This window comes from Aurantimonas coralicida DSM 14790 (assembly GCF_000421645.1).
GTDB classification, from domain to species: Bacteria; Pseudomonadota; Alphaproteobacteria; order Rhizobiales; family Rhizobiaceae; genus Aurantimonas; species Aurantimonas coralicida.
In genome coordinates this window covers 788,647-839,816 of sequence record NZ_ATXK01000002.1, presented here as the reverse complement: position 1 = coordinate 839,816, position 51,170 = coordinate 788,647, and the positions used below count along the sequence as shown (strand labels likewise).

The window sequence follows — 51,170 nt, the reverse complement described above, 5'->3', positions numbered from 1 at the left end:
GATGACGAACTGGCGCAGGCGTCCGTCACTCTCGAGCACGGCATCCCGCCTCCTGCGCTCGATATAGGCTCCGTCGGCTACGACCGGCGAATAGTCGCCGCCTGGCAGCGCGTTGCGTTCCAGTTCGCGACTGATAGTCGACCGCGACCGGCCAAGGGTCTTGGCTATGCCCGCCTTCGAATGACCGGCCGCGAGGAGAATGGCAATCCGCTCTCTTTCGGCGGACGAAAGATGCTCGTAGCATGACATGGCAACACTCCCGAAAGGTCTGGAAACCAAGCCGATCCTACATCGGCTAGGGGGTGTTGCACCTCGCGCTGGAACTCAGGGGTCGTCCATATCCAAGAGCCAAGAGCCGAGCGAATCCAAGTCGTCCGGTTCCATTGGGCGCGCGAAGAGCGTCTCGGTCATGCGCTTGATCCGTTCCTGTTACGTTAGGTTACCACATATTCGGATCATTCGATCGCGCGTGACCTACCACTGAGTTTATCCTCCCCTTGGGCGTACCATTTCCTTGAAATGGTACTCCGGCCATCTGATAAATCAATCACTTACCGCCCTCATGCGCGGCTTGCTTGTCAGGCCGCTGCATAACATCATGTGCAACATGGCGGTTGAAGTGGCGATCTCGAATCATCTCACAAAGCGCAACGGCGTCTGGCAGTATGTCCGGCGCGTGCCTAAAGACCCGCGTGGAAGCTTTCCGCTCGCACGGAAATCCCTTCGGACGTCAGTCGAGCGACAGGCTCGCGAGGCAGCCCTCGACCTCGACCGCCTCTGGGATCGACGGTTTGCGGAAGCCCGCGAACGCATTGGCCTCGCCCGACGCGACGGTGATCTGTTTGCATTGAGTACCGACGATTGGGCGTGGCCAGACTGGGAGGCCCTCGCAGCCTGGTTCGAAGCCAGTCTTGCTGAGGAGGGTTGGCAGGCGCGCCTTTCGCAGATCACTGGGCACGCGTTGTCGACGAATGCCGAGCTGTCCCATATCCCTTGGAGGGACGCGCGCATCGTCCGCGACCACATCGACAGAGAAAAGCTCCTGAAGTCGCTGTCGGTGTCCGAGTATGGCGAGCGAAGTGCGAGCTTTGTGCGGGGCTACTGGGACAAAGAAGGCGCCGAGGCCGGTTGATATCGTCAAACTGAATGACGTCATACAGTCCCTGCCTTGGCCGTTCCTGCAAAACGTCCGCGCAGGCAATTCCGCTAGCGAGAGCGCACCGACGCAGGCGACGCGAGGGAGCAAGCCCTCAACAGCGCGCGATCGAGCGGCGCCGGTCCGCAAAGAACTCTGCGCAGGAGAAAGCGCACCAGTGTGAATGAATAGTCGAAGGCCGATCCAGGCTTTCGGCAACATGATGAGAGAAGCCCAAACGACCCCGTCGCCAGTCGGATCCCCTGACTGCAGCTTTAGTGCGTATGGTGTGGTGGGGGAGAAATATGGCGTTTTCTATGGTCGGTATATGGTCGTTATGACGACCTCATATTCGGCGAAGCAGCCCCTCTTGCTGCAATTGTGAGTGTCAGTTCACCATCTGGCACTGTCCGGCGAAGGTGAGGACCGGCCAGCGGCCCTGCCGGACCGCCTTCTGCGGGATCCAGCCGGTGTAGCTGGCGACCTGGGCCTTGCACCACAACCCGTCGGACGCCGTCGTGCACTGGTCGACGACGACGCAGGTGTTGGCCGGGATGGTGGAGACGATTGGGGCGTCGGGGCGGGCTTCCGCCCGGACATTGAGGCGCACGAGCACCGAGGCCTTGGCCGCTTCGCCGGGCGCGGCGGACTCGGGCTGCACGAAGTCCTCCGGCTTGGCGCAACTCGCGGTGTAGCCGTAGAAGACGCATTCCTCGTCGTTCACCGGCCGTGCCAGCGCGACCGCCGTCTCGCGGATGCGCTCGAAGACCAGCGCCTTGCCGGTCTCGGTGTCGCCGCTCATGCGGATCTGGTTGCCGCCCATGCGGGCCAGCACCTGATCGTCGGCGCCGAGCAGCGCGAGCTGCTTGCCGACGATGCCCCAGCCACCGATGCCGGCAAGGTCGCCGCCGCAATTGCGCGCCGTCAGCGCGTAATTGGCGCCCGACTTCTCGGACGCCAGCGACACGCGACAGGCGCCGCCGTCCGAATAGGCCGGATCCAGCGTCTGCCAGTCGCCGGAGAACGCGGCGACGAAGTCGCTTTCGCTCTGGGCCTTGGCCGCCGAATGGCCCGCCAGGGCCATGACGAGCGACAGCCCGGCAATATTCATGATGTTCATTCTTCCCCGTCCCCGTCCCTGGCCGTCTGACCGCGCTCTCTTGCGGCAGTCCGGCTTGTCCCTCGCGAAAACCGTCCGGCCGGAAGCGCTTCGGGCCGGACGGGTCGATCTCGTGTCCGCTACGGTGCCGTCTCGACGACGCTCCGCGCGATCGTCCGGCCGTCGACGCTCAGCACCAGTTCCACCGAGAGCGCGTCGCCCGCCGCCATGGACAGCCCGACCGTGGCCACGTCGGCACTCTCGCCCTTTTCGAGCGTGAAGCGCCCGCCCTGCGACGTCGAGGTGCGGCCGCCGCTGCCCGACCGCTCGATGGTCATCTTCGCGTCCACCGACAAAACCGAAAGCGCCACGGCCCGGCCGGTCATCCGCACGCCGTCGTCCGTCGGCTCCACCACGATCGCCGCGATCGCGCCCGGCTCGGCCGCCCGGCTCGCACCGCCGGTCACCAGCATGATCCCGGCGGCGAGGAGGGCCGTATGTCGTCCTGCCGCGCGCATCGCCGCACTCAGCGTGCGGTCTGGGTGACGGTCACGGCGCCGCGGGTCGCGACGCTGCCGAAGCCGGTCTGGGTCACCGTCACCGTGCCCGGCACGGTGGTGAAAACCTGGGCGCTGGTCCCCGGCGTCAGGTTGTTGCCGATCTGGGTGTAGACGACCGACGTGCCCGGCGGGGAGCCTTCGATGTTGAGCTCGTTGGTGTTGCCGCTGCCGAGCTGGACGACGGTGCCCTGCGTGCCGGCGCCGGCGTTGACGCTGCCGAGATTGCCGTTGCCGACCTGGATGACCGTCCCGTTGATGGCCTCGCCGCCGGTCAGGGTGCCGGAAAGCGGGCCCGTGACGTTGACCGTGGCATTGTTGCCGACGCCGTACTGGCCGACGAGCGCGTTGCTGCCGTTGAGGGCGTTGATGGTCGCGACGTTGGCTCCGTCGAGGTTGCCGACACGGGCCCCGCCCGGCTGGGTCGCCCCGACGGTCTGGCCGGTGTTGTTCTGGTAGAGATAGACCTCGCCGCCGTTCGCGACTGCATCTGCGCCGTCGTCGGTGACGGTGATCGTGGCGCGGTTGTTGCCGCCCAGCTGCGACGAGCTCTCGTCGAGGCTGAGAAGGCTTCCGAACCGACCGAGCGAGAGGCCGCCGACCGTGCTGCCGCTGGCTTGCGACTGGTCAACGAAGAGCGAGTTGCCCGTGCCGGTCTGCAGGATCGTCAGCGTGTTGTCCTCGGCGCTCGCCGGAACGACCGCGGACCACATGGCCAGGGCCGCGATGGCTGAGCCAAGAAGGGAGGGACGCATGCCGGAACCTTTCCGAATGCGAGATCCCTGCCTTAGCGGGACCTCTGGGTGATGCTGACATTGTTCCCCATCCCGGTCTGGGAGAAGGAGGCGAAGTTGTTGCCGCCGAACTGCTGGACGGCCGCCTGGTTGCCGATGCCCGAGATCGAGCCGACGATGGTGTTGCCGTCGCCCTGCTGCAGCATGGCGAAGAGATTGCTCGAGCCTATTACGTCGAGGCTCATCATGTTGCCCTGTCCGCGCTGCGTCAGCGTGCCCGGCATCAGGCCGGAGCTCAAGGCCGCACTGGTGAAGGTCGACCCCACCGGACCGCCATTGCGGTCGCCCGTCAGGCTGACGCGGACCTTGTTCGTCACGGCGGCGCTCAGCGGGACTTCCTGTAAGATGCTGAGGCCGTTGCCGCTGCCGGCGATCGTCAGTTCCGTAGCGTTCAGCGAATTCGGATCCGTCAGGATCACAAGAGAATTGTCGGCCGCGGCCGGAAAGGTCGTCAACAGGACCGCGACAGTGAGGCATGCACGCATCCGATACATCGAACTGCTCCGGGTTGATCTTACCCGGATTATGGCGCGCAAGCCTTAATAACATTTTTCGCCCACCTCTGGAATTTTGAGCAACAGCAGCATTTTCCGCACATCGGCGGCGCATTGTCGGCTTCTACTGCTGAATCACCAGGCCGTTCCCCTTTCCTCGCTGCGAAAAAGACGCAACGTTTGCAGTTCCCGCCTGGGTCACCACGGCCTGGTTCCCGGTGCCCGAGACGAGGCCGTAGATCCGGTTGTCCTGGTCCTTCTGCGAGAAGGCGAAGGCGTTCAGGTCGCCGGTGACGATGACGTCCACCGTGTTGAGCGTGCCGGCCTGCACGATGTCGCCGGGCTTCAGCCCCTCGGCGGTGGCCACCGCCAGGCGGTCGCCGGTGAAGCCGGTTACCTGCAGGGCGTTGTTGCTGTTGCCGCTGATCGAGACGACCGCGAGATTGCCGGTGCCGTTCTGCCTGAGGGCGGCCTGGTTGCGCTCCCCGGCGAAGTCCGCCGCGGCGGCGTTCGCCGTGCCGTCCTGCAGGAAGGTGAAGCTGTTGTCGTCGCCGATCTGCCGGACCGCCATCTCGTTCTCGTCACCCGACACGGTGCCGGTCGCGCCGTTGCCGTCGCCTTCCTGCGAGACGCCGTAGAGGTTCCCGGTGCTGTCGTCGGAGGTGACGTAGCTGACGCTGTTGTCGTCGCCGATCTGCAAGATCATGGCCTGGTAGACGGCCGCGGCGTTGCGGATGATGCTGAAATTGTCGGTGGCGCCGTTGCCGCCATTGTCGCTGCCGGCGAGCGTCAGGGTGACCCTGTTGCCGGAGATCCCGACGCCGTCGTTGTTCTGCAGGATCTGCGCGACCTGGTTGCGCGAGCCGCTCTGCAGCAGTTCCAAGCGGTTGAGGATGCCGCTCTGCTCGACGCTGAGGACGGCGTTGTCGAGGCCGTTGGACTGCTCGATCCCGGCGGCGTTCTCGGTGCCGATCTGCCGGACCGTCCCGATCTGCTGGCCGGCCTGGGTCTGGAGGATGCCGGCGTCGTTGCCGGCGCCGTTCTGCAGGACGGTCACCACGGTGTTGTCGCCGGCGATGTTGCCGGTCTGCGTGATGGCGACGCGGTTGGTGACCCGTTCGTCCGGTCCGGCCGCGGTGTTGGTCTGGATCACCTGCCCGACCGACTGGGCGCCGGCCAGCGAGGACTGGCGCAGCACCAGCTCGTTCGAGGCGGCGCCGGCGGCGCTGAAGGCGGCGAGCGCCTGCTGCTGGATCGCCTCGATCGCCGTGCTGGCGAAGCCGAAGAAGGGCGTGTCCTGGATGATGTCGATGACGTTGCGGTTGCCGAGCTGGCCGGTGCCGGTGGCGACCAGCCCGAGGCTTGGCCGCACGCCCGTACGGGTGTTGGTGGCGACGGAATTGTTCGATCCGGTCTGCCGGATGGTGATCTGGTTGTCGCGGCCGTCCTGGCCGAGCGGCAAGCCGTCCGTCGGGCCGCCGACGACGTTGCCGTTGCCGTCCTGCTCGATGGCGATCGCGTTGGTGTTGCCGGTCTGGCCGATGAAGACGGAGTTGTCGCCGGCGGTCTGGGCGCTGGCGGCAGCAAGCGGAACAAGCATGGCGGACGCGATCAGCATCAAACCGGGTAAAGGCCGTCGGACCATTTTACGTCTCCTGCCACTGTGATGCGATCGACCGTCTCGACCGCCTTCGGATCGAATGGCGGGGCGGCCGGATGCACGCATCCAGCCGCCCCAACCGGTTTCTCGTCGCCTGGCTTACTGCCGGACGCCGATGTTGTTGAAGCTGCCGTTCTGGGTGAAGGTCGCCATGTCGCCACCCGACTGCGAGACGACGGCCTGGTTGTTGCTGCCCATGATCGTGCCGTTGATCGTGTTGTTGGAAGACGACTGGCGCATCGAGAACAGGTTGTTGTCGGACGGCGAACCGACCGCGCCCACCTTCAGCTCCATCGTGTTGTTGCTGCCGCCCTGCTCCAGGTAGCCCGGGGTCCGGTTGAAGAAGATCGACCCTGCATCGCCGGTGAAGCCGCCGAGCGACGTCGCGTTGTTGCCGGAACCGACTAGCGAAACGACCAGCGAGGACGTTGCATTGCCGTTCTGCGTCTGGGTGATGCCAAGCCGGTTGTTGCTGCCGTCGATGTCGATGTCGGCAGATACCCGCGCCGAGGCGCCGCTGTTGGTCGTCTGGTTCAGGCCGACGTCGTTACCCGACCCCGTGATGGTGACGATCGCGTCGTCGCGCAGTGCCTGGCCGATGCCGATGTTCTGGCCGACCGCGAGCTGGTTGTCGGAGCCCGTGACCGAGGCCGTCAGACCCGCCGTCCCGGTCTGGATGAAGCCATAGGCATTGTCGTTGCCGTTGATGGTGACGTCGAGGCCGTTGGAGCCGGTCTGCCGAACGACGCTGCGCTCGAGTCCGGCCACGACGAAGCGCGAGTCCATGCCGAGGCCGGCCGCGAAGCCGGTGCCGAAGCCCGTCTGCCCGTTGTCGGAGCCCAGGATCTCGAGGCTCGCCTGGTTGCCTGCGGCAAAGCCCGTGGAATTCTGCGCCGCGACGTAGGTGCGGTTGCGATCGCCCACCGTCGAGATGGTCAGCGTGTTGTTGCCGCCGTTCTGGTAGATGCCGCTCTCCGTCTCGTTTTGGCTGCTCCGCGGCAGCGCACGGTACTGGCTGCGACCGACGAGGTTCTGGCTGCCGGTCTGGGTGACCGACACGCTGTTGCCGTCGCTCGACTGGGAAATCGATGTGACGCCGTTGAAGCTGCCGGTCTGGCTCACAGTCGCGCCGTTGTCGTTCCCGATCTGCTTGAGCTGGAAGACGCGGTTCCGGTCGCCGTCCTGGCGGATCGTGGCGGTGTTGTCGTCTCCCTGCTGCAGGAAGCCGGCGTAATCATTGTCGACAGCGTCCACCGAACCGGCGCCGACGAAGTTCTGCCGGCCGCCCCGGATGTCGTCCGCGATCTGCTCGATCCGCAGCGTGTTGTCGTCGCCGTCCTGAGTGATGGCGTGATCGCTGGAGCCGGCGACGTTGCTGCCGACGCCGCTCTGAAGGACGAGGCCAGTGTTGTCCTGGCCCGACTGCAGGGTGAAAGCGTCGTTGTCGTCGGCGAAGGCGATGCTGGCGCCGAGGGCGAGGATGGACGCCGAGAGCAGCGTCGCCTTGAGGGACTTCTTCATGATCTTTTCCTTTGCTGGCGAGGGCATCGGCCTGACCGCTGTCGCGGTTCGAGGCACTGCCGCAGCGCGCTGGTGAAACGGGTCAAGGGGACGAGGGGCAGCCTGAAGGCCGCCCCCCGGCTGATCACTGCCTCACGCCGAGGGTGTTGCCGGATCCGACCTGCGAGAAGGTCGCGGTGTTCGAGACCCCGTCCTGGTTGACGACGGCCTGGTTGCCGTCGCCCGCGATGCTGCCCGTGGCGCGGTTGCCGCGATTGGCCTGGTTGACCGAGAAGCGGTTGGAGTCGCCATCGACGTCGAGCGAGACGAGCTGGTTCGAGCCGAACTGCTGGATCAGCCCCGGACGCTGGAAGCCGTAGGCCGCCGAGCGGGCGTCGCCGGAGAAGCCGCCAAGGCCGTTGCTGTTGTTGAGGTCGCCAGTGATGGTGACATCCGCGATGATCCCGGCGCCGCCCTGGTTGAAGACCAGCGCGTTGCTGTCGCCGGCGATGGTGGCGGTTGCCACCGCGCCGTTTGCCTGACGCGCCAGGAGCTGGTTCGAGTCGCCGACCACGGAAGCGACGAGCGAGGTATTGCCGCCCGTCTGGCGCACGGCGAACTGGTTCGAGTTGCCGTCAGCACGATAGTTGAAGTTGTTGTTCGCGCCGCTCTGCGAGACCGAGGCGAGCTGCAGTCCGTTCTGCGCGGCGAATTCGGCGGCCAAGCTGAACCGCTGGAAGCCGCCGACGCCGTTGGAGGAGCCGTCCTGGACGATGGTCATGAAGTTCTGCGGGCCGGCGGCGGTCATCGTCTGCGAGATCGTGTCGACGACATTGCCGGTCCCGCCGGTCTGGGAGACCGATGCGACGTTCGTCGAGGTCGAGTTGGTCGTGAAGTTCGCGGTCTGCTGCACGTTCAGCACTGCATTGCCGTTCGATCCGGCGAACTGGATGATCGTCAGCTTGTTCTTGGTGCCGGTCTGGTCGACGCCGAGCGTGCCCGTTCCGACCTGGCTGGTGGACCCGAGCTGCTTGATCGACAGCATGTTGCCGCTGCCGGCCTGCGTTGCGTTCTGCGCGACCGGCGCAAGACCGACCTGGTTGCCCGACCCGCTCTGCTGGATGAGAGCGGTATTGTCCGTGCCCGACTGCAGGGTGAAGGCGTCGTTGTCGTCGGCGAACGCGCTGCCGGCGCCGAGGGCGAGGATGGACGCCGAGAGCAGCGTCGCCTTGAGGGACTTCTTCATGATCGGCTCCTTCGACGAGGGGCTTGGCCTGGCCGCCTTCGGCGGGGTGAGGCACGGCCGCAACGCCGGCTATGAAATGGGATGAGGCAAGGAAGGGGCGGCTGAGCCGCCCCTTCGCGGGACTTACTGGCTGACGCCGAGGACGTTGCCCGAGCCGGTCTGGCTGAAGGTCGCGCTGTTGCCGTTGCCGGCCTGAACGACCGCGGCCTGGTTGCCCGTGCTGATGCCGGTTCCGGCACCGCCGTTGCCGTTGATCGAGCCGTCGATCATGTTGTCATCGCCGATCTGGGAGAAGGCGAAGACGTTGCCGTTCGAGGCTCCGGCGTCACCGACACTCATGGTGATGTCGTTGCCCGCGCCGGTCTGGATCAGGTTGCCGGCGGTTAGGCCGAGCGAGCCGGCATCGTTACCGCCGAAGGCGCCGACGTTGTTGAAGCTGCCCCAGAGGGTGACGGTCGCCTCGTTGCGCTCGCCGAAGAACGAGCCGGTCTGGTCGATGTTCAGCTGGTTGCTGTTGCCGGCGGTGAGCGAGACGGTGGCGGTGTTGTTGCCGCCGAACAACGACGACGTCTGCTGGACCGTGAACGTGTTGTCCGAGCCGTTGTTGATGGTCACCGTGGCGTCGTTCGTCCGGCCGAAGCTGCCAATCGGGCCGTCCTGGCTGATGCCCACCTGGTTGCCGTTGGAAACCCCGTTGATCGAGACGCTGGCGTCGTTGCCGAAATCGAACTGCTCGATGCCGACATTGTTGGCGAGGCCGGCGATCGTGGAGAGGCTTACGGCATTCTCGGTACCGATCTGACGGATGCCGAGCTGGTTGTTCGTGCCGGCGAGGGTGATGCCGGTCGCCGCGTTGTCGGAGCCGCTCTGGGTGACGCCGAACTGGGCGCCCGTGCCGGAGACGAGCATGCCGATCGCGTTGCCTTCGCCGGTCTGCGACAGGGTGCTCGCGGTCGCCCCGGAGGCGGCGGCCTGGCCGGAGAGTCCGCCGCCGCCATTGCCGTCACCGGACATGTCGATGGTCAGCGTGTTCTTGCTGCCGAGACGGTCGCTGCGCTGGCTGACCGAGGCGAGGATGTTGCCTTCGCCCGACTGCGTGACGGTCGCCTCATTGCCAGGACGGGTCGTGACCGGGATACCGAAGACGGTGCCGGGAACCTCGGTCTGCGAGAACGAGGTGACCAGGTTGCCGCCGCCATCCTGGGTGATCGAACCCTCGTTGTTCCGACCAGTCTGGCTGGCGGTGGTCACGGTGTTCAGGGTCGCACCCTGCACGATCGTCAGGACGTTGGTGCCGCTGGTGCCGCGACCCGCCTGCTGGACGTTGCTGATGGTGTTGTCCGTGCCGGTCTGGGTGAGAGTCGCATCGTTCCGGCCGACGGTCTGGTCGACGCCGGCGGTGCCGGTGCCGATCTCGTTGCCCGAACCGGCCTGGTTGACGTCGAGGACGTTCGACGCGCCCGTCTGGGTCATGGCATTGCCGTCAACGCCGGCGATGTTGCCGCCCACACCGGACTGCCGGATGTCGGCGTCGTTGGTGGTGCCGTTCTGAAGAAGAAACGCTTCGTTGTCGGCGCTACCCGACTGGTTGACGGCAGCGGTGTTGCCCTGCTGGATCTGCTCGACGTCGGCGGTGTTTCCATTCGACTGGGCGTGAGCGGCGCCAGCCATCATGCCCATGGCCGTCGCGGCCAGAAGTACGCTCTTCAGGTTCGTCATGTGTCACCCCTATTCCCCCGCCCGGCATCACGCCGCAGCGTCGTTGACCTTGCTTGTTGACCGGGGCCTCCCAGGCCTTCCGGGTCTGTCCGAGACACGTCTGCCGCCGCGGCGTCGGCCACTGACGCGGCCAGGGTGGGAGAGACCGGCATCGCGGCGGACCGCAGGCAAGCCGAAGGCATTCGCAGGAATCTCCCCCTGCGTCGAACCGTCGGCGTTTCTTCGGTCTTTCTCTCCACTCCCTCGCCGCTGCTTCAGGATCTCTGTCTTTTCCATCCCTTTAACGGCTTGCTAACCCTTTAGAGGATTTGCCGACCAAGGGTCAATCACGGAACGTCGAGTGAGCCATTTTACCCCTTGGTAACGTTAAGGGTGTGCACGTTCGGAGTGGCAGACCCCATCGCCGACGTCGGCCACGGACGCTTTGAGCGGCGTTAATGCGTCCGTAATAAACCATTAATAACAGATGGATAGCGCGCCTCCATTCGCCTCGAGGTTGCCCCATGGCTGAGTGACTTAGCCGGATGGATTAAGGTTTGAGCCGTTCGACTAGGCCGAATGGCCGGCGACAAGAAGGGCAGGGATAACGGCCAGGTCGTTCAACGCAGTAGTACGGCCTCGAAGCTTGGCGCGGGGCTTTTCAACGAAGTGTCGTGTGGAAGACCGCCTTTGCATCCCATCCCGGATCAATTTCAAGAATTTCCTGAGGTTCTTGTGATGGGATTGGGTTCTGCATGATACCAGTCACGGCGAATTCTTCCGGCTTGCTATGCGGCCCAATTTGCCGTTGCGCCTCAACTCACGGTGTGCACACGGATGACGCCCCACGAGGATTCAGCGATCGCTGCGGCGCGCTGCGGCGGCGACCGAACAAGCTCCGTGCTAAGGAAATGATGGCTACCCGAAGCACTGCGGGTCAGGTCCGGGTGCCAGACGCGATCCGGGGGACGGGCGCACGAGGCGGCGAACCCGTCGGCTTCTTGCCGGGTGTGGCTGCGGATGGCGTCGTTGGCGAAACGGTGATCGGCTCTCCGCCGGCGCCTGAGAGCTCCGGTGGCCCGCCCGTCGGCGCGACCTGCCACCACGCGATGGCCGGGTGCTCGCCAGATACCGAGACCTGGCGCGCGAGCACCGCTAATCCTGTCCGACGTTGGAACCTTCGGGATCGGCGTCGGACCCCAGGCGCCGGTCAGGCCTCGCCGCGCCGTCCACTCCATTCGTCTCGTCGCGATCACCGCGATGCTGCCACGGCGCATCGCCACTCGTCCAGCCGACCGCGCCGGCGCGCACCAGCGCCTCCGTCCGGTTGCGCGCGCCATGCAGACGCAGAAGTCCCGCCACATGCGCCTTCACGGCGCCTTCGGAAAGGCCGAGCGAGCGGGCAATTTGCTTGTTGGAGGCGCCTTTGGCGAGGTGGTTCCACACCTCCTCTTGGCGCGCCGTCAGGGAAACGCGCTGCGGATCGGGGCGCTCGCCGGCCCGCACCCGTGGCAGCAGCGACAGGATCGTCGGCGGCAGATAGAATCCGCCGGCGAGGATGAGGTTCAGGGCCTGGATCATCAGGCGCGGCGAAGAATCCTTGGGAATGAACCCTGCGGCCCCGTCATCCAGCGCAGCACGGATCATTGCGGGCTCGTCCTTGCCCGACACGACCGCGACGGGTGCCCCGCCCGTGCGGCGGCGAATATTGCCGATCTCCGACCCGTGTTCCAGGCCGCCAAGAAGATGGTCGACGAGGATCAGGTCGTAGCTGCCGGCTGACAACAACTCCCAGAGTTCGTCGGCAGTGGCAGCCTCGTGGACTTCGACGACATCCGCCAGCTCCTGCAGGAGATAGCGCAAACCTGCCCGGAACAGCGCGTGCCCGTCCGCCACCACCAGTTTCAATGGCGTCGCCAACCCAGGATGAGACATCCTGTCCTGAGCTCCCGTTTTCGCCGAGACCTGAGCCAAGCGTTGCGCGACGGGTGGGGCACAGGACAACGGAGGGGAGGCTGATCCATTCACCGGCCGGTTCAGCCGACGTTGGCTGCGACCCGTGCCGGGTTCGCCTCGCTCGGTTCCCTCGATCCGACCGCGTCTTCGTCAGGAGCCGGTGCAGGCGGCAATTGCCGCGGTGCCTGTTCCTCGATCTGGCGCTGGATCGGCGCATTGCTCGGAACACCGGGCAACTGCCGCAGATTCTGCTGCGCAGGCGGCTGCGTTACCACGCGCGGCGCGGCTGCCGGCGAGCTCGCCGGACGGGCAGAGCGCTGGGAAACGCGCACCGGGGCCGCCGGGACCGTCTGCACGGAATCGGCGGCAGCCTCGGTCGCGGGACGCGGCAGGGTCTGGGCCGCCGCAGTCAGCTGTTCGCCGTACTCCTGCGCCTTGTAGGCCTCGACATAGGCGCGGCCGGCCGCCGGATCGCTGAACTCCCAGATCGAGAGATCGGCGCCCTCGACGATGAGCCCCTCGACGGCCTTCTCGATCGCCGACTGGACCGCGATCTGCTTCGGCTCGTTGTAGGTGACGCCGGCCTCGGCCATGAAGAGCTCGTCGATCTTCACGTAGCGGAAGGCGCCGCCTTGGAGGGCATAGGATGCGACCGCCTTGCGGACCGTCACCGTGGTCAGGACCTCGCCGGTCTTCGTCGACACGGCCCGGAGCGTCACGGTCACGACGTCGTGGATGTATTTGGTGTCGGCGCTGATCCCGAGGAAGCCGGCGCCCACGCCACCCGTCATGATGTTGGTGTCGTAGCCGATGATGCCGCCCTCGATGATGATGTTGGCATGCAGAAGCGGCGGAACCACTTTCGGATCGAGCTGCGTCTCGTTACGGTACAGCCGGCGCATCTCCGTGATGATCTGGCGCTCCTTCAGGAGGTTATCCAGCTCGGCGCGCTCCAGCACGGTGAACCAGCGCCGCTCGCCGGCGTCCTGCAATGCCTGGATCAGCATCGAGGCGCCACCCTGCGTCACCGCGCGCGATAGCGACTGGACGTTTTCCCGTTCCTTGAACTGGCCGGTCAGATCCTCATAGCCATAGACCGCGACGACGGTCTTCTGCCTCGGTGGTGGCACGCGACGGAGATCGTCGTTGGGCCGCGACACCGGTGCGATCACGGGCGGCGTATCTGTGAACGCCTCCTGGGTCACGCAGCCGGAAAGCGAAGCTAGGGCGACGATCATCACTGCCAGCCGCGGGCCGCCCCGCGTGCAGATACAACTCAACATGGTTTCCCCTCAGGCATGCACGACCGGGTTCTGACGAACAGGGCCCCCTGCAGATCAATTTAGGCTTGACGTGACGAGTTGCGGAACGACGATGTCCGTCACTGTGCCGTCCGCGCCGTTCACGATGGTCAAACGGATCGAATCCAGCGTCCGCGAGAAGGTAACGCTCGTGTCGCCGAAGGTTACGGTGCCGCTGTCCTGCGGGTTCTCGCCGAAGATCGCCTCGGTGACCTGCGAGGCGAGCGCCGAGAGTAGCCGCCCCTGAAGTTGGCTGACGAAGAGATCAGCCTGGCTGTTGCCCACTCCTCCGCCGCCGCCGCCGCCGATGCCGCCCCCCGACAGGCCATCGTCGGCATCACTCGCCGTCGCGTCACGCTGAGCGTTGGCAATCGCGAAAAGGTGCGAGGAATTGAGCGGATTGCCGCCAAACGACGGGTTCACCGGCGTGTAGACGAGATCGCCGGCTGTCGCCGTATTTGACGCAGCAGCGAAAATCAGCACTGCCCAGCAAACGACGCCAATCTTCCTCACCATAATCTTCCCTCTCAGCCAAAAACTGCTCCGCATGCTCCCTGAGCATCCGACCCCTAGGTCACCTAGCATGCTGCAACATTAAAGAGGGAGTCCATAATCAGGCATTATGCCGACGTTGGGGCATTTTCGTCACACATGATGAACGCGTTCGCAGAGAATGGGTATACCGTCTGACATCGTAGGGCCGGATATTTCGCCGAGGCAAACGCCCCTTTGGGCGCCGGTCGCGGCCTACGCTCACGCCCCCACGCAGCCTGTCATTAACGTTTCATTAATAGCCGATAGCGATGCCACGTCCGAGCAGTTTTAAGAAGCGTTAAAGTAACGCTTTCGATTAATTCGCGTCAAACTATATGCACCCCTCTTTGAACCCCACCCATTAAACAAATCATCGGCCATATGACGCCTACAGATGATCTGCCGGGCTTGGGCGGCTTCGGATTGCGATTGCTGGTGACGCCGAGGATGCTGCGTCGATCGGACCGGGCGATCGCTCAACTCGGCACTGGAAGCATGAAATGGAGCGCTCCAACATGACGAACACCGAGTAATTTGGCTTTGTGGCGGGATAGGTTCACGAGCGACGCGTCGTTGCCATCCTCTCACTTCGGGGGCGGCGGCCATTGGGAATTCGATTCGACGCCTCGCAGTGTTAGAGGAAGTGCAAAGTTGAACGGATGACGAAGCAGACGCGGCCTCAGTCGGTGCTATGGCCACCCATGCTTGCTTGCGCATAACAATCTGTATAACAGTCAAAAAATAACGCGCGGTAAGTGATTGATTATCCTACTCTTGGATCGACCGGATCGCCGTCGATATGCCGATCCCAAACCGGGCGGCCGCCTGGCTTGCAGACATTCCGTCCGACGACGCGTTCAGTACTCGTGACCGTAGATCCTCGCTCAATGCTCTGGCCATCTTCCACCTCCATCGAAGCGGGATCTGAATCAGACGCCGCTCTGCCCGTCACTTCACATTCGATTCATCGATCGAAGGAAGTACCCTAGTGTACCTTTCGACAGGCGGCTACATTGACACGGCCGGATGGCCTTATTGACGTGATCAGAATTCTTCTTGAGAACTCGATGCGTCGTTTCAGATCAGATTCCCTCTGGGCTAGATCCTGTGCCTCGTTGAGAGTTATCATCAGCACTTTTATATCTGAAACGGACAGAATTGCAATCAATTCCCGTTTTCTTGACAATACAGATCCCATAATTTCTCTGGCGCCCGAGCGTTGATTGATTTATACAAGCCGCAGTCATCGTTTTTTTACACTGAATTTCGCATCCATGCGCAAGAAGACCGACTTCGATCTATCCGCACAGACGATGCCTTTCACGACCCTTCTACTCTTCTCGGAACGAGCGCATCATCTGGTCGGTAAATGGCTTGACCAGATAGGATAGTGCCGAGCGTTCGCCGGTTTTGAGGAACACCTCAACGGGCATACCTGGAACGAGGATCTGCTTGCCGAGGCCCCGATCCTCGTCGGTAATGGCGATAGCGGAAAGGTAGTAGGTCTGTCCGCTGGCTGGATCGAGTGTCGCCGCGGCACCGACGATGTCAACTCTGCCGTCGATCTCGGGCGTAGTGCGCTGGTTGAAGGCGGAGAAGCGCAGCTTTACGTCTTGGCCCACGCTAACCTGGTCAATGTCGATCGGCGACAGCCTGGCTTCCACGACGAGTTCCTCGCCTTCCGGCACGATCCCCATCACTGTCTCGCCTGGCGAGATGACGCCATCGACCGTGTGTACCTTCAGATCGTTGACGAACCCAGCAATTGGTGCGCGCAAATCCATTCGCGAGAGGCGATCACGGGCAGCCACGATCCGTTCAGACAATTCGGCCACGCGGGCGTCGACGTCTCTGAGTTCGCGCTGCGCGTCAGTTCGGGTCTGTTGATCCAATTCAATGATTTTCATTCGGGCTTCGCTGATTTGCCCTTTGACCCGTGCAATGTTCGCTTCGATCTCCCCCTTCAAACCGTCGATCTTTGCAAGATCACGTTCCATAGTGCGGGTCCGGGTACTCTCGACCAGCTTCCGCTTTACCAGTGGAGCCAGACGGGCCAGATCCTCAGCAATCATCTGGCGCTCCAAGGCGTTGGATTCCCGTTGCGATTCCAGCCCCCGGACTTGCTCGCCGTACTGCTCAATCTGGGACTGCAACTGATCGCGCTGGGCGTCGCGGGTGGCTCGGTTGTCACTGAACAACCGGCGCTCGCCCTCTGCGATTGCAGCTGTCACAGCGGCCGTTTCGAAGAGCTGGTCGAACAGGACATCATCAGCTCCGTCGCGTTCGGCGCGCAACCGTGCTTGCCGGCCGATCAGTTCCGACAACTGGGAGGAGATCACGCCGAGCTCTGCTTTGGTCTGGGTCTCGTCGAGCCTGATCAGGACTTCGCCGGCTTCAACCACGTCGCCATTCGCCACGAGGATCGCCCCGACAATCCCGCCGTCGCGATGCTGAATCTGCTTGACCTGCTTCTTCACCGTGACCTTGCCTTGGGCAATAATCGCTCCGGAGAGGCTGGCTTGGGCCGCCCAGCCACCGCATCCCACGATCAGGGCAGTCGCCAGCAGGCCTGACGTGATAATCCGCGAGCGAATGCCGAAGCGCTGTCCGGCCTGCGTCGCCTCGCTTTCCTGGGCCTTTTGCGTGCCACTCATCTCATGCTCCTCCAAGGATTATTGCGTCGGCGATCGCGGCTGTCGGCTTCAACCGTCGTCGCGGCCAGCCAGGATAAAATCCTGTTCGGTCAGCAAATGCCGACCATGCAGGACGAGCTCGAATTCCATCTCGGAATCTTCGTCGAGATTACCGCCCACAATGGTGATGTCCTGGTCGCCGGTCTCGTCGGAGATAAGCTGGTGACGATAGGTCACTGCGCCGATCTCCGCGGTCGTCGACGAAGCGGCGCCGGCAAAGAACAGCTTTTGCGCAGCGAAGTCGTCGAGGTCCCGACCGAGACGCGACAGGTCGATACGGTCGCCAACCGAGAAGTCCTGGATATGGTCGCGAGGCCCGCCCTCGTTGGTCAAGGCGTCAAGGGAGCGGAACACGAAGATGTCGTTACCCGCACCGCCGACCATGATGTTGACCTCATCGTCGGCAACGAGCCGATCATTTCCACGACCGCCGCGGATGTTCTCGATCTCGAAGAGACGAGCCTCGCGGGTGCCGTCGATCGTCACCCATCCATCAGGCAAGTCGATCGTCGCGTCGAAGATGATTTGGGATAAGTCCAGCGTGTCGTTGCCGCCACCGCCATAGACGGTGTCGATGGCGCCATCGGCGACAAGAATGATGCAATCGTCCCCGGCGCTGCCCTCGAGGATGTCGACGCCGGCACCATCGAATAGCATGTCGTCGCCGTCGCCGCCGACGAGGTGATCGTTTCCGTCGCCGCCATCGAGCGTGTCGTTGCCTGCGGCGCCATGAAGAACGTCGTCGCCGTCATCGCCGTGAAGGACGTCGTCGCCCTCGCCTCCGTCGATTGCGTCGTTGCCGGCACCGCCATGCAGCACGTCGTTGCCACTCGCGCCGAACATTGTGTCGTCGCCGTCGTCGCCATGGAGGACGTCGTCGCCCTCGCCTCCATCGAGTGCGTCATTGCCGCCACCACCATGCAACTCGTCATCGCCGGTGCCGCCGAAGAGCTGGTCACTACCATCATCGCCTTGAAGGACGTCGTCATCGGCACCGCCGAGAATGATATCGGCGCCCACACCACCGATGAGGACGTCGGCTCCAGCCCCGCCCTCGATATGATCGTCGCCGTCGCCCCCATGGATGACGTCAACGCCGTCTTCGCCAAAGAGCCGATCGTTTCCGACGCCGCCGTCGATGTAGTCGTTGCCGTCTCCCCCGTGGGCTTCGTCGTTGCCGTCGCCACCGAAGATGATGTCGTTGCCGGCATCGCCATAAAGAAGGTCGTCGCCCTGTTCGCCAAACAGCGTGTCATCGCCCTCGCCGCCGAACAGGATGTCATTGCCGCGGCCGCCCCATAGAATGTCGTTGCCGGCGCCTCCGACCAGCCGATCGTTACCGTCGCCGCCATAAAGGATATCGTCGCTCTCGCGGCCGTAGATCATGTCGTTGCCGCCGCGGCCATCGATCAGGTCAGCATAGGGCGTGCCGATCAGCATATCGTCGCCATCGGTGCCGACGATCGCTTCGGTTTCCGGCAGACGGATTTCCAGATGCGCTGTCTGCATGACGACTTCGTCGCCGTCGCTGACCTGGTAACGGAAGACCACCGCTCCGGTCTCGTCGATTGCAGGCGTGTAAAGCCAACGGTCAAGACCGATACGCTCCAGCCTGCCGCCATCCGCCTCCAGATAACGCACGATCAGCGTGTCGCCGTCGGGGTCGCTCGCGCCGTGAAGCAGTTCACCCATGGTGATGATCACCGACAGGTTAAGCAGCCCGTTGTCGAGATAGACCGGGCCGGAGAGAACCGGACGACGGTTTGTCTTCGTCGGCGCCGGGTCATCGTCATCTTCGTCGCCGGGTGTTGTTTGATCCGGGTCCGGATCGAGAGCGCCGGGGTCTTCGTGATCGCCAGGGCCAGGTCCGTCGGGTTGACCGCTCATGGGCGGTAGGCTCACGACGGGTTGGTTATCATTGGCTGTCGGCAGCGACGAATTTGTCCCCGTCGGATTGCCCGATCCCAACGGTCTGGAACCGACATTTGCACCAGTCGTATCGGCGGGTGCCATCTTCGTCGCTCGTTCAAAGGCGGCCTGAGAGGGGCCGTCCCCCGCTTGCGCGAACGCAAACTCCGACACGTCAAAGGCAGGCAGCGGCCTGCCCTTGGCTATGGCATCGAGGTAGTCCGAGATCCGGACAACCTTATCCAGAGCAGCCGCATCGGCTGCTTCGATGGGGGCAGCCGTCGTCGCCTGAACGTCCGGGGTCTGGTTCGGCTGCGGTGAGGACTTCTGGTTGCCGGGAGCTTCCTTCTCCTCATCATCGTCCTGGAAGATCTGTTTGAGTATGCCCGCGAAGGCCACGACGAAGAGTGGCAGCACGGCCAGGGAGTTCACTCGCGAAGCGTTGTCCTTGATCTCGAAACGCTTCTTCGGCGCATTGGCCGCGTCCTGGTCCGGTATACCGAGTGTCAGCCTGTCTTCCATCGCCGCCACCTCCTAGACCTTGGATGCCGCAGCGACCGCAGCGGATGCATATGCCTTGCCGGCAGCTGTCATCGGCCGCGTCGCCTGACGAACCGGCTCGCGCAGGATCTCCTCCTTCGGGCCGAAGCCGACAAGCTTGCCCGCCTGGATCACCCCGACCATGTCGACGGCAGCCAGAGCACTGGGACGGTGCGCAACGACGATGGCGATACCACCGCGAGCACGCAGGTTGGTCAGCGCCTCGGTCAGAGCCGCTTCGCCTTCGGCATCCAGATTGGAATTTGGCTCGTCCAGAACCACCAGGAAGGGATCGCCGTAGAGAGCCCGTGCCAGACCAATGCGCTGGCGCTGTCCAGCAGACAGCGCGATACCATGCGGTCCCAGCTCAGTCTGATAACCGCCTTCCAGTCTCACGATCATCTCGTGGACCCCTGCCGCCCGCGCCGCGTGGACGATCTTGCGGGCATCGGCCTCCGGATCGAAGCGGCCAATGTTCTCGGCAATCGAACCGTCGAGCAGCGACACGTCCTGCGGCAGATAGCCAATATGGATACCAAGCCTGTCCGTCCGCCATTGACCGAGCTCAGCGTCGTCGAGCCTGACGCTGCCTCGCAGCAGCGGCCAGACCCCGACGATGCCTTTGGCGAGCGATGTCTTGCCGCCGCCGCTGGGCCCGATCAGACCCAGCGCCTGTCCGGCCTTGAGCTCGAAGCTGACATCGCTGAGCAGTACAGTGCCGGTGCTGGGAGCGACCACGGTTGCATTCTCAAGCTTCAGGGACTGGGTTGGGGCCGGCAGGTCGAGGAGACGGGAATCGTCATCCATGGCCGCCAGCGTTTCCTTCAGTCTCGCAAAGCTGCGACGGGCGGCAACGACGCCTTTCCAGTTGCCGATAGCCAGGTCCACCGGCGCCAGAGCCCGGGCGGAAGCTACCGAGCAGGCGATGATCGCACCAGCTGTGAGCTCGCCCTGGATCGTCAGATACGCGCCAAGGCCCAGAAGCGCCGATTGCAGCATCATGCGCAGCACTTTCGACAGGCCACTGAACGAGCCGCTGATGTCGCTGGTCTGGGTCTGCAGATCGAGATGGCGGGCATTGGCCTCCTCGAACCGTGCAACAGCCCGACCGCCAAAGCCCATTGCTCGCAGGATATCGGCGTTGCGAGCATGGGAATCGGCAAGGTTGGCGCGCTGCACCGCGGCACGGTTCATCTCCGTGCTGCTGCGTTTGGTCAGGACCTCGGTGATGACGGTCAACGCGATGAGAACGATGGCACCGCCGATGGTCAAGAGACCCAGCATCGGATGCAGCAGGTAGACGAAACCGATGAACAGCGGCATCCACGGCAGATCAAACAGTGCGATCGGTGCCTGGCTGGCAACGAAGCCGCGTACCGTATCAACGTCGCGACCGCGCTCCAGCGCCTCTGACGTCGAGTACCCGTAGCGCGGCATCTCGATCACGACCTGGTGGGTGATCGGAGCCAGCCTGGCGTCCATGCGAGCACCAAACCGCACCAGAATTTGGGAACGCAGCACGTCGAACATGCCCTGGAAGAGATACAGGCCAATCGCCAGGACCGACAACGCCACCAGCGTTGGAACGCTGCCGCTGGTCAGTGCACGATCGTAGATCTGCAGCATGTAGAAGGCACCGGTCAGGGCGAGGACATTGATCACCCCCGAGAGGAGGAGCAGGAAGATTGCCAGACCGCGATAGTTGCCGATGCGCTCCGACATGGTCGTCGGATTGGGGCGCTGGCGGCGTCGTTGAGTGCCCATGAGAGCCGTCCCCTTGAATGGAAGCGATGATCGGAAAGCTGAGGTGGCGGGAGCTGACGCCCCCGCCGAGCGCTCATCAGGCGACGCCGATGAAGTCCGACTGGGTCAGGTGACGACCCGCGACATCGAGGGTGAAGTCGGCCCCGGCTCCATCGGACACATTGCCTTGGATCCGGGTGAGGGCTTCCCCGTCATCCCCCGTCAGATGCGTGACAAGCACCTGGCCGGCGCCGGTGAGCGACGTTGTAGCTAGGGTGAAGCCACCTGGACTTGCCATGCCGCTCAGATCGATCTTGTCACCACTAGCGAAGCCGTTGATCCAATCACCATCGGCATCGGCCGCCGTTCGGAAGACGAAGGTGTCGTTACCGCCACCGCCATCCATGACGTTCACCACCGAGCTGGCGATGATCTCGTCATTGCCCGCACCGCCGATGACGTTCTCGAACCCGAAGATGGCGTCGTAACCGCTCTGGCTGCTGAAGACGCTGCCATGCTGCATCGTGCCGTTGCCAAGATCGACCTTTAGATTTGCCGTGATCGCGGCATAGTCCAGCGTATCGTTGCCCGCATCGCCCCAGTAGATGTCGTCGCCGTCACCCTGGCGGGCAATGAAGCGGTCGTTGCCCGCCCCGCCATAGACCGTGTCGGAGCCGCCACCGCCTTCCAGCATGTCGTCGCCGTCGTCGCCGAACATCCGGTCGTCGCCAGCATCGCCGAAGATCATGTCGTTGCCGGCACCGCCGAGCAGGACATCTTCGCCAGCGCCGCCGAAGATCATGTCGCGGCCGGCGTCTCCCTTGATCAGGTCGCTGCCCGCTCCGCCCATCAGCGTGTCGTCGCCGAGGCCGCCAAGGAGAATGTCGTCGCCGTCGCCGCCGCTGAAGACGTCGGCCTCGGCACTGCCCATCATCACGTCCGCCGCTGCCGTCCCCGTCAGCACCAGACCTGCCACAACCGACGGCACCGGTGGGGGTGTCGGCGTATCGTCATCGTCGTCGACCGTGTCACCGTCGTCGTCGCCGCCGACCGTATCGTCGTCGTCGACCGTGTCGTCGTCATCGACGGTGTCGTCATCGTCGACGGTGTCATCATCGTCGACGGTGTCATCGTCATCGTCGTTGTCCTCCACGGCGTTGTCGTCGGTATCGTCTTCGTCGTCGGTCCGGAACATGTGCTCCGGCAGGTCAGTCATGCCGGTATTTCGGGCGACGATGTCGGCAAACTCTTGGCCGTCGATGAAGTTCTCATAGAAATCAAAGTCGTCGAAGCGCGAGATGTAGTAGAAGCGATCCGCATCTTGCAGGCGCTCGAACTGCTCGCTTAGCACCACCCAGAAGGTCTGGCCGACGATGCCGTCATTGATGTGCTTCTCGGCAAGGCCACCGACCCAGAAGTCGACGCGGTCGATCCCCTTCACGATGCCTGTGCCGTCCGACTGCAAAGCGATGGCGATGTCCGGATTGATCGCCTTGAACGCGTCGAAGTCCTCCGCCGCGAGCACCAGGTCCGGATAGGCTTCCATGAACTGCGCGATGACGGCATTGCTGAGCCCGTTTCGCGTCTGGAAATCCGCCCAGGACGTGTAGGCCGAAAGATCGCCACCGGCAAAGCCCACCGCCTCGCTGACATAAGGATCGGTCGACGCGGCCAGATCCATCCGGATCTGGTTGAGCGTGCCGAGACCGACGTCCCAGCCTCGGGCCACGTTGAAAGCGAACAGATCAGCACTGATGCGAACCAGGTCGTTGCGGACCGCGTCAACGATGTTGAAGTCCACGTCCTCGGAGGGCTGGCGAACCTGCCCACCGACTATGGCGCTGACGCCATGCTGGGCATATCCCGGCTGCGGAACGTATCCCGGAGGCAGCGGCCCGTTGAACACGCCCGCGGCATTGCTCGGGTTGAGGAAGGCATCGAACAGGTTGACCTCGACCGGATTCCCGTCGGCGTCGATCACCGTCAGCTTCTGCCCGATCAACGAGTGGCCGAAGCGGAAGGCCGCGGCAGCGAACTCGTGTGAGATCGCAGCATTCGCATTGGGGTCGTATTCCTCGAAGCCGTGTGTGCCCTCACTGCGCAGCCCGCCCAGCAGCGTCTCGAGATACTCGTCGAACACCACCCGCTGGTACTCGGCCTCGTTGATCATTTTTGCGGCTTGGAAGACTTCTTCAGGCGTTCCTTCGAAGCCGGCGGCCAGCAGACCATCCACGTGATGATTGTGGTTACGGGCCCAGATCGTGTGGATGGCCGTCAGCCCGTAATTCTCGTTCGCCCGTCCGTCGCCTGCCACGTAATGGTCAAGCACGTTGATGAAGGGGTTGGCGTCTAGCAGCAGTGGGTGGCCGGACCCCATAAAGTTCGAGATCACCTTGCTGACAACCCCCGGATCGAAGGCTCCTGCCTCGTCATTGAAGAGCGTTCCGGTGGTTTCCGCGTCGATCGCGTAGTTGGTGTAGTAGGCCCGGAAGCCGATCTGGCCGCCCGGCAAGCCGGGGTCGGTGAAGATCGTATCTGCGTACCAATGATGCTGGATCAGCTCGCGCAGCGTCGGCAGCAGGTTGAATTCCGGATTCGACGGATCCGGCGCACCCGAGAACAGCCGCATGCCGTGGCCCTGATTGCCATCGCTTTCGCGGAGGAACTGGCCGACCAGACTGTTCGAGCCATAGGCTTGGTTCTGGTCGACATAGGGAGACGTCTGGTTCTTGTGCAGCGGATTGCCGTCGGCGTCGAAGCCGATGACCGTGCCGCGCGTCAGGTCCGCCGGATTGCCGGAGAACGGGTCGCCGCCGCCGGGGCCGCCGATCGCGATCGTGCCGTTGCCGCCCTTGGGCAGGAAGTCCAACCCATGATCGATGTACTGGCCCATTGACATGAAGAAGATGTTGGCGTCGTTTCCGGCCTTCGGCAGGCCCGCCTCCTGGTCACCGAGGATGTTGGAGATGGTGCGCGGGTCGAGCCCCTGGAAGATCGGGTTGATCGCCCGGTTGCCGTCCGTATCCGGGGCGCCGTAATGCGAGTTGGTGATGCGGATGAAGGACTGGTCGGCAGCGCCCCAGCCGGCGTTGGCTTCGTTGTTGTTGTAGCCGCTGAGTTCGCGGAAACCCGTCGGCACTCCATCGTCACCAGTCTGTCCAGGCTGCAGCCCGTTGACCAGGGCCTTGAGGCCGGCAATGTCGCTCTGCGAGTACTCGAAGGCGCCGGAGACGCCCTCGTCATTAACCAAGCGCGGCTGGGTGTCCTGGATGACAGGCGTGCCGGCAGTAGCGAAGGTGATCGAGTTTGTGCCGTCAGAGTAAGTGGTAGTGCCGTCGCCATTGTCGCTCGGCACATAGTCGGCGAGCTTGGTGCCGGGCGTCAGCTCGATCACATCTTGTGGACGCAGCGTGCCGACGATCGTGTCGTCGCCGCCGTTGGAGCGGAAGACGATGCGGTGCGCGGACAGCAGACCTGAGATGTCGACGGTGTCGTTGCCAGCGCCGCCATTGATGGTGATCGTGCTGGTCGACAGGCTGGTGCCGGCGAACGTTCCGTTGGTCGTGAACGTATCGCCGCCGCCGTGACCATTGATCACGATCTCCTCGATGTTGTTGAGTTCGGCGACGACCGAAGTAGTGTCGGTCCCGTTGCGCGTGATGACGATCTCGGTGTTCCCATTGATCTGACTGGTCAGATTTCCGCCGATCGCGAGCCACGCGTCGCGTGAATGTATCGTATACTGCTCGGCAGTCCCGTCCCCTGCGATGTGGACCGTATCCGTCGTTCCCGCGATGTTTGCAGCTGCAGTGTCGCCGTTGATGATGTCGCGCCCGTCGCCGACACGCCACAGGAAGGTGTCGTTGCCGGCATTGCCGTTGAGCGTGTCGTTGCCGGCGCCACCGACGAGGATGTCGTTGCCCACACCACCGTTGATGCTATCGGTGCCGGCCCAGCCGAAAACGATCTGGGAGCCGGCTGCGCCATTGACGCCATTGAGGTTCGTGTTGTTGGCGGCGGTGCCTTGGACGAACGTGTAATTGGTGCCGGCGAAACGGAGCGTCTCAATGCTGTTGAGCGTATCGACGCCCTCCGCCCCGGTCAGATCCGTCACGATGATGTTGGCACCGGACTGGGCAAAGTTGAAGTTGCCCACATCGCCCGCAAAGACCGCCGTGTCGGTGCCCCCGCCGCCGTTAAGCGTGTCGTTGCCCGCGCCGCCGTTCAGCGTGTCGTTGCCGCCATCGCCGGAAAGGATGTCGTTGCCGGCGTTGCCGTTCAGTGTGTCGTTGCCGCCGATGAAACCCAGGAACGGGCTGACGCCGTCAGCGATGTCGTCGCCTGCCGTGCCGTTGAAGGTGTTGTTGCCGAGGGCGATGCCATCCCAGTTCGCGCCGGTCGGTCCGGTCGGCTGCGAGAACAGGGTTTCCACGGTTCCGCCACCATCTGTAAAAGTGACCGCCACCCGGAGCTGAAGGCCGAGTTGAGCCCCAGCCAAGATCGAGGGGAGATCCTGAGGGGTGAATGCAGCGGCAGTGGCGCCTGCAATGTTCGTCCAGGTCGTGCCGTTCGCGGATTGTTGCCATTGATAGGAGAACGCGCCAAGTCCGTCCGGGTCAATTATTGAGGCAAGGTTGGTGACGGACAGCGACTGCCCCTCGGTCGGCGTCAGGTCGCTAACCCCAAGCGCGCCAGTCGCCGGTGCGTTGACGTTGATTTCAACGTCCGAAAAGCGAAGCCGCTCGATATTGCGCAGTGTGTCGGTGCCATCCGAGACGAGGTTGCGTCCGGTCAGCGGATCGATGGCGCCAACGGTCACGGCGTTCTGCGTGACCGTTACAGTGCCGTCGTCATTATACGCAATCGTGTAATTTGCGCGCACGTCGTTGAAGACCGCGACATCAACATCGCCGACGCCATTATCCACAATGATCTCACGAACGATGTGCATTTGGCTGGGCACTATTGTCCGGGAAATCATCAGCTCGAACAGGCTCTTGCCGACCCAGCTCGGATCACCGGCATCCAGAGCCGTGAACACGTGTCTCAGGCTATCAACTGAGGCTATCTGGTTAGCTGCGGTGTCCTCGGTTCCCTGCCCGCTTTGATCTTTTCCGGTGATGCGGATGCGCACGTTCAGCCAGGCATCGCCGTCCAGGACGTCATCACCACCATTCCCTTGGAGGAGATCGCTGCCACCGCCGCCAAGGAGAATGTTGCCACCGTCAAAAGCGATCTGCGCTTCGCGATCTCCTGGCAAGGCATCATCGATCAGATTGCCTAGCAAGTTCCGCAACCCGTCGATCCTATCGACACCGGCTTGGGTGAGTTCGTCTTGGAAGAAAACGCCTTCGGCGGTGCCGACAGTCGTGGCGCCGTCCAGATTCCGGACACGGTCGTCGCCGCGCAGAATATCGTCATGGTTCCAGCCCGAAAGCGCTTCGACCTTGTCGAAACGATTGCGCAGAATGTCGGCCTGCTCCGTCGTGAAGATCGGCACGCGTAGATCGGCATTCGCCCCGAAGGAAACACCCTTGAAGATTGACCAGTCGAAGCCGAACATGCCCTCGTTGCGCATGACGCTTTCGCCCTGGACCATGATGTCGTCGCCGGATTCGGCGTCGAAATCATGTTCGTCATTGCCGGCGAACATTACGTCGTGGCCTTTGATGGCAGAGTTGAAGAACAACTCCGAATTATCGCCGGCCGTGGTGTCGAAGCCGCCGCCTCCCTCAATCCAGTCGTCACCTTCATTGCCGAGCAGGAAGTCGGCATCGTCCCCACCGAGGATGAAATCGTCTCCTTCACCGCCAAACACTTCGGTCGCATCGACGCCGACGAAGAACACGTCCTTGCCGGAACCGCCCATCAAAATGTCGAGTCCGTTCGAGTTGGCGATGACGTCGTCGCCTTCGTCACCCTTCAAGAAGTCACCCGAGTCACCGGAGTCGGTGATGATGTCGTTGCCCGCACCGCCATTGACGAGATCAACGCCAGCACCAGCCTCAATGCGGTCGTCGCCCGCGTCGCCCCAGATGGCATCGTCACCGAAGTCGGCGATAATGGTGTCGTTGCCGTTTGTGCCCCCTATGACCGTGTGCTCGCCGCCAAAGACGCGGATGTAGTTTTGAGTGACTTGTCCGGTCGGATCGACACGTACGACCTTGCCGAGACCCATGGCCTCCAGGAACGGATCGTTACCAGTAGGATCCCTCCCGGACGCACTAAGGTTATCTGGATCATAGTCGACCTGATTGAGGACGTTGACCTCGAGGACGTGATCATAGGTGGCAAAGGCATCAATACCGATATGGCGCGACACGATATCGTCGGCGGTTCCGCGGATGCCGTCCGCGCCGGGATCGGCGAGGTCCGTGTTGGCCAAGATCATCTTGGCGAAGGCGTTCTGCTCCAGCGCGTTCAGCATGTTCTGACCCTGAGTTCGGGTCAGGTAGTAGAACCGATCGCCATCCTGCAGGTTCTCGAGTTGCAGCTCGAAGATCGCATTGAAGGTCGAGCCGAGCATGCCGCCGAAGGGCATTTTCTTTTCGGCGAGGCCGCCGATCCAGAGATCCACCAGGTTGAGCCCGGTCTCACGCCCCGCCCAATCCTTAAGGGGATCGGTGTCGCCGCCGTAGTCTGTTCCGGTTAGGAAGGCGATCCGATCGACAGGAACCGAATTGTCGCCATTCTGGTCGAGACCGAACACCAGTTCCATCGCCGCATCCCGCTTGGCCTCAAGCGTCGTCGCAGTGGTGATGGACTGATGCATGCCATAGGCAGCAATGAAGTTCACGATCGAAGCCGGGTTCTTGAGGTTCGCCGCGAAATCGGCCCAGTGGTCGTAGGGCTTGAGGAAACTCGAGCCACTGGCCGCATAGAGTTGTCCGCGGGCGTCGTTCAGCGTCGGGACGCCGGTATCGCGGCCTCGGGCAATATTGATCGCTGCCAAGTCGAGCGGCAGGCCCAGCAGGCTGTTTCGCAGTGCGCCGACGACGAACTCGTCGATCTCGTTGCCCCGTTCGATAGTCATGCCCCGCACGATAGCGCCAGCCCCGACATCGGCATGGACGGTCCCGTCCAGGTCGAAGGCGACCGGATTAAGGAATGAAGCAATCAGACCCATGTCATCCGCTGAGCCGTCCGCGAACAGCCGCGGCATGCTCTCGGTCAGCATGGAATGACCGAACCGATAGACCGTGTTAGCGAACTCAGAGAAGATCGCCGGGTCGACATCGGTGACCGAGTTGAAGACGAATACGTCGATATTTGGCTGGATCTTGCGGGCGAACTCCTCAAACACGAGATGCTGGTACTGCATCTCCGTGGCGAAGCGAGCCGCTTGGAACAGACGCTCGCCGTCCCAGTCTCCGCTATGGAACAAAGCGTTTTCGGCGAGGTAGGCACCCTTGTTGGGCGCCGTAGCGTAGCCAGCGTTAAAAGCCGCGAGGGTCACACCGTCGATGTCGCCGGCGAACCACTCGTTCACGAAGGCAAGATCGCCGCTTTGCAGAATCGTCAGCTTCTGCGAATCGACCTGACGATTGTGTTCCGAGTGGAAAATGTGATGAACTGCGGTGAGGCCGATATTCTCGTTGCCGCGACCGTCTCCGGTGATGAAGTGGCGGTCGAGCAGCTCGTTGTCGTATTCCAGGTTTCGACCGTTTTGCGGATTGAAAGCGACAGCATTGCCCGTATCGCCGTCCCCGTCGGGAACCAATACACCGTTGACGATGACGGGAACTGCGTTGTGCGCAATGTCATCCAGGAAAGCATGATTTGTGCGAACCGGACCCATGCCGCTATTCAAGGCGGCAATGTTCAACGGGCTAACACTGGTGCCGCTGACGACAACATCATCAAGGGTGTTCGGTATGCCATCCGGACCGATATTGACGATGACTTGCGCATAGCCCGTCGTCGGATTCGGAATGAAATTGCCATAAGGGTCGGTGCGCAGCAACGGGACGTTGAACACGTCGGCGTCCGTCAATTGGATGCCAAGCATACTCGCCGCCTGCACTTTGATGTCGGACCAAGTTGGTAGCCCCCCATTGGCGCCGTCCAGAAGATTGCCGGTTGAAACTGTTCGGCCGCCGACGGTCTGGTACTCGCGTAGGAAGACCTGGTGTGACGAATGCGACGTGTAGGTCTGGTTCTGGTCGACAAATGGCGTCGTTGTGTTGACCTGTGTACCGTCCACGTTTGTGGCTCGCGTCAGCACCATGAAGTTGGCGTGGCCGTCGTCGGCCGTTCCGGCGATCCCATCCGCGCCCTTGTCGAAGAGCGGATCGTCGTGCTGCAACGGAACATAGATTGTGCCGTTGCCGCCCTTAGTGATGAGGTCGAGACCGTGGTCAAAGAACTGGCCAAAGAACGTCATCCAAGCGTTGAACGGCGCCGAAAGGCCTTCGTCAGCAGCGACGTTGGGGATAACCAGCGAGCCGTTGGTCACTTCCAGCCCTAGCTCGGCAGCCACCGCCAGGAACGCCGCGGCCGGGTCCTCAGCGACAGCGGTCGCATGTTCGAGCGCCGCTTCGGCGAAAGTTACCGCTTCAGCCGCGACCTGGATAGCGTCGATACTGTCTGGATTTCCGGCAACATAGGCATTCACGGCCTCGTCTAGCGCAAGGTACGCCGCTGCCAGTGCATCATCCGCCATGATGACCGCAGCATCCGCCGCTTCTGGTGTCACGCGAGCTTCAATCAATCGCTGCAGGTCGCCCATGACGTCTTCGGAGCCAGCGAACGTCAATGCCGCGATAATTGCGGCTGGATTGCCAAACGACTGGTCTACCACCAGATTTGAGATAATGCGTGGATCGGCATCGGCGACGCTGCCGCTGTTGTTGTAGTTGGTATTCGTAACGCTTGGCGCGGGACCGAAGGGACCGTCAGGGTCGAAACTGTCGCCATCGGCATCATTGTTATAGCGTGGGATCAGGAGGCGCGGCATCGGCTGGTCGGCTGCGCCCCAACTTTCGCGACCGGGCAAGATGTTGTTGCTGCTTCCATCCACGGTACGCAAGCCGACTGGCACATGCGGATCCGGAATAGCCTTGGGAGTTGCAGGATCGCCGAGATATACGCCGGTGTCAGCGTGATACTCGAGACGATCGGAAATCAGGTTGCCTTCCGGTGTCACGCGAAGTTCCGTGAGCGGGATACCGGCCGCGTGAGCTTCCGCCACTTTGATCTGATAGAGGATAAACGAGAGATCAGCTTGATTGATTGTGAAAGCGGCCATGGTTCCAACTCCCGATACGCGGCTGATGCACGCGCGATCAAAGCAAAATATTGACGGGACAGCCAAGAGCATAAACCTATGCTTTGGGCCTGCACGTTATAGGAAATAAGAAAAAACACCTGCGAGCATCTTCTATGCTCTTGGCGGGCGCACACTTTGGTAAAGCGGATTTTCTACTCCGCCGCGCCGACCTTTCGCAATATTCTTCCTGCTCTAAACTCAGCGATATGGAAGAAGGTCCGACGATTTTCATCTACTTTGGTCGCGAGAATCAGAGACCAAAGTATGGATAAAAATCAGACTTTGGTCCGATAGCGCATATGACCGGTGGGTGGGCTTGCCTGCAACCTGTATTGTGGATGCCTCGATGCAACGCGATAAGCGTCAGGGACTCGCCGCCTGCCTAATTCGAGCGGCTACCGACGAGGACTTCTTCGGGGACATAATACCGCTCGACTGAAAGCCCGGTCGGGACCAGCGATGGTAGCGAGTTGGGGGTGCACACTATCGCGATTTCGGGCCGTTTGCGGTCTGACAGCTGGACGCCTCCGGAAACTGGCGGATTTCGTGCTGACATGATTCAGTAGAGTCGGGCTTTCGGGCGGGGTCGGATGGCGGGACAGATTGGGTTTTGGGACGTCGAGGATCGGCTTTCGCAACTGTCACGCCATGGCGATCCATTGGAGAAGCTCTCCGTTACGGTCGATTTCGAGATATTCTGGGCAGACCTGGCGAAATCGGTTCCCCGGCGCGATCGCAGCAGGGGCGGCAGGCCGCCCTTCGATCCGGCTCTCAAATTCAGGATGCTGGTTCTCCAGGCGCTGAACGGGTTGTCCCTGGAGCAGACCGAGTTCCTCGTGAAGGACCGGTTGAGCTGGATGCGGTTCTGCGGTCTCCGTCCCGGCGATGCAGTGCCGGACGCCAACACTCTGTGGGATTTCCGTGAGGCCTTGATTGCCGCCGATGCGCTCGACGCTTTGTTTGCCCGTCCCGACCGGGCGATCAGCGAAGCGGGCTATCTGCCGATGTCAGGTCAGATCATGGACGCCACGCTTGTTGCCGCGCCAAGTCAGCGTAACACCGAGGACGAGAAGGCCAGGATCAAGGCCGGCGAGACGGCAAAGGAGATCTGGAAGGACGAGCCGTTCAAGGCGCGGCGGATGGCCCAACGCGAGCAACGAGCTGAGTTCAAGTACAAGTACGGAGGGCCACCTAGAGATCACACACTGCGGCGAATGTCAGCAGATGTGAACATCTGGGGGGATGGCCATGCGCCGGCCCACATTTCTTCCAGCGTCACACTTGGGACAAGCTGAGAGTGCTTATTTTGTGCTCGGCGCTGCAAATTTGGGAGGATACGCAATGTCCATTTTGCGATATGTCGCATCTGCTTTCCGCCTGATACCTCCAGATGACGATGAAGCGGAACCCCCTGAGCCGACTCGTGATCTTGGACCGCTGCGAGAGAGCGATGTGTTGGATCTTCTCGATCAGACCATCTACAGACGGGACGATTTATCGTCAGAGCGGCGCAGCCGATCGGAGCGCCTCCAGTAGCGCGTGTTGTCCGGCATGAGTGCGGAGCAGGAATGATTTCCGATGCCGCCAACGGGCACAGCGAGACGATGATTTCCGATGCCGCCGTGGGCAGAAAGCCGACCGACAGTTTTCTGGGCGGTATGACAGAAAACCATCGACCGCTTACGTGAATGGTTTCGCACGCCTCACGGCGCCCGAAGCCCTTCACGGCGACAGATCGTTCGCTTCCGGGCCCGTAGACGGCGAAAACCGCCGTTCGGCGGTCAAACCTTTCTGCCTGGAGCCGTCGCGTGAGACCTTCCAAAAGCAGAAGTAAACCTGGGCCAGCGGTCGTCCGTCAGTATCATCGCCTCTTTGCTGCTTCTGCCGGCCCAAGAAGGCTATCGTCCGGCAGCCAGCAGGACTGATCGATGCGACGACGTCCCATGGCAACATTGCTGCCGCCATGCCTCTTGTGCGAAAGCCCGATCTGGAGAAAAGCGACGCTTCCGTCTTGAAGTGAACCGGAAATGGGCAGAAGCAGGGAATGGTGACCTAGAGGAAATTTTGGGGAAGCTAGGCAGCGCTCTTGGGAGACGTCGAATGCAAGTCTCTACATTCCGGACGCGCTTGGCAGTGGCAGCCCTTCTTATCATCACCTGTGGGGCGGCCGTCGCGCAGCAAGATGGGACCTGCACATCCGTGATCTTGCGTGATCCACCGCGCACCATGATCCGCTGCCCCGGCGGTTTGCTCATCGAGGCCGAGGCGGCCGCAAGACTGCAGATCCTTGCGCCGGCGTCGGACGGACCGCCCCACGCGGTCCGTCTCGATACGAAAGCGGTTCTAATCGACTTAGAGACCTCGCGGCCTTTCCAGATCAGGACGCCGCACGCGATAGCCTCAGTACGTGGCACCTTGTATGCGGTCGATGTCAGCCCTGGTGCCACCGCGGTTTTCGTTGTCCAAGGACAGGTGCAGGTCGGTCGGCGTACGGGTCCGGGCACCGTCCTCCTGAGACCGGGCGAAGGCGTTGACGTGAGTCCCGGCGCCCCCCTGACAGTTCGCAGATGGCCACGGGAGCGGGTCTCCCGCCTGCATTCCCGCTTCGGGCGCTAGAGCGTTGCAGCGGCGGGTGCGAGCTCCGCTTACAACTATCGCCCTCGCGGCCCTCGCAGCCATTTGCTGGGCTGGGTGGCTCGGCATGTTGCACGTTTCCGGACAGCGCAGCGTCGTGGATCTCATCGAGGCGCCGCTGGTCGATCTCCGGCTTCTTGCCGCTGGCCCCCGGGAGACGCCGGAGGAAATCATAATCGTCGCGATCGATGACGCGACGGTCGCAGCCGAAGGTGGCTATCCTCTAGATCGCGGGCGCCTCGCCATGCTGATCCGGGAAATCGTCGCCGCAGGCGCAAAAACGCTGGCTCTCGACATCCTGCTGGTCGATCCCGCGGAGACGGATGCTGATGATGCGCTGGCTGAGGCTCTGGCAACCATTCCCAGCGTGATTGCAGCCGCCGGCCAGTTCCGTCAGAGTGACCCACAGGCGGTGGCGGCGCCCATGCCCGACAACGATCTGTGGCCCTTGCCGAAGTTCGATCGCGTTGCGGCAGTGGGCTTCGCCAACGTCGCTGCGGACGCAGGCGGAACGCCGCGCCACCTGCCCTTGCTGTTCCAGTCACCGCGCGGCCTTGTGCAGGGGTTCGCTCTGAAGGCCGCAGCGCTCCACCGGAACGCGGAGGCCGTCTTGACCGCCGATAGCGTTACCATTGGCAATGATCCGATTCCATTGGACTCGCGCTGGCACTTATCGCTGCGGTTCTTCGGACCGGCTGGGGCGATCCGGACAATCAGCGCGGAAGAAGTTCTTTCAGGCCGGAGCCCGTCCTTGGCTGCCCATCTCGCAATGATCGGGGTTACCGCGACTGGTGTCGGCGACAGCTTCGCGACACCGTTCGATCCCGTCACGCCAGGGGTGGAGATTCAAGCGACGGGCGTCGCGCAATTGCTGAGCGCTCAAACCCCTACCCGCAATGCTATGACACGCCAAGTTGACGCTTCCATTGCACTAATGCTCGCCTTGAGCGGCGTTCTCCTCGTCCTGTTCCTGCCGCTGACTCGAAGCCTGCCGCTGGTCGGATTGGCCCATTTGGCGGTTCTGGCCGGCACTTTCATCCTGTTCGCTGGCGACATCTGGACGAGCGCTGCTTTGCCACTCGTCGCCGCGGTTCCCCCAGTAGCCATAGCTGGATTCGCCCGCCAGTTGCACGAGCGTAAGGAGGCGCGGACGGTTGTTGCCGCCGAGGCGGCCCTGCGTCGCTTCCACCCCGCCCTGCTCTCCGAGCGTATCGCAGCGGATCCGGACTATTTGAGACAACCGCTGGAGCAAGCGGCCGCCGTCCTCTTCCTGGACCTCTCAGGCTTCACTCGGCGAAGCGAGGAACTCGGTCCTGCCCGCACCCAGACCTTCCTCAAGCAATTCCACACCCTTGTTGTCGACACGGTCGCCAAGCATGAGGGGGTGGTAATGAACTTTATGGGAGACGGCGCGATGATCGTCTTCGGCATCGTCGAAGAGATCGGCGACCCTTGCGGCCGCGCCTTCGCGGCAGGCGTCGCGCTGGCCGACAACACGCGCGACTGGGTCGCGTCGCAGCCGCAGGCCGAGCCTGGCGGCCTCCGGTTGCGGCTCGGCCTTCACTACGGTCCCGTCGTCCTTGCCCGCCTAGGCCATGAGGCCCACCAGCAAATCAGTGTCAGCGGCGACACGGTCAATCTGGCGAGCCGTCTGATGGAAGTCGCCAAGGTCGAGGGTGCCCAATTCGCAGTATCCGCCGCTGCGATCAAGGCGATCAAAGACGGCGGCCAGAACGTCACGCCGCCCGACGGGCTCCGTACGGAGAGCATTCGCGGTCACCGTGCGACGATCGACGTCGCCCTGTGGACGCATCCGCGCCTACGGACGAATAGGAACGGCACAAGCTAACGCTCGTCCGTTGAACGATCAGGAAAGGTCGAAGACGAGTTTTGCGAGATTCAGGCAGGATCAGCGTGAGCTCGAAGAACAAGGAAGGCTTGGACAATCAATGGCTTCGCATTCGGTCGAGGTAGCAACTGATCAGATTGCCCCAATCGCGATCCAAGCCCCGGCGAGAACGAACATTGAGCCTAGCACTCGCGCCAACCTGTCGCCTCGGGGCATGATTTTCTCGAAGAGGACAATGATAGCCAGACCGGTAATCCAGTAGATATTCATGATGCCGCCTACGAACAGCAACGCCATCAAGGTCCAGCAGCAGCCGAGGCAGTATGCACCGTGTTCGACGCCCATCCGAAAGGCGCCCGCGCGGCCCTTGCGCCAGTGCCGAGACAGGAACTCGGCGGGCGCGCGGCAATGTTCAAGGCACACCCGCTTGAATGGAGATATCTGGTAGAGGCCGGCGGCGACGAACAAGGCCGCCGTCATCCAGACATTCACCGACCACATCATCGGCTGAGACAGAAAACCGAGCTGTTCGCAGGCAAATTGAAGAGTGGTGGCGAACAGCGAAAAGGCGAGCCAGACCAGGAGATAACCGCCGAGAAAGACGCCGGATGGAATCGCGCCGGCGGCAATCTGTCCCTTACTCTGGGCGTGGCGACTGACCCGGGCGTGGAGCAGAACCATCGGCGTGACGCTTGGGATCATCATGGCGATCATCATGATCCACCACATGCCGGCAACGATGATCCAGGTCGCGACCGACCACGAAGCCGCCGGCATCGCCGATCCCGCCTCATTACCGGGAAAGATCGCGGGGCGGCTCATCATCCAGATGCTCATGCCTGTGCCGGCCCCAACGAGCAACCACGCCCAGGCCAGCATGACGAGAGCAACGATGCCCGTCAGCATGATCAGGCGGTCACGCCGGATCAACATCTCCAAGGACGAGTTCAGCAGCGCCGCCTCTGCCATTTCAACCCCTGATCGGCCCTTGTCCGTTCAGATGCAGGCGGGCGAACTGACCGTAGGAGTTCTCAAGATCGAAAGCGATCGGGCCCTGCGTTTTCGAGGAGGCGCTGCCGACTTCCGCCAAGGTGTACTCGAACCCGTCAGGCAGATCGATCCGCGCCCAATGCTCCCGTCCCGTCACGACATTGCGGATCGGCTCGCCGTTAATGTCGATGAAGCCATCGACGTGGATGTGCCCGCGCCGCGCATCGACGTCGACGTCCATGTCGATCTTGCGGAAGGCGGGCTCGAAGAACTCGCTCACGGTCGACGCAAAGACGTTGAACATCGTCCTGCCGGGCTCGGAGTCCTTCCCGGACATGATCGTCAGAAGCGCCTGACGCTGGTTCTCGTCGGCGCGCTCGTCGACGATCGGCTGGCACTTGCCGCCACCTTCGTGGATGGCGCCAGGCCACTGGAAGATGAACGCGATACGCATCCCGTCGAGACTGACTCTCCCATGGTACCCTCGCAGAATGTCGATCGCACCGTTCGCTTGGCAGTGTCCGTGCGTCGGCAGAGCATTGAACTGGCAGGGGCAGCCATAGGCGCAGTTGCAGTTGACCAGTTCCACCCCTTCGATTTCCCATGGCGTCATGACATCATCCTTGCGGGTTCGGTCAGGCCTTAAGGGTCGATGATGCCGTGCGGCCCGTACGCGGCATTCCAGAGCGCGCCGTAGCGGCTCTGCCTATGCATGCGGATCTCGCCATCGCTGGTGAACGTACCGCTTGCGACCTCCGCTTCGCGGAATTCGAAGCCCTCAGGCAACACGATGCGGGCGCGATGCGCCAAGCCTGTCACAGGATTCCGAATGGGCTCCAGCTCGAGAGCGAGCTGATCCTCGATACGGAACCAGCCGGTTCGCGCTTCGATATCGCTACCGAAGTCGATCGAAGCGAAGACCGGTCGCAATTCCTCGGCGATCGTCGAGCCATAGATGTTGAAGACGGTGGTCGGCTCCTGTTCGCCACCCCCGAGGATGATGCTCAGTGCCTCGACTTGGATGGGTGTGGCGTCGCAGTCGATGAAGCCTTGAACGACGCCGCCGCCTTCGTGCACGGGGCCGGGCCAGCGATAGGCTGCCGCAACCTTAAGGCCGTCCAGCCGCAGATCGCCGAACCAGCCCTCATCGATCCGCATGCATTCGAGCCCTTCGCAGAGCCCTTCCGTCGGCTTTCCGTTGAATTCGCAAGGACAACCGTAGTCGCAACTGCACGCTGCGATTTTCGGTCCCTTCATTGCCCAGTCGACGTAGGGCATCGCAATTCTCCAAGCGGAACCCAATACTAACAGCCTCGAACGCGGAGGGAAAGCCACGGACATGCGGCCCAGGGCCGAAAGCCGACCGGCAGCTTTCTGAACGGTGTGGCCGATAGCGGTCGTACCGCTCACGATCCAACACAGACGCTGATTCGTGGTGTCGAGAAGCTTAAAAGCAGACGAAGCCCGTTGGAAAAGAATACACCAAGCGCACTTCAGATTCGTGATTGTTAGTCTTGAGAACTCGTAAAATCCTGCGGATAACATAGGGCATGCGGGCGCCGCTACTTGCAATCAGTCGCAGGCGGCTTCGAAGACATCCGTGACGTCCTCTGTGATCGCTGCAACCGTAGCACCAGATCGATCAGTTCGTCCTTTGATAGCCGCTGCAAATCACTGCGTTCTATGCCGCCATAGATTCAGCGATCCGTGCCGACGGCAAGGGGGTAGGCAATTACCAGCGTGACTTATTCCGGACCCATTTACTTAAGTAACAGCGGCGTTCTTCCGAGTAGCGAAAAAGCCGCGACCTCGACAAGGTAGACACTCGTCGAGGTCGCCGACTTTTACAGAAGCCCCTCTCGCTTTGCTTCTTCCTTGGCTTTCCCGCCAGCGGCTTCGGCTACGCCCGAAACCTTCTGCGCCACGGTTTGCGAACCCGCGTCATTCGTCTCTGGCTTCAGGCCTTTGTCTTCCGCAGTCTCGCTAGCTGCTTCATAAGCCTTGCCTGCAACGTGCTCGGCCTTATGCAGCGTGTCGCGGCCCTGTTCGAAAACCTCATCCCGGACGTGGTCTCGCGCCTCGCCCATCCATTCATCTTCCTGACGGGTGGCCGGAAGCATCGCCCCTACCGCCGCACCAATCGCAAGGGCAACAGCTCCGAATACAAGCGGCTCGTCGTGAATAAGGTCTGCGACGTTGCGCTGTGCTCGCGAACCGGCGCGGTACGCTTGCCGCCCCGTACGACGAGCGCTCTCCATGGTGGCCGATCCCGCAGAACTCATCGCATCACGGGCGTCGTGCATGCCACGGGTTGTCGCGTCTGCCGCTGAACCCGTTGCGTCGGAAACGGAGCGGCCCAAGCCCTTCGCGGTATCCGATACACTCGAAGCAGCATTCGAACCTGCCTCGCCCGCGGATCCGACCGCTCGGGAGAGCCGATCGCCCATTCCAGAGCTACTGGATCCCGAAGTGGCCGAAGGGGACGCAGACGACGATCCACCGCCCGTCCCCGAACTGCCGAAGGAGGTACGACCCGCTTCGGTTCTCTCCGCGTACCGTCGATCGTCTGCCGGAAAGGCCTCGTCAAACCGATCGTACTCGCGGTCCTCTCGCCAGCGAGCCAAGCGATCGGAAGCTTCGTGCGTTTTCGCCCGTGTCCCTTCACCGAGGAGAAGCCAGGCCAGGCCCGCTCCGACCAAGCCAAGCGCCAAAGGGTTATCCCGAACCTGGCGACCCAGATTCTTGACCGTATCCGCGCCTTGGCCTTCCTTCAGGTATCCGGAAAACTCGTCAACGATCTGCCCGACCGACAGACGATCCCTGATGGCATCGAACGTCGAGTCCAGATTGGAACGGTGAGTTTCGGCTTCTCTTTCCAGCCGATCGGTATCGCTGCTCATCGGGTTTGCTCCTTGGCAAGCTTTGCATCCTTGCCCAGCTGCCTGGTTGTACGGGACGGCATGAGGCTGCTGGGGGCGAGTTCCTTCTTCCCTTTCATAAGCAGCACCGCACCAACCGCTGCGAGAGCTACTCCAACGATCAGTGCGGCCCAGCCTGGTCCGATGTCCGGATCGCCGATTTTCGAGATCGCAGTGACAAGCGCCGCGGTCAGCGTAATCAGGGAAACAAGAAGGCAGATTGCACCCGCCGTTATCAGTCCGCCGCCCGCCTCGATCTGGGTGATCTTGTCCGACATTTCTGACCGGATGAGGCGCGTCTCAGTCTGAACGAGTTCACTCGTCTCGCGAAGCGCATGCACGACAAGGTCGGGCAGCGAGCGCGGCTCTGCTGTCGTTCGTGTCTCCGAACGCGACTGCGGATCGTTGGGATCAACGCTCATAATTTTCCCCTTTAGCGCTAGGATGGGAAGACGTGGTGTTTGTGGATGGGCTCAGGGGCGAAGCGGCAGTAGCCCTTGACGCTGAGGACGTCTCTCCCGCCGGGCGCGCCGGTATACTTGGAGCTGCCCCGACACCACGGGCGGTTCCTGTGACAGGGTCACGATCTTTTGGGAACGCGCCTTCCGTCGGCCGCGGCTGGTCCGAATAGGAGGGGCGATAACCAGCAGGTACTCGACTACCGACGGGGGAGTTGGAACGGTCAGCAGAGGCCATGTCACGGCTGCCTTCGTCCCTTCCTTCGCCACCGGCGTAATCGCGTTGGTCGTGCTCGCCTGATGAACGAGCGAAACGGCCTAACGCCAGTCCAGCGAGCGCCGCGCCGACCAGGAATGTCGCAGGCCGCTCCCGTGCGAAACGAGCCACCGACTGCGTAATCTCGCCAATATCCTTGCCGTGAATGGTTCGGGAAGCCTGCTCGAGCCCGCCGGCAACTTCGCGAACCAGGCTCGACGCCATCGACTGATCGCGCTCTCCCAACTCGTCAGATGCCTTGCGAACAGCTGCAGCGAAGTCGTTGAGACTGCCCGCGGCTTGCTCTTTCCCTTTTTCACCCTCTTCCCGCGCCCGGGCACGGGCCTTCCCTGAAAGATCGGACGCCGCGTCGCGAATGCTATCTGCGGCATTGCGAGCTTCATCTTTAGCCGCCTGGGCTTCGGTCCGAACGCGATCTCTCGTCTGGTCGAGATCATCCTGGGCTTGACGGGTCCCAGTTTTCGACGGGGTTGATGGATTATCAGAGGTCATAGGTTCAAACCTTTCAGCTGATGCCAAGGAGAGACAGGACGACGAGGACGACGACGATCAGTCCGATGACGTAGATGATGCTGTTCATGGGGCGGCCTTTTCGCTGGTGGGATTGGTGGAGCACGGTGCCGGCATTCGATCCTCATCGATCATCGGTGATTGTCCCGTCGCTGCATGGCAGCCAGAACCAGCGTTGCGGGCAGAGCAAAAGCTAACGTCCCCCACGACACTCGCTTCCGGGCGTTCGGATGGTCCCCCCGGATCCGGTTCGGGGCAGCTTCAGACGCGAGATCAGCCTCGTCGGATGCACGGCGCGAACCGCCGCTACCGGCGACATGGTCTGCAAATTTCGCACCCCGCATGCCCATCGGACGAGGTTCTCCCGTCGTTGAATCCCTTGCGGTCTGGTGCTCCATTTCCGAATTCAGTTCTCCGCCGACGATCAGGATCGTGGTGGAAAGCCAAATCCACGTCATGAAGCCGATCAATGCGCCGAGCGAACCGTATGTCGCGTTGTACGAACCGAAATTCGCGGCATACCAGGAGAACAGCACGGAGGTGATGACGACGAGGACCATCGTCAGAAGAACCTCGGGACTGATCCATTTCCACTGGGCGGATTCCCGGCTGGGACCCCATCGATAGAGGGCGGCAATTCCGAGAGAGACCAGAATGGCCATGCCGGCATAGCTGCCGATTCTAATCAGCCATTCAAGACCTTGGCCCAGCCCTATGGCGTTGAGGATGAGGGGGACGACAAGAACAACGCCAAGGAAAAGGACAGCTGCGCCGACAGCAGCGATCGTAAACGCAAGGGAGATCAGCGTAAGTTTGAAAAATCCCCGGGTTTCGGGCTCGTCGTAGGCAACGTTCATTGCCTCGAAGAGAGACTTCATTCCTGCGTTCGCACTCCAAAGAGCGACAAGCAGCGAAATGACAAACGTAAAGCCAAGCGTAGCGCTGTCCTGCTGCGCCAGCCGCTCCAACTGATCACCGATAATCTGCATCCCACCCCCCGGAACGACCGCCGAAAGGTTTGTGACTTGCTGTTGGATGGTCGAGGGATCGGCAAACAAGCCGAAGACTGACACAAAGGCTGATAATGCAGGCACCATCGCAAGCAGTAGGTAGTATGTAACACCCGCAGCAACCAGCATAACGCGATCGTCGCTTATCTCAGCGTAGACCCGCCATAGAATTTCCTTCCAGCCGGCTGGCGGAATCTCTGACGGACCCGTCGCTTTCCTACCGCGATCACTACCGGACATATCTTCGAGCCAAGTTGTTAGCCGACCAACTGTGACAATCGGTCATGATGTTCTTCGGCTTCTCAACTGCTTCTGAACGATGGGGTTCCCGATGGGCGCTCGAAAATTCGGATCTCCAGGCAACTGACCGTGGTGGAATCGGCTAAAATCTCCGATGCCTCTCTGTCTCCCAGTGTACGGACGGGCTTCAGGGCTTCTACCCTTGGCCCCTACCGAAGCGGCCGATTTCGCCGGAGTGGCGGCGGCGCCCAGTATCGACACGCTCGTATGGACAAGCGAAAGCCCGGTCGCTCCTTTCTGGAACAACCGGGCTATTGCGCGGTAACAAGAGGCCGACGGACGCTAGAAAGCGTTCGTCGGCCAGTCGACATTTACCGGACGACGTACACGACCTGACGATTGTTCGGGTCAACCAGAACCGGCTGACCGTTCACGTAGACGTACCGATAGTCGTAGTCCGGGATCGTCTGCAGTTCCACCGTCTCGGGCACCTGCGCGCCGACGACGGCCTCGCCTTCCAGATAGACCGGATCCACGGGGTTCGACCGGACATACTCGATGCGCTCGTCCGGCGGATTCAGCGCAGCGCCGGCAACCAGGCCAGCAGCACCGCCGACTGCCGCGCCGATTGGCCCGCCGACAAGTGCACCCGCGACGGCTCCTGTCGCCGCACCGGCCACTTCGCCAGCCCCGCCTTCGTCCTCATAGGTAACGACCGGGTATTCCGTCCGGCGCTCAGTGACGACCACCGTTTCACCGCCCGCATCCGCTGTCAGATACTGGCTGTAAGCCCAACCCGACCTGCCATCGACAGTGACCCGGCACCATGAACCGCTGTCTGTGCAGCCTTCCAGCGTAGCGGTATCCTCATTGCCGATTACGCCGACGATTTCGTAGGTGGGACCAGGACCGGCGCGAACATTGAGGTCGGTCGTCGCCGAGACCGCGGTCTGCGCGGAGGCAGGGATGGCCGACATTGCAAGGATGGTAGCGGTACTAGCCGCGAGAAGGGTGTTGAGTTTCATCGTTCGTCTCCCGTTTTTCTGATCACAGCCGTGTCGGTTCAGACGCGCTGTTCGGGTCGATAAACAAAGGGAGTGGCGAACCAGTTCCGCCTCGCGAATTGTGGATAGTCGATATTTTTCAATCGTTTATCTGGCGTTCATCAATGTGGCAGAGGCTCCGGAGTTTACTGCTTGATGTTGCGAGCGTTTTCGTTCCTTCCGCGGATGGCGAGCCTCAATTCGGTCGCGAAATTGCCTTGCGGGGCCTGCGACTGACCACGCCTCGTCAAGGCGACACCTTCTTCGGACGGCAACTAGCTGCGTCAGCACATCCGTTTCGATGTCGCCGGTGAAAGCCTCGAAGGGCTCGGGACAATTTTCCGGAAGCTGGAGCATATTGCAGGGAAACGAAGCAGTTTCGCGATCCCTCCGAAACCACCCCGTTCGATCCCGTCAGCGACTGATGAGAAAGCCTGGCCGTATTCCAGACTCCCTCCCCTGACATATGGGCGGGGCCAATGGCGACACTCGTCTCGATGCTGCCATTACCGATCACAAGCCGACACCGCAGGCGTCCAGCTCAGTCCAGGAACATGCCATGGAAGAAGCCAAGTTTGGTTTCGATGCCTACCACATCCTGCTTGTCGCCTTGGGCGCGAGCCTTCTGGTCTCGTATTGGCTGCCCCACCTTTTTGTACGACGACCACCCGCAGCGACGGCGCTCCTCATGGCCTGCGGCATGGTGGGTTCGCTTCTATTCCCTGGAATCGTTGTTGGAATAGACCCAACGAAGAACCCGGCCATCTGGGAAATCGCGGCCGAGCTAGTGGTGATTGTTGTTCTCTTCGCTACCGGGCTGCGGATTGACGATCTGGGTGGTCTGCGGCTTTGGCGACCGACGATCAGACTCCTCGCGATAACAATGCCTCTAACCATTGCGGCGATTGCGTTTCTCGGCTGGAGCGTCGCAGGGATGACTCTCGGAGGAGCAATCCTTCTCGGGGCGGTGCTGGCACCAACGGATCCCGTTCTGGCTGGAGACCTTCAAATCGGCCCGCCGCTTGAGGGGAAGGAGCATCCTGTCCGGTTCGCGCTGACCACCGAAGCCGGCTTGAACGACGGCCTTGCGTTTCCGTTCGTCTATCTGGCGCTCCACATCGCCTCACAAGGCGCGAACCCTGGCCTCTGGCTTACCGAGTGGATTGCCTGGGATGTCCTCTATCGTATTCTCGTCGGGACCGGGCTCGGCATCGTCATTGGGTGGCTGCTCGGACGCATACTGATTGCTGTCCCCGCCTGGAACACGATCGCTCCCTCGGGCCCCGGGGTGCTCGCTCTTGCCGGGGTGTTCCTTGCTTACGGGGTGGTGGAACTTGCCGAAGGCTATGGATTTATCGCGGCGTTCATTGCCGGCGTCGTGTGCCGGCGGGCCGAAGCACGGCATCAGTTCCACAAGCAGCTACATGCCTTCGCGAGTTCGATAGAACATGCCATCACCGCTATTCTGCTGGTGCTCCTCGGCAGCGTCATGCCGTCGCTATGGCCTTACCTTGACTGGAGCCACACCGTAATCGGGTTCGGCCTGATCCTGGTGATCAGGCCCACGACCGGAATGCTCGGCCTCATCGGCACCCCTCTAAGCCTGAGGGCGAAAGCCGTGGTCGCGATCTATGGCGTGCGCGGCATCGGGTCGCTCTATTACTTGGCGTATGCGTCCACGCACGTTGAGTTTGTCGATGAAGGGCCGCTCTGGGCACTTGTCGCGTTCACGATCTTCGCTTCAACAGTCTTTCACGGCCTTACAGCGACGGCGACTGTCGAGGTGCTGGATCGCGAATACGCAAAGGATGGGAATTCCGAAACTCAACCGAGCGCGGAGGAACTGGAAGGCGGGCGACGCTAAAGATTGTGATCACTGAGGCTTCACGGGGTACGGTCAAGGCGTACGAAGCCTGTTCTCCCAGTACGGGCAGCGGTATGTGCAGCCAAGACGATCCCCGTCTCAGGATGCCTAACATCAAGATGATCTGGATCGGCGCGATCGATGCAAACTCATCGCGCTGGTGCCCGCTACTGTATCTGGCAACCATCTTCAAGGATGGAGTGGGCCGAGAATACACCGCCAATAATCGCATACAACGGCTTGTACCGGCTCGACGGTTCCTTGTGGAGAACCGCCGAGCCGCGTCCCTTCCGCAGCTTAGGCAAACCGGCTTTTGAGGGTATCGGAGATTCGTTCGCCCTTGCTGATCTCATCGTGCGCACGCTGCACAACAGCTCGCGTTTCGGCCGTGAGATCCCGACCTGTTGATTTTCACGCGGAACTGACCCGGGAAGTCGCCTGATTTCCACTGAGATTTGACCCATGTGACCTTCCCCTCCGATCGCGCTGAGCGAGGGGGGCATTGGAGTGATCCACATGGGACTTTTGAACGTCATCCGCCGCTTGGCTCTGCGTGAGAAGCTACCGATCCGCGAGATTGCCAGGCGGACCGGGCTCTCCCGGAACACCATCAAGAAGTATCTGAAGGCCGGCACGATCGAGCCGAAGTTCTCGGTGCCCGAACGGCCGAGCAAGCTGGACCCGTTCGCCGACAAGCTTGCGGCCTGGCTGAAAGCTGAGGCATCGAAGTCACGCAAGCAGCGCCGGCCTCTGACACACCTGCACGCCGATCTTGTCGCTCTCGGGTTCACCGGTTCCTACAACCGGGTGGCTGCGTTTGCTCGCGAGTGGTCTGCCGATCGGCAGCGCGAGCAACACACGACAGGGCGCGGTATCTTCATTCCCCTGACGTTCCGCTCCGGCGAAGCCTTCCAGTTTGACTGGAGCGAGGACCATGCCTTGATCGGTGGCGATCGAACCAAGCTGCAGGTCGCTCATATCAAGCTGGCGCACAGCCGGGCCTTCCTAGTCCGCGCCTATCTGCTTCAGACTCACGAGATGCTGTTCGACGCGCATTGGCACGCCTTCCGGGTCTTCGGCGGTGTGCCCGAGCGCGGCATCTACGACAACATGAGAACGGCGGTGGACCGTATTGGGCGCGGTAAGGAGCGCCAGATCAACATGCGCTTCCTGGCGATGGCAAACCACTACGTCTTCGAGCCGGAGTTCTGCAATCCAGCCTCCGGCTGGGAGAAGGGGCAAGTCGAGAAGAACGTGCGGGATGCACGACCGCGTCTTTGGCAGCCGATGCCGGACTTTCCCGATCTCGCCGCGCTGAACGCCTGGCTTGAGCGGCGCTGTCTGGAGCTTTGGCGGGAGATCCCGCATGGCCGCCTTGCGGGGACCGTTGCCGATGTCTGGGCCCAAGAGCAGCCCGCCTTAATGCCGGTGCCGCCCGCCTTCGACGGGTTCGTCGAGCAGAGCAAGCGGGTCTCGCCAACCTGCCTGATCAACTTCGAGCGCAACCGTTACAGCGTCCCGGCGTCTTTCGCGAACCGGCCCGTCAGCCTCCGTATCTACCCGGACCGGCTTGTCGTTGCGGCCGAGGGGCAGCTCCTGTGCGAGCATGAACGGCGGATTGATCGATCGCATCACCTGCCACCGCGCACAATCTATGACTGGCGTCATTATCTCGCGGTCATCCAGCGTAAGCCCGGCGCGCTGCGTAACGGCGCCCCTTTCGCTGAACTGCCGTCAGGCTTCCGGCGATTGCAGGAGCAGATGCTGAGACGGCCTGGTGGCGATCGCGAGATGGTCGATATCCTTGCCCTGGTCCTGCAGCACGATGAGCAGGCTGTACTGGCCGCAGTCGAACTGGCCCTTACCGAGGGGATCGCAACCAAGACCCACGTGCTCAACATCCTGCACCGTCTGATCGACGCGAAGACGATCGACGGTCCGGTTATCGACACACCGCAAGCGCTGCTGCTGCGCCGGGAGCCCGAGGCCAATGTCGAGCGCTACGACGGTCTGCATGCCTGCAGCAGTCGCGGAGGCCGCCATGCGTCATGATCCCGCCAGCGGCGCCGTCGTCATCATGCTGCGCAGCCTCAAGATGTATGGCATGGCACAGGCCGTCACCGATCTGATCGAACAAGGCGCGCCTGCCTTCGATGCCGCCGTGCCGATCCTGACGCAGCTTCTGAAGGCCGAGATGGCCGAACGCGAGGTGCGCTCGATCGCCTACCACATGAAGGCTGCACGCTTCCCGGCTTATAAGGATCTGTCAGGCTTCGACTTCTCGGCCAGCGAGATAAACGAGGCCACGGTGCGCCAGCTTCATCGCTGCGAGTTCATCGAAGGAATGCAGAACGTCGTGCTGATCGGCGGGCCAGGCACAGGCAAGACACACGTCGCGACCGCCCTCGGCATCCAGGCAGTCGAGCATCACCGGCGGAAAGTCCGGTTCTTCTCGACCATCGAACTCGTCAACACGCTCGAACAGGAGAAGGCCAGGGGCAAGGCCGGCCAACTGTCTGAGACCCTTGCCCGTCTCGACCTCGTGATCCTGGACGAGCTTGGATACCTGCCGTTCAGTGCCTCCGGCGGCGCAATGCTCTTCCATCTGCTGAGCAAGCTCTACGAGCGCACCAGCGTTGTCATCACGACCAATCTGAGCTTCAGCGAGTGGGCCACCGTCTTCGGCGATGCCAAGATGACCACCGCTCTACTCGATCGGCTCACCCATCGCTGCCACATCTTGGAAACCGGAAATGACAGCTTCCGCTTCAGGGCGAGCACCGCGGCCACGAACCACAAGAGGAAGGAAAACGAACATACCTTGACCCAGTCATGACCATCTCAACTTAACTCGAAGCCGGGTCACTTCTCGATGGAAAACCCGGGTCAGTTCCGCGTGGAAATCAACACACGGCGACTCAGATGATTGACCTGATCGCTTCTATTCCAAGTTCGTACCCAACAGCAGCATTGGCATATTGACTCCGAACTGGCTACAGCACTGCCTCTTGGCAGCGAATGAGTTAGCAAAGGTTCTTCGTTTCAGAACGAGGAGCATCTTGACCGGGGCTCAAGCAGAGTATTTGCTCGGTGGGCCGTTGTAGCAGCAGCCTGTGGAGTTTTCAGATCGACGTTTCGATTTTGATCAGCTTCATGTATGAGGCCGCCGTCTCCGAGACCGACGAAGGTTGGTCGGAGCTGGCCGACCTCCTCAGCAGGCAGTTCCGAGAGAGCACCGTCGTCATCGACGCAGGGAGTATCTCCGGCTCGGACCAGGCGCTGTTGGTTCCTTACCGCTTTGATACCGAACGCGTCAGACTTCATTTCGAGCAATTCGCTAATCCCGAAGACAACATCGGCGTCAAGGCGCTCATGACGGGTCCAGTAGGCTCTGCCTTCGATATGCACGATGGGATCGAAGAAGGCGTATGGAGCCGCGATCCCTCCGTTCAGGGCATCCTCACCCCCCAGGGTTTCACGCACGGCTCTCTGCTAGTCGTTGAGAGAGAGCCCAGATGCATGTCTTCCCTTCTCCTCTATCGAGGAGACCGTGCCGGCGAGTTTTCGCCCCGAGAGATGGGCTTCTTGAATGCAATTGCGCCCCATCTCAGGCGCGCGTTTGAAGTCAGACGCCGGTTACGCGAAATGGCCGAGCGCGAGCGTAACGCTCATCGACTGCTGTTGGAGACCAGTACGGGAGTGCTGGTGACCGATGGAAGCGGCTATGTCATTCATGCGACGGGACAGGCTGAGGCTGCGCTGGCATCGGAGGACTTCCTCTACACATCCTTCGGACGACTGAGAGCGAAAGACGCCCGTGCAGAGGCAAAGCTCAACGCGCGCTTCACCGGAGGTGTCATGTTGATCCAGCCCGACGTCGAGATCGCCGGCTCGAACGGGAAAACGCTTGCTCTCCGCGACCTCCCCCATGCTGCTGCGGTGTCTCTATCATTGCGCCACGATGCTCGCGCTTTCCACGTGGAACTCTACACCACCGGAAAACCTCCGCTCGAGGAGATCTTGAAAGAGCGCTACCGTCTAACCCCTACCGAGATCGCTATCACCCTCTCCCTGCGGGACGGCATTTCGGTGATTTCGATTGCTGAACAACGAGGGAATACGCTTTCCACAGTCCGAACGCATGTGAAGTCGATCTTCCAAAAGCTGCACGTGCATCGCCAGGCTGAACTTATCGCACGACTGAACAGGCTGGGAGGAACGGCCTGATGATTGTTCACCCGGAGGGCCCCATGCCACGTTCCGCTGCCACAGTTTGAAATACAGTGCAGTCAGAAGTTTAGTGAATAAACTTCGCTATCGGGGGCATGCATCATGTCGGATCCTGTTCCGCATTGGCACCCTCGATCGCATCTATAATGCGGAGCATTGCTTCTGTTGCTGACCGCCGCGAAGCCTTAGGCATAGCTTCCAAGCGGCGAACCAAACCCAAGCTCTCCGGTGATATCTCGCCCACAGGCTCAACGCTGCTGTCCTCCCCGAGCAGCGTCGACACTGAAATTCCCAGGAGTTTGGCAATTTCCAAGATGCGCATGCCGGAAATCCGGTTGACGCCTTTTTCGTATTTCTGAACCTGCTGAAAAGTGACACCTAAATGCTTGCCCAGGTCGCTCTGCGACATACCCCGATAATTTCGGTAGCCGCGCAATCGAGCGCCGAGCTCTTTTTCTTTATCCGCTGAAACTTGTTGGCGCATCCGTTCCCCCTCGGCGGCAACCTCACTGTAAACGGTCCCGAAAAACGTGACGAAGTTGGGGCGGTAACACAGCCTGAGGGTAGATGTTTTAAGCTGGCCTGGAATGGGTCGCTACCGGTGGCAACGTCAGGTTATTGGAGTGCAATCTGGATACAGAGGGTTGCACCGTTGGGATATCGCGAATTTTTCAGTCTGAATAGACGAAAGCTTATCGAGCAGTTGTTAGCGTTGCGGTATGGACAGCCCTTGGCAATCGAAACGGCCACGAACGCAGATCACACGCAATCGAGAGAGTCGCGACGTGTGGCTTCGCAATGTCAGCAGTCTTCAAGAAGCTCGACAGCGGCGAAATAAGCCGCGGGCGCCAAAGCCCAACTCCACCTTCTGGCCACTTCTCATGCTCGCATGCGTGGTGGTGTTCGCCGCACCGATCATCGCTGATCGGTTTCACTTGCTCGATCGTCTGCAGGCGTTTGAGTGGCTCAAGTTACAGGCCGGCGAGACAATTGCCCGGCTTCCTGTGGTCATTAGCTTCAATGACGCCTCCGAAGGCGTCGGGTCGACCACAGCCGCGACCAGACCCCATTATCGTGGTCCTATCCCAGCCTGTTCGGGCAGAAACAGAGCGAAGCGGCGGGTAACCTGCATCGTCGACGGTGACACGGGGTGGCAGGACGGTGACAAATGGCGGATCGCCAATATCGATACGCCCGAGATATCATCACCGGAATGCGCAAATGAAAGGTCTCTAGGGTATGCAGCTCGGGATCGGCTGCGGACGCTCATGTCTCGCGGCTACTCTCTTACTCAATACGGCAAAGGCTACTACGGGCGCACGCTGGTCACCGTCACCCTCGCGGACGGTCGCGATGCGGGTGACGTGTTGATTGCTGAAGGACTATCCCAGCGTTGGCCCAATAGCGGCAATCCTTGGTGCCGCTAAATCGCGCCTATCGATTGCAGTAAACTTCTATGACCGAGAGGGGCCGATAGGAGACCGGCGGCTTCCGAGCATCGCAGGTTAAAAGGTGCCATTCGCTTGTCTACACGAACAAATCGCCCGAAGATCCCGGTTATGGACCGACGAGCATCTGCTTACGTATCGGCTCACCGTAGCTTGGACCCCTGAAAAATTGCGAGAATTGTCGTCGGTAAAGGATGTCGACAGGGTCTGGCGATCGGCTCCCAGCTAATCGGGAGATAATACGCTAGAAGTATCGCGCCTGAAATACGAAAGTCGAACGTTTACACTCGTTCGCCAAGGAGTTCTTGACAAGAATGAGACCTTCTCAGCCTTCGATCGAGATGACACGCCGATGTGCTGACGTCGACGTGGGAAGACAAGGAGACTTAAGGTTTTGATCCGTGGTCTCTATGCTTCGGTTTAGCTGATCTACAGCTCTCGCTCATGCCGGAGACCGCCATCGTTTTTGTCGGAAGCCGATAGCGGCGCGTACCGCCATGGACACCAGCAGGAGTCCGCACATGACAAGAAGGACCGCGCTGATCGGGGTCTCAAAGAGGATCGTGGGGCTGCCGCGTCCCAGAAGCAACGCGCGCCTGAGGTTCTCTTCGATCATTGGGCCAAGAATGAGCCCAAGGAGCAGCGGCGCCGCAGGGCAATTGAGCTTTGCAAACAGATAGCCAACCACGCCGAGGCCGGCGAGAAGCAAAACCTGGAAGGAGCTGTTCGCCACACTGTATACGCCGATCGCGAGGAAAATCACGATCATCGGATAAAGAATGCGGTATGGGATCGAGAGAATTCGGACCCAGATGCCGATGAAGGGAATGTTCACCCACAGGAGTAGAAAGTTGCCGATTAGCATGCTGGCGAGAAGGCCCCAGAACAGGTCTGGATGACTGGAGATCACGCGCGGCCCCGGAGCAATGCCATTCATGACAAGCATGCCAAGAATTAGCGCGCCCACTGCATCGCCCGGAATTCCGAGCGTCAGCGTAGGGATATAACCGGTCTGGGCGGCGGCGTTGTTCGCGGCCTCCGGCGCGACGACGCCCTCGATCGCACCCTTCCCAAAGCGTTCCGGCTCGCGCGACACACGCGTCTCCAGCGCATAGGCGATGAAGGAGGCAATTGTCGGTCCTGCGCCAGGCAACGCACCGAGAAAGCCGCCGACCCCGGTGCCGCGAATCATCGGCCCGATCGACCGTTTCACTTCGTCACGGGTCGGCATCATGGAACGCCATCCGCCGCCGGTCTGAATGATCTCTCGGCCCGCGTTTGGTTCCAGATTACGGATGACTTCGGAAAGCCCGAACAACGCCATCGCAACGACGATGAAGCTGAGGCCCTCCGCCATGATCGGAATGCCGAAGGTGAAACGCATCATGCCCGACACGATGTCCATGCCGACAAGCCCCATCAGGATGCCGACGAGCACCATGCCAATTGCGCGCAGGAAGGAGTCCGACGCAAAAAAGGCCGCCGCGAGAAGCCCGAAGAGCATCATGGAGAAATATTCGGAGGGGCCGAATTCGAGTGCGATCTGGGTGATCGCGGGAGCGGCGAAGATGAC

At 61.7% G+C, this 51,170-nt stretch carries 34 protein-coding genes and 1 pseudogene (1 of these 35 running past the window's edge); 9 read left to right on the top strand and 26 right to left on the bottom strand.

From position 1 onward, the window contains the following. On the bottom strand, nt 1–249 hold a 249-nt coding region (locus tag H536_RS25110), incomplete at its 3' end, for a helix-turn-helix domain-containing protein (protein WP_024350074.1). Between the two features lie 265 nt (nt 250–514). On the opposite strand from H536_RS25110, the gene H536_RS0108550 reads away from it, so the two are divergent. Further along, a complete protein-coding gene (locus H536_RS0108550; RefSeq protein ID WP_155898430.1) occupies nt 515–1,132 on the top strand; it encodes a DUF6538 domain-containing protein in 618 nt (205 codons plus the stop codon). Between the two features lie 391 nt (nt 1,133–1,523). Here H536_RS0108550 and H536_RS0108545 read toward each other — a convergent pair whose 3' ends face one another. The 16 genes and pseudogenes from H536_RS0108545 to H536_RS0108470 all read right to left on the bottom strand — a co-directional run bounded on the left by H536_RS0108545 (nt 1,524) and on the right by H536_RS0108470 (nt 30,105). Then, a complete protein-coding gene (locus H536_RS0108545) occupies nt 1,524–2,255 on the bottom strand; it encodes an AprI/Inh family metalloprotease inhibitor (RefSeq protein ID WP_024350072.1) in 732 nt (243 codons plus the stop codon). Nucleotides 2,256–2,374: 119 nt separating this feature from the next. Then, complete coding sequence (gene csgH / locus H536_RS23200) at nt 2,375–2,752, bottom strand: curli-like amyloid fiber formation chaperone CsgH (protein ID WP_155898429.1); 378 nt, start codon at nt 2,750–2,752, stop codon at nt 2,375–2,377. Nucleotides 2,753–2,760: 8 nt separating this feature from the next. Next, entirely contained in the window at nt 2,761–3,546 is a 786-nt protein-coding gene (locus H536_RS23195) for a hypothetical protein (protein WP_024350070.1), read from the bottom strand. A 32-nt stretch (nt 3,547–3,578) separates the two neighbouring features. After that, nucleotides 3,579–4,040 carry a hypothetical protein gene (locus H536_RS23190; RefSeq protein WP_162142654.1) on the bottom strand — a complete coding sequence of 154 codons (462 nt, stop codon included), beginning with the start codon at nt 4,038–4,040 and terminating at the stop codon, nt 3,579–3,581. A 163-nt stretch (nt 4,041–4,203) separates the two neighbouring features. Then, nucleotides 4,204–5,679, bottom strand: a complete 1,476-nt coding sequence (locus H536_RS0108525; protein WP_162142653.1) for a hypothetical protein — start codon at nt 5,677–5,679, stop codon at nt 4,204–4,206. A gap of 159 nt (nt 5,680–5,838) precedes the next feature. Continuing rightward, entirely contained in the window at nt 5,839–7,260 is a 1,422-nt protein-coding gene (locus H536_RS0108520; protein WP_024350067.1) for a hypothetical protein, read from the bottom strand. A gap of 124 nt (nt 7,261–7,384) precedes the next feature. Beyond that, entirely contained in the window at nt 7,385–8,485 is a 1,101-nt protein-coding gene (locus tag H536_RS0108515; protein ID WP_024350066.1) for a hypothetical protein, read from the bottom strand. 123 nt (nt 8,486–8,608) lie between these two features. Further along, entirely contained in the window at nt 8,609–10,204 is a 1,596-nt protein-coding gene (locus tag H536_RS0108505) for a beta strand repeat-containing protein (protein ID WP_024350065.1), read from the bottom strand. A gap of 1,134 nt (nt 10,205–11,338) precedes the next feature. Beyond that, the gene (locus H536_RS0108500; protein WP_162142652.1) at nt 11,339–12,103 is read right to left on the bottom strand and encodes a response regulator transcription factor; all 765 of its coding nucleotides are present in this window, start codon (nt 12,101–12,103) and stop codon (nt 11,339–11,341) included. Between the two features lie 116 nt (nt 12,104–12,219). Beyond that, nucleotides 12,220–13,269: a CsgG/HfaB family protein gene (locus H536_RS0108495; protein WP_162142651.1), complete on the bottom strand. Its 1,050-nt coding sequence runs from the start codon at nt 13,267–13,269 to the stop codon at nt 12,220–12,222. Nucleotides 13,270–13,476: 207 nt separating this feature from the next. Then, on the bottom strand, nt 13,477–13,956 hold the full coding sequence (locus tag H536_RS0108490) for a curli assembly protein CsgF (protein ID WP_024350062.1): 480 nt from the start codon (nt 13,954–13,956) through the stop codon (nt 13,477–13,479). A gap of 795 nt (nt 13,957–14,751) precedes the next feature. Then, nucleotides 14,752–14,874 (bottom strand): annotated as a pseudogene (locus H536_RS23680) (IS630 family transposase); the annotation flags it as partial. 431 nt (nt 14,875–15,305) lie between these two features. Then, nucleotides 15,306–16,628: an HlyD family type I secretion periplasmic adaptor subunit gene (locus H536_RS0108485; RefSeq protein ID WP_051141534.1), complete on the bottom strand. Its 1,323-nt coding sequence runs from the start codon at nt 16,626–16,628 to the stop codon at nt 15,306–15,308. Between the two features lie 48 nt (nt 16,629–16,676). Then, nucleotides 16,677–19,097, bottom strand: coding sequence for a calcium-binding protein (locus tag H536_RS23185; RefSeq protein WP_024350060.1), 2,421 nt, complete (start codon nt 19,095–19,097; stop codon nt 16,677–16,679). Nucleotides 19,098–19,109: 12 nt separating this feature from the next. After that, on the bottom strand, nt 19,110–20,879 hold the full coding sequence (locus tag H536_RS0108475; RefSeq protein ID WP_024350059.1) for a type I secretion system permease/ATPase: 1,770 nt from the start codon (nt 20,877–20,879) through the stop codon (nt 19,110–19,112). Nucleotides 20,880–20,955: 76 nt separating this feature from the next. Next, nucleotides 20,956–30,105: a peroxidase family protein gene (locus tag H536_RS0108470; protein WP_024350058.1), complete on the bottom strand. Its 9,150-nt coding sequence runs from the start codon at nt 30,103–30,105 to the stop codon at nt 20,956–20,958. A 611-nt stretch (nt 30,106–30,716) separates the two neighbouring features. On the opposite strand from H536_RS0108470, the gene H536_RS0108460 reads away from it, so the two are divergent. The 3 genes from H536_RS0108460 to H536_RS0108450 all read left to right on the top strand — a co-directional run bounded on the left by H536_RS0108460 (nt 30,717) and on the right by H536_RS0108450 (nt 34,609). Next, the gene (locus H536_RS0108460; protein WP_024350057.1) at nt 30,717–31,421 is read left to right on the top strand and encodes an IS5/IS1182 family transposase; all 705 of its coding nucleotides are present in this window, start codon (nt 30,717–30,719) and stop codon (nt 31,419–31,421) included. A gap of 805 nt (nt 31,422–32,226) precedes the next feature. Continuing rightward, a complete protein-coding gene (locus H536_RS0108455; RefSeq protein ID WP_024350056.1) occupies nt 32,227–32,742 on the top strand; it encodes a FecR domain-containing protein in 516 nt (171 codons plus the stop codon). Between the two features lie 85 nt (nt 32,743–32,827). Then, on the top strand, nt 32,828–34,609 hold the full coding sequence (locus H536_RS0108450; protein ID WP_024350055.1) for a CHASE2 domain-containing protein: 1,782 nt from the start codon (nt 32,828–32,830) through the stop codon (nt 34,607–34,609). A 132-nt stretch (nt 34,610–34,741) separates the two neighbouring features. On the opposite strand, the gene H536_RS0108445 is transcribed toward H536_RS0108450, so the two are convergent. The 7 genes from H536_RS0108445 to H536_RS0108410 all read right to left on the bottom strand — a co-directional run bounded on the left by H536_RS0108445 (nt 34,742) and on the right by H536_RS0108410 (nt 42,037). Beyond that, entirely contained in the window at nt 34,742–35,578 is an 837-nt protein-coding gene (locus tag H536_RS0108445; protein ID WP_024350054.1) for a DUF2182 domain-containing protein, read from the bottom strand. 1 nt (nt 35,579) lies between these two features. Further along, a complete protein-coding gene (locus tag H536_RS0108440) occupies nt 35,580–36,212 on the bottom strand; it encodes a DUF1326 domain-containing protein (RefSeq protein WP_024350053.1) in 633 nt (210 codons plus the stop codon). Between the two features lie 29 nt (nt 36,213–36,241). Next, the gene (locus tag H536_RS0108435) at nt 36,242–36,877 is read right to left on the bottom strand and encodes a DUF1326 domain-containing protein (protein WP_024350052.1); all 636 of its coding nucleotides are present in this window, start codon (nt 36,875–36,877) and stop codon (nt 36,242–36,244) included. Between the two features lie 566 nt (nt 36,878–37,443). Further along, complete coding sequence (locus tag H536_RS23675) at nt 37,444–38,499, bottom strand: DUF3618 domain-containing protein (protein WP_081651859.1); 1,056 nt, start codon at nt 38,497–38,499, stop codon at nt 37,444–37,446. After that, entirely contained in the window at nt 38,496–38,939 is a 444-nt protein-coding gene (locus H536_RS0108425) for a phage holin family protein (protein WP_024350050.1), read from the bottom strand. The genes H536_RS23675 and H536_RS0108425 overlap by 4 nt, the downstream gene beginning before the upstream one ends. 954 nt (nt 38,940–39,893) lie before the next feature. Then, complete coding sequence (locus H536_RS0108415) at nt 39,894–41,012, bottom strand: YihY/virulence factor BrkB family protein (protein ID WP_024350049.1); 1,119 nt, start codon at nt 41,010–41,012, stop codon at nt 39,894–39,896. Between the two features lie 371 nt (nt 41,013–41,383). Next, entirely contained in the window at nt 41,384–42,037 is a 654-nt protein-coding gene (locus tag H536_RS0108410) for a DUF1236 domain-containing protein (RefSeq protein WP_024350048.1), read from the bottom strand. A gap of 577 nt (nt 42,038–42,614) precedes the next feature. On the opposite strand from H536_RS0108410, the gene H536_RS0108405 reads away from it, so the two are divergent. The 4 genes from H536_RS0108405 to H536_RS0108390 all read left to right on the top strand — a co-directional run bounded on the left by H536_RS0108405 (nt 42,615) and on the right by H536_RS0108390 (nt 48,146). Further along, nucleotides 42,615–43,919 carry a cation:proton antiporter gene (locus tag H536_RS0108405; RefSeq protein ID WP_024350047.1) on the top strand — a complete coding sequence of 435 codons (1,305 nt, stop codon included), beginning with the start codon at nt 42,615–42,617 and terminating at the stop codon, nt 43,917–43,919. Nucleotides 43,920–44,435: 516 nt separating this feature from the next. Next, the gene (gene istA, locus H536_RS0108400; RefSeq protein WP_024350046.1) at nt 44,436–45,971 is read left to right on the top strand and encodes an IS21 family transposase; all 1,536 of its coding nucleotides are present in this window, start codon (nt 44,436–44,438) and stop codon (nt 45,969–45,971) included. Then, the gene (istB, locus tag H536_RS0108395; RefSeq protein ID WP_024350045.1) at nt 45,961–46,755 is read left to right on the top strand and encodes an IS21-like element helper ATPase IstB; all 795 of its coding nucleotides are present in this window, start codon (nt 45,961–45,963) and stop codon (nt 46,753–46,755) included. Before istA ends, istB begins: the two co-directional genes overlap by 11 nt. A gap of 305 nt (nt 46,756–47,060) precedes the next feature. Continuing rightward, a complete protein-coding gene (locus tag H536_RS0108390; RefSeq protein WP_060576844.1) occupies nt 47,061–48,146 on the top strand; it encodes a helix-turn-helix transcriptional regulator in 1,086 nt (361 codons plus the stop codon). A gap of 103 nt (nt 48,147–48,249) precedes the next feature. Here the strand turns inward: H536_RS0108390 and H536_RS23180 are convergent, their stop codons facing one another. Beyond that, nucleotides 48,250–48,633, bottom strand: coding sequence for a helix-turn-helix domain-containing protein (locus H536_RS23180; RefSeq protein WP_024350043.1), 384 nt, complete (start codon nt 48,631–48,633; stop codon nt 48,250–48,252). A gap of 397 nt (nt 48,634–49,030) precedes the next feature. On the opposite strand from H536_RS23180, the gene H536_RS24310 reads away from it, so the two are divergent. Further along, nucleotides 49,031–49,576: a thermonuclease family protein gene (locus H536_RS24310; RefSeq protein WP_155898426.1), complete on the top strand. Its 546-nt coding sequence runs from the start codon at nt 49,031–49,033 to the stop codon at nt 49,574–49,576. Nucleotides 49,577–50,039: 463 nt separating this feature from the next. On the opposite strand, the gene H536_RS0108380 is transcribed toward H536_RS24310, so the two are convergent. Further along, nucleotides 50,040–51,170, bottom strand: partial view of a tripartite tricarboxylate transporter permease gene (locus H536_RS0108380; RefSeq protein ID WP_024350042.1) — the 3' portion only. Its footprint extends 381 nt past the window's final position; only the last 1,131 of its 1,512 coding nucleotides appear in the window; the start codon falls outside the window, past its right edge; its stop codon occupies nt 50,040–50,042.

Coding starts and splice junctions, on each gene's coding strand:
- H536_RS23180 (WP_024350043.1), bottom strand. CDS start 48,633: ATGCGCCAACAAGTTTCAGCGGATAAAGAAAAAGAGCTCGGCGCTCGA.
- H536_RS0108455 (WP_024350056.1), top strand. CDS start 32,227: ATGCAAGTCTCTACATTCCGGACGCGCTTGGCAGTGGCAGCCCTTCTT.
- H536_RS0108445 (WP_024350054.1), bottom strand. CDS start 35,578: ATGGCAGAGGCGGCGCTGCTGAACTCGTCCTTGGAGATGTTGATCCGG.
- H536_RS0108410 (WP_024350048.1), bottom strand. CDS start 42,037: ATGAAACTCAACACCCTTCTCGCGGCTAGTACCGCTACCATCCTTGCA.
- istA (WP_024350046.1), top strand. CDS start 44,436: ATGGGACTTTTGAACGTCATCCGCCGCTTGGCTCTGCGTGAGAAGCTA.
- H536_RS23195 (WP_024350070.1), bottom strand. CDS start 3,546: ATGCGTCCCTCCCTTCTTGGCTCAGCCATCGCGGCCCTGGCCATGTGG.
- H536_RS0108520 (WP_024350067.1), bottom strand. CDS start 7,260: ATGAAGAAGTCCCTCAAGGCGACGCTGCTCTCGGCGTCCATCCTCGCC.
- H536_RS0108450 (WP_024350055.1), top strand. CDS start 32,828: ATGTTGCACGTTTCCGGACAGCGCAGCGTCGTGGATCTCATCGAGGCG.
- csgH (WP_155898429.1), bottom strand. CDS start 2,752: ATGCGCGCGGCAGGACGACATACGGCCCTCCTCGCCGCCGGGATCATG.
- H536_RS0108460 (WP_024350057.1), top strand. CDS start 30,717: ATGGCGGGACAGATTGGGTTTTGGGACGTCGAGGATCGGCTTTCGCAA.
- H536_RS0108525 (WP_162142653.1), bottom strand. CDS start 5,679: ATGCTTGTTCCGCTTGCTGCCGCCAGCGCCCAGACCGCCGGCGACAAC.
- H536_RS0108475 (WP_024350059.1), bottom strand. CDS start 20,879: ATGGGCACTCAACGACGCCGCCAGCGCCCCAATCCGACGACCATGTCG.
- H536_RS0108505 (WP_024350065.1), bottom strand. CDS start 10,204: ATGACGAACCTGAAGAGCGTACTTCTGGCCGCGACGGCCATGGGCATG.
- H536_RS0108405 (WP_024350047.1), top strand. CDS start 42,615: ATGGAAGAAGCCAAGTTTGGTTTCGATGCCTACCACATCCTGCTTGTC.
- H536_RS0108515 (WP_024350066.1), bottom strand. CDS start 8,485: ATGAAGAAGTCCCTCAAGGCGACGCTGCTCTCGGCGTCCATCCTCGCC.
- istB (WP_024350045.1), top strand. CDS start 45,961: ATGCGTCATGATCCCGCCAGCGGCGCCGTCGTCATCATGCTGCGCAGC.
- H536_RS23675 (WP_081651859.1), bottom strand. CDS start 38,499: ATGAGCAGCGATACCGATCGGCTGGAAAGAGAAGCCGAAACTCACCGT.
- H536_RS0108415 (WP_024350049.1), bottom strand. CDS start 41,012: ATGTCCGGTAGTGATCGCGGTAGGAAAGCGACGGGTCCGTCAGAGATT.
- H536_RS0108470 (WP_024350058.1), bottom strand. CDS start 30,105: ATGGCCGCTTTCACAATCAATCAAGCTGATCTCTCGTTTATCCTCTAT.
- H536_RS0108485 (WP_051141534.1), bottom strand. CDS start 16,628: ATGAGTGGCACGCAAAAGGCCCAGGAAAGCGAGGCGACGCAGGCCGGA.
- H536_RS0108545 (WP_024350072.1), bottom strand. CDS start 2,255: ATGAACATCATGAATATTGCCGGGCTGTCGCTCGTCATGGCCCTGGCG.
- H536_RS0108440 (WP_024350053.1), bottom strand. CDS start 36,212: ATGACGCCATGGGAAATCGAAGGGGTGGAACTGGTCAACTGCAACTGC.
- H536_RS0108425 (WP_024350050.1), bottom strand. CDS start 38,939: ATGAGCGTTGATCCCAACGATCCGCAGTCGCGTTCGGAGACACGAACG.
- H536_RS23185 (WP_024350060.1), bottom strand. CDS start 19,097: ATGGAAGACAGGCTGACACTCGGTATACCGGACCAGGACGCGGCCAAT.
- H536_RS24310 (WP_155898426.1), top strand. CDS start 49,031: ATGCTCGCATGCGTGGTGGTGTTCGCCGCACCGATCATCGCTGATCGG.
- H536_RS0108435 (WP_024350052.1), bottom strand. CDS start 36,877: ATGCCCTACGTCGACTGGGCAATGAAGGGACCGAAAATCGCAGCGTGC.
- H536_RS0108490 (WP_024350062.1), bottom strand. CDS start 13,956: ATGGTGAGGAAGATTGGCGTCGTTTGCTGGGCAGTGCTGATTTTCGCT.